Genomic DNA, 42,215 nt, shown 5'->3' with positions numbered 1-42,215 from the left:
CATCGACGCCCGCGTTGCCCAGATCAAGGCGCAGATCGAGGAAACCACCTCGGACTACGACCGTGAGAAGCTGCAGGAGCGTCTCGCCAAGCTCGCAGGCGGCGTCGCGGTGATCCGCGTCGGCGGCGCGACCGAGGTCGAGGTGAAGGAGCGCAAGGATCGCGTGGATGACGCGATGCATGCGACCCGTGCGGCCGTCGAGGAAGGCATCGTTCCGGGCGGCGGCGTCGCCTTGCTCCGTGCCTCCGTGCATCTCAAGGGCATCCGGACCAAGAACGACGACCAGAAGACCGGCGTCGAGATCGTGCGCAAGGCGCTGTCGGCTCCGGCCCGCCAGATCGCGATCAATGCCGGCGAGGATGGCTCGGTCATCGTCGGCAAGATCCTCGAGAAGGATCAGTATTCGTTCGGCTTCGACAGCCAGACCGGCGAGTACGGCAACCTCGTCACCAAGGGCATCATCGACCCGACCAAGGTGGTTCGCGTCGCGATCCAGAACGCAGCCTCAGTCGCAGCGCTCCTAATTACCACCGAAGCCATGGTAGCCGAAGTGCCGAAGAAGAACGCCGGCGCCGGTGCCGGCGGTATGCCCCCGGGCGGCGGGATGGGTGGCATGGAATTCTAAGTCCAACCGTTCAGCGCTCAAGAGAAAAAAAGGCCCAGCAGCGATGCCGGGCCTTTCCGCGTTGCCATTGACGGTATCGGACGGAAAGCGGTGAGGGGTAGCAGTGGCCGCTGCGGCTGGCACACGCGTTCACTTCATCGATTGATTCTGGTAGTTGGCGAAGAAGCCAATTCTCGGGGCCAGGCAAATTTTACTGTGAATTCAGGACCGAAAAGTTAGCGCGGATATGCCGTCGGGATTTGTCAGTCGGCTTTGAGAGATTGTGCTGGCAAGTCAACGCGGTAGTGTGTTCTTGAATGATTGAGTGGGAGTAGTGGAGCCGGCCGCTATCGCGTGGTTTGGCGTGGGTTCTGATGGGGTAGTTCTCCACTTACGTTTGTAGCCGGGCACTCTCAAAAGTTGTGACCACCACTTAGCCTGATCGCCGTCAGTGGCGAATGTCAGTGCCGCCACAGGGGCGGGTTTCGAGCGCGTTTCCTATGACAGGATCGATGATCTGGTAATTCTTGCGCAAATAGTGCGTCGTCCACCGCGAAGGATAAGTGGAGATCAGGCGCGGCTTGCCGTTTTTCGTTCGCGGGAGGGCGAGATAGGCGAAACAGGATAGCTCAAAAGCGGCCGCGGTGTCCGCCATGGCCCTGGAAAAATCCTGAAGGGGTTCTGCCGCTGCGAGGCGATCGATAAAGTTTGAAGACGCGATGCATTGCGCGACCTGCGGTCTTGCTAAGTAGTCTGCTGCTGCCACGGCATAGCGTTCATGTTGAAAGCTATAAAGTTGTGGCCGAGCTTAATCCGGCCGAAGTCGGCATTCCACTTCCTTTCCACTGACAGAGTATTCAGGCGCAGTATTGCGTGCAGAATGGCTGGACGTCGTGAGGCAAGGGAGCGGCAACGAACTGGTCTACTGGAGCGAGAAGCATCGGGACCAATGGCCGTAATCGCTTCACGGGGCTCCCTCCACACCCGGAAAGCTAAGTGATTGTGTCGAGTCAGTTTTGGGGCTGGCGTCGGAATGATTGCATGCCTAGCCACGGCGGCAATCTACGGTTAGCACCTCTCCGGATGGCAGCTGGTAGCGCAAAACGGACTCTCGGCCTCGAGCACCAACCGGCAGCCGAGTTTCCGACTACTTTACAACCAGCCCGCACCTGCTGCGGTCGAGCGGACGGAAGGCCTGGTCGGGCGGGATCGTGGCGACCAGCTTGACGAAATCCCCGGGGCCCTTTGATTCCTCGGGCATCTTGACCTGCACCAGATAGAGATCGTGCACTATGCGCTGATCCTCGCGGATATGGCCCGTCGGGGGCGTGGTGGCGTTCCATGGCCGCGCGTTACTGGAGTGACTTGGAACGACCTATGCAGCCGTCCAGCCTCCATCCATCGAGAGGTTTGCGCCGGTGATCTGTGCCGCGTTGTCGCTGCACAGGAACAGCGCGAGCGAAGCGACCTGCTCGACGGTGACGAACTCCTTGGTCGGCTGTGCGGCAAGAAAGACATCGTTGATGACCTCATCCCTCCGCATGCGACGGGCCGACATCGTGTTCGGAATTTGCTTTTCGACCAGCGGCGTCCAGACGTAGCCCGGGCTGATGCAGTTGCAGGTGATCTTCGATCTGGCGAGTTCTAACGCCACCGTCTTGGTGAGGCCCGCGATGCCGTGCTTGGCCGCGACATAGGCCGACTTGAAGGGCGAGGCGACCAGCGAATGCGCCGAGGCCGTGCTGATGATGCGGCCCCAACCGCGGTTCTTCATGCCGGGCACGGCCGCGCGAATGGCGTGGAAGGCGGCGGATAGGTTGATCGCGATGACCGCGTCCCACTTCTCGATCGGAAACTCCTCGATCGCAGAGACGTGCTGGATCCCGGCATTGTTGACGAGGACATCCACGCTGCCGAAAGTCTTCTCAGCAAGCGCTATGAGCTCGGCAATCTCGCTCGGATTCGCCATGTCCGCGGGCGAATAGATCGCCTTGACGGCGAAATCGCGCTCGATCGCAGCGCGCTCCTTGTCGACATCGGCCGGCGCACCGATGCCGTTGAGTAAGATGTTGGCGCCGGCGCCCGCGAATGCACGGGCGCACGCTAGGCCTATGCCGCTGGTTGAGCCGGTCACCACAGCCGTTTTGCCCTTCAGAAGTCCCATCTCGTTCACCTTCGTCTGTACGCAAGAAGAATTGACAGTTTGCACCGGGAGATCCTCGGGCTGGGGCAGCACCGGGCTCAGAAAACCAGCGCTCTCTCGTTTGCCCGGAGCGAGCGTCGAGCCGGCTGTTGCAGATAGTCGTGGACTACTTTTCCAAGGCCGAGCGTGAGGTCTGCACGGATATGCACGGCGGAAACGATCTCCAGAACCGGCAATTCGGCAACGGGTGCCAGAGCGTGGGGCGTTAAGGCAAGAGCCGCCGGCCCGGTCCAGGCGCCTTTCAGCACGATGTCCTCAAGGTGGTATTCGACCAGCTCGCAGATCCGAGGACTGCCGTCGACGTGAGGAATGATCTTGAGCAGGAAATTCGGCTCGTTGAGAGCGGCGTTGACATGCACCAGCTCGACCTCGCGATGCTTGTAGCCCATCGTTCCCGTTGCGACCCGGAGCGGGCCGTAGTCCAGCGTGCCGATCAGGGTATCGATCTCAGTTCGTAAGGTCGGTTGCGCGAGCTTCTTCGGAAAACCCCAGAGCTCGCGTCCACCCGCAATCGGCCCCTCGTCATTGAGAAACATGCAATGCGTGTAGCCGCCCTTGCACCCGCGGAAAGAGACGGGGATGACCTGACCGCTTTCCGTGTAGTCGCCAAACCCGTTGGAGTCCGGCATCCGAATGAATTCATATTTGACGAGGGCTTCGCGCTCGTCGAATTCCAACGGTTCGGGCACGATTGCGCGCAGCTTTGCCGGATCGGTGCGATAGGTGATGATCAGGTACTCGCGGTCGACAAAGCGATAGGGTCCTGGCGAATAGGCTGGGCTGGTCAGGGGCATGGCAAAAGCCCGCTTGAGGACGTCATTCTCGCGCATTTTGGGTTCTCCGTAACACAGGGGCGATCGGTCTACTCGCGGCCGTCGTGCTCGAGATCGAACGTGAAGACGCCGTCCGGACTGGTGGGACGAGCGAGCACCTCGGGATGGCGCAGCGTGCGCAGCGCATCGTGATAGCCGGCGCGCCAATGGTCCTGCATCGACAGACGGGAAAACTCGTAATCTTTGGAGTGCCCCTCGTGATTGCGTGCGCGATAGATCAGGTGGACGATGTTGTAGACATGATCGGACGAGGCCGTGCTGAGGAGTTTCACGTCCTCGTGCTCGCGAAGATCTTCGGGCAGGCGTCGCAACAGAGCGGCGAGGGCTCGCTGCAGACGATGAACGCGCTTGAACTGGTCCGTACTTGCGCGCGTACGGCTCGAATATTGGACCTCCTTCTGCCGCGTCGCGACTTCGCCCATGTTGCGCGGAACCTGGCCCCCCGCGCTCCAGAGGTCGACTTGGAAGGCAAGCATGTCCTGCGGGGCACCCCACTCGATCACCCACTGCAACGGCGTGTTTGAAACGAGGCCGCCGTCCCAGTAATGCTCGCCTTCGATCTCGACGGCCGGAAAGCCAGGCGGCAGCGCGCCGCTCGCCATGATGTGCTCTGGCCGGATCGTGTGCGTTGTGTTGTCGAAATAGACGAAATTGCCCGTCCGGACATTGACCGCCCCTGCGCTGAAGCGCGTCATTCCGGTGTTGAGGCGATCGAAATCGACCAGACGCTCGAGCGTGCTCTTGAGCGCGCCGGTGTCGTAGAAGCTGGTGGCATCGCTGCTCCCGGCAGCCTGCAGCCAAGGCGGCATCGGGCGCGCGGAGAAAAAGCCACTCGCGCCGTAGGTCGCGGCGAGACCCGCGCTCATCTGGTTGGCCAGATTGCGCGTGGCATCGCTCCGGGCCCAATCAAAAAGGGAATTGCCGGACCAGTCCCAGGGACCGGTCGAGGTCACCTGAGTCCAGAAATCCCGCAGCCGGTCAACACGGGTTTCGGGCGGGTTGCCGGCGATGATGGCGGCGTTGATGGCGCCGATCGAGATGCCGGCGACCCAGTCCGGATGGATACCTGCTTCGGCCAGCGCCTCGTAGACGCCTGCCTGATAGGCGCCGAGGGCGCCGCCGCCTTGCAGGAGCAGGGCGATGCAGTCGAAGGGCAGCCGCCGTTGCGCGGTTGTGAATTGTGCTCGAGGTTGAAAGTTCATGATTTGACGTGCTCTCGTTTGATGGAGTGGCCAACGTTCCTGGTTTTGTCGAACGCGATTGCCTATTGCGGCTAATGGCGGGACGACCCTTGCTTTCCGACCTTGGGCGGCTCGAGCGTGACCTCTTTCAGATGGTCGCCACTGGCAACGACGATCACGAAGTTGAGCTTGCCGTCCTGCCTGATCAGCCCTCCAGCCAGCGCGCTGCCGGCTGCGGCTCTTTCGGCGACCTGGACCGCATCCGCCATTTCCTGCTTGATCCATTTCAAGGCAACGACGTTGGCGAGGTCTTCCCGATCGAGTTCCTTGAGAGAAGATGCGATCTCCTTGCCCGTGATGCTGCCGGTGTTTGCATCAATGACGTTTTCAAATACATGCTCGTCCTTGATCGTGCGCACGCGGTAGACGGGCGTACCGGATGTTTCGAAGCTGATATCCGCGGTTCTGGAGCCGTCGTGCAAAAGCTCGGCGATCGCCATGGCCTGGCTGAGCGGGACGTGCGTGGTGCGGAATTGCTCGAGTGCGCGGCGGATCGCCGCCTCCTCGGGGCCGCTTTGTGCCGCCGCGCCGACGGGATCGGCATCGGCCGGCCTTTGGGCGACATCGGCGAGCGCGCCGGTTGCGGCGAGTGTGGCAGACCACACGATCAGGGCGAACAAGTGCTTCTTCGACATTCAGGTGAATCCCAAGGTTCAAAATGGCGGGTCGTTTAGTCCGCGTGCGAGGACATGAGCGCGGAGCGGCAGGCGCCGCCGCTGAACGCATTGCACCGGCCGAGCGTGCCGCTGGGCTCCCGATGCCCTGCAGCTCGCCGGCGCTCGCCGCTCCGCGCGTGAGCGGATGTGCGCCGCGGCTCGGTCATGACGGCATGTTCGGTGGTCGGATCAACGTCCATGACGTCGAAGACCTCGACGAAATTCAGCATGTCAGGACCTCGGTCATGATAATCAGGCTGCGTGCGGCGCGATCTGGTCGGCTGCTTCGAGCGGAATTCCTCTGCGTGCCAGCTCCGATTTGATCAGGTCGAACACGCATTCGATGGGCGCGATCCAGATACTCACCAAACAGATGATGCAGTCACGCGACAACAGCAGCATCGGTGTCATGCAAGCCTCCTCCGCGCGACGCGGTTTCGCACCGGCGCCGACTTGCGATCGACGAGCGCATGCACCCAGGCGACGATCGAAATCGTGATACCCAGCAGCAGGCTCACGCCCACGAGCGACACGGCCACGATCAGATTGAGTGATGCGACGGCGATCGTCGGCCAGGGATTTTCCCGTACGGGCGCCAAGAACAGGCTTGACATCTTTCATCTCCTAAATAAACTACACCGTATATTTCATATACAGCGCGGATAGCGGGATGTGTCAAGAGGAGAGAATCACAAGCCCGTGTTCGTCCTGGTTGGATGGAGAGGACCTGGGTCGCGAGACCTGGTTCGATCGGAAACCAGATGCCTCAATTCGAGAAAGGATCCGATATGTTCGCGAACCGGCTGGTACTCGCAGTCTTGGTTTTCATTTCGTTGGGCGCGGCGGCCGCTCTCGGACAGGAGGACCGCGGCACACCTGAGCAGAGGGCGGCATGCGCTCCTGATGCGTTTCGTCTGTGTGCCGGCTACATCCCTGACGCCGCGAATGTGGAAGCCTGTCTCAGGCAAAAGAAATCGGACCTGAGCGATGCCTGCAGAGCCGTCTTCGAGCACGCAGCGCCTACTACTTCGGTCAAGACCATAGGATCGCAGCGGTATCGCGGCGCAAACGATGAGGAATGATCGTATGAACACGATATATGTTCCCGCTTTCGCCGCGTTCGGCGGCTCGGCCTTCGCAGCGATCTCCACGATCGTGACCGGATGGGTGACCCGTCGCCGCCGGGTCCGCGAACGCCATCATGCCCACGCGGTTGCCAAGCGTGAAAAGCTGTATCGAAGCTTCGTTGAGGAGGCGTCCCGGCTTTATGCGGACGCGCTGACCTGCGACAAGTCCGAGATCCCGGCGCTGGTGAATTTGTATGCGCTTATCGGGCGTATGCGGATTCTGTCCGACGACGAAGTGGTCCATGCCGCGGAGCGGGCAGGCCGGCTGATCATCGAGACCTACCTTGCACCGAACACGTCGTTCGTCGACCTGCCAGGCTTCATGGAGGAGATGGATCCGTTGCGTGAATTCGGCGAGGCATGCCGGCGTGAAATGCACGCGATTCCGTCGCGCTGAGGCCGGGCATGCCAATGGCGCAGACTACCCGTCAGGTTGGATCGTCATGCACTCGCGAACGAATTGTGCAGGCTGCGATCCGCTTGTACCGGGAGATCGGGTACCGGAAGACCACCGTTGCCGACGTCGCTCGCGACGCATCAATGTCCCCCGCAAATCTCTATCGGTTTTATCCCTGCCGCCGAGCGCTCGAAGAGGCCGTTGTGACGGAACTGCTTGAGGAAGTATCCGCGGCAGCTGCAAGTGCAGCGCGAAGCGGTCGCTCGGGCCTGGAACGGTTAAATGCTGCCTTTAGGGCGGTCTCCCGGATGCATGAAGATCGGTTGGCAAACAATGTCCGATTGCAAGAACTGGTGGTCGCCGCCGCACAGGAAAACTGGCCGGCCAGCCTGTCCCATGCGGATCGCCTTCGCCGTGTCGTGCAGTCGGTGATCGCGGCCGGACAAGCCGGTGGCGAATTTCGAGCAGGGAGCCCGATGGCGCTGGCCTGCTGCCTGCTGGACGCGATGGACGCATACCTCAATCCGTCCCTTATCAAGGCGGCCGCTCTTCGGCCGGCCTTCGACGAGATGATGAACTTTTGCGCGGGGGCGCTTAGCAACGCAGCGTCTGTCAACGAAGCGCCCTCGCAAATGACCAGCAGTCGGGCTGATTTACCTTACAAGTTTCCCTGTCGCACCTAGCGTTTGGCGATCGCCGGCTCACGGCGTCCAGTCTGCCTCGCAGGCCGCAAGGAAAAAGCCAACGCGTTCGCGCACGAAAGACGGCAGCTCGCGTCGCAGGTCCTTGGATGTTTCGCCGACTAACGAACGAAACAGCATCGGCAACAGGATCAGATCCAGGAAGATCTGAGCGGTGGCAAGGCTTCGCTTGCCGCTGAAGGGGCCTTTTGAAGACCGCGCCAGCTTCTGCGTCGCTTCATTCAGGAGTTGGGAAATGGCGTTGACGGAGCGATCGCGTGCGGCATCGTGGACGTTGCGGCTCAACTCGGGGAAACGCTGCGCTTCGGCAATCGTGGCGCGGACCATGCCCAACGATTCTTCGATGACCTTCTCCACGACGGCGGTGCCGAGGCTCGAGAGCTTGTCCTGAAGGGTGCGGCCCTCGGGCTCGAAGCCTTCGAAATCCGTCAGCCCGGTAATCGTGCGGGCCACCACCGCCGCGAACAGTGCCTCCTTGCCGGAAAAATGGGCGTAGATGGTTGGTTTGCTCGCCGGCGCCAGCTCGGAGATGTCATCGATACTGGCGCTACGGTAGCCCTTCTCGAGAAAGAGTTGCTGGGCTGCATCAAGGATCCGGGCCTGAACGTCACCGGCGAGGTCCTTGGGCGGTCTGCCCCGTTTCGGGGTGGTCTTTTTCGTCATCCGTCGGTCTCCCAATCACGAGTCTGTGCGCACGCAGATCGCGCTTGACACGCTTGGCAGGAAAAGGCAAGAAAAAGAAAATATACGGTATAGTTTATTTACGACGTCGCGCGCCTTGCCAAGGCCTGCGGCGGCGTTCCGGGCGGTCTGTGTGCGCTGGCTCCCGATCATCCGGTCCACCTCAGGAGATTAAAGTGACTGTGTTGAGCCCGGACCCGCACCGCCCACAAGACTGCGTCTTGCTGCGCGAATTGCGTCACAGGGTCGATCAAGGGATCGCCTCGGCGATCGACCTGGTCTCGGCCGCCGTCGTTCGGGCCGAAGGGGTGGAAGCAAAGGCCGCCCTGAGCGATGTGGTCGAGCTGCTGCACGCACATGCCGCGCTGCATCGGGCGCTCGCAATGCCCCAGGGCGGAGCCCTTCATGACGCCGCGACTTACATTCGCAAACTTGGCCGCGCCATGCGCCAGTCCCTGTTGGATCGAATGGGGATACGGCTGACGTTCGCCACTGAACCTCTTCCCCTCCAATCAGAGCGGTGCTGGCGGCTTGGCCTGATCGTCCACGACCTCATCGTAAGTGCTGCGAAGCATGCGTATTTCGATGCGCGCGCCGGCGAGATCAAAGTCAAGCTGACGCGCATCGGCGCGGTGGTGAACTGCGTGGTGCTGGATAACGGCTCACGATTGGCACGGGCCGACATGGGTCGTGAGCGCCCGATCAGTTGTGACCTTGCCAGGGGGCTGGGCGGCCGAATCGAGCACGGCTTCGCCGCCGAGTTCACGTCCGTCGTTCTCTCGTTTTACCTGAGCGAGCGGGAGCGGCAGGCGAACTGGTCGATGGCGACGCGCCGCATGAGGTCGCAGCGCCCGAGCGCGATTGGAGCGGATCCAAAGGTGCTGCGAGCGCATTGGGCGATCTGCTGTCCCCCTCTCACCGCATGGACGCGCTATGAAACCGGGCTGTTCAAACCACACCAAAATCGGTCGAGCCGAGCGCTTGCTTAAGCCTCTCGCGGGCTTGGCGCTCGCGCTTGCCGCAGCCGGGCTCGGCGGCTGCAATGATCGCGGCGATACTCCGCCCGCGCGCGCCGCGTTCGTGCGCACGGAGGTCGTCCAGCCGAAGGCCCGGCAAGCCTCGATCACCCTGACCGGCGAGGTGCAGCCCCGCTTCCGCGCCGATTTGTCGTTCCGTGTCAGCGGACGTGTGATCGCGCGCTATGTCGACGTCGGGACCCACGTCAAGGCGGGCGAGGTGCTGGCCCTTCTCGATCCCGCCGAGCAAGAGGCCGATGTCGATGCCGCGACCGCTGCTGTTCTCGCCGCAGAATCTCAACTGCGTGTGGCGAAGGCGACCTTTGAGCGGCAGGAGACGCTGATCGCAAGCGGCTTCACCACGCGCACGACCTACGACCAGGCGCAGGAAGGATTCCGAACCGCGGAAGGCGCGCTCGAAGCGGCAAGAGCGCAGCTCGGAACGTCAAAGGAGGCCCTGGGCTACACCGCGCTGCGAGCCGAAGCGGATGGTGTCGTTACTGCACGCAACCTGGAAACCGGTCAGGTCGTGCAGGCTGCACAACCGGCATTTTCGCTGGCGCAGGATGGAGAGCGGGACGCCGTATTTGAGGTCTACGAGTCCATTTTCCTCGGCAATGCCGACGACCGCAGCGTTTCGTTGACGCTCGTCTCCGATGCGGGCGTGACTGCGAGCGGCCTCGTTCGGGAGGTTTCCCCGGCCGTTGACGCCAAGAGCTCGACCATTCGGGTGAAGGTGGCGATCAAGGACCCGCCTGCCGCAATGACGCTTGGAAGCCCCGTCGCAGGAACTGTGAAAGTGCATCCTCAGCAGCAGATCGCGTTGCCTTGGAGTGCATTGATGGCCGCGGGCACCAGGCCCGCGGTCTGGACTGTCGATCCGGCAACGCGGACAGCCTCGCTGAAGCCGGTAACGGTCGATGGCTATGAGGCCGGAGAAGTATTGATCAAGGCCGGCCTCGAGCCGGGCGAGCGCGTCGTAATCGACGGCGGCAAGCTTTTGAGCGTGGGCCAGCCCGTGACTTATGAAGGAGATCCCTCATGACGAGCCGCGCGATGATTGTGGCGGGCCCGCTTGCATGCGCGCTTGCGCTCGCCGGATGTCAGCAGGAAGCAAGGGCGCCGGAACCCGTGCGGCCCGTCCAATCGGAGCTTCTCGAAGCGGACCATGCCGACGATAGGGCTGCGGTGGGCGTTATCGAGCCGCGCTACCAAACCAATCTCGGTTTCCGTGTTCTGGGACGGCTGACAACGCGTCCGGTCTATGTCGGTGAGCTCGTGCATGAAGGCCAGACGGTCGGCACCATCGACTCGACGGCCCTCGAGCTCGCGGTCCGCGCGGCCAAAGGGGAACTTGCCAAGGCCGAGGCGCAGTTTGCGACCGTCAGGGCGACGGAGGAACGGCAGCGAACGCTCATCACCACCGACGCGACCACAAAGCAGACCCTGGATAACGCCGAGCAGGCGCGCGCCGGCGCGGAAGCAACGGTGGCGCAGGCACAGGCAAACCTGACCAAGGCGATCGAGCAACTCGGCTATTCGCAGATCAGGGCCGACTTCGCCGGTGTGGTCACCGCGGTCGGGGCGGAAGTCGGCCAGGTGGTATCTCCCGGCCAAAGCGTGGTGACGGTCGCGAGGCCCGATGTTCGCGAAGCCGTCGTCGATATCGGACCGGACTTTCCGCTGCCGCTGGAGATCGGCCTGCCATTCACGGTCAGCCTACAGCTCTTGCCAGCGGTTCAGGTGCAAGGTGGCATTCGCGAGATCGCGCCGCAAGCCGATCCGGTGACGCGATTGAGGCGGGTCCGTATTGCGCTCAACAATCCGCCTGAAAGCTTTCGCCTCGGCACGACCGTCACCGCGAAACTTGACAAGGGTCAAGCCCGGATATTGCGCCTGCCTGCCTCGGCGCTGCTCGCCAAGGACGGCGCAAACTTCGTCTGGATCGTCGATCAGCCCGCCAGCACGGTGTCGCTGCAAAAGGTCGATGTCGTTGCTGACCCAATCGGCGCGCGTGTCACCGGTGGGCTGGATCCCGGCGCGCGCGTCGTCACCGCCGGAATCCACAGCCTCAAGCAAGGACAGCAAGTCCGCATCGAACAGGATGAAAAGCCATGAAGTCGTTCAATCTTTCCGACTGGGCGCTCGGCCATCGTTCGCTCGTCTGGTATTTCATGATTGCCTTCATGGCGGCGGGCCTTTTTGCCTATCTCCAGCTGGGGCGGCAGGAAGACCCCGACTTCACCATCAAGACCATGGTGGTTCAGGCGCAGTGGCCGGGCGCCTCGCCTGAAGAGATGACGCGCCAAGTCACCGACCGGATCGAGAAGAAGCTCGAGGAGCTGGAATCGATCGATTACACCAAGAGCGTCACTGTAGCCGGCGAGACCACCGTCTTCGTCTATCTGCGCGACACCACGAAGGCTGCCGACGTGAAACCGACCTGGATTCGCGTCCGCAATATGATTGCGGACATCAAGGCCGAGTTTCCTCACGGCGTGATCGGACCCGGCTTCAACGATCGCTTCGGCGACGTGTTCGGCAACATCTACGCCTTCACCAGTGACGGCTTGAGCCAGCGTCAGCTCCGCGACCGGGTCGAGGACATCCGCGCCAAGGTCTTGACCGTGCCGGATGTGGGCAAGGTCGATATTCTGGGCGCGCAGGACGAGGTCATCTATCTCGAATTCTCCACCCGCAAGATCGCGGCCCTTGGTCTCGACGTCCACTCCATCATGGCTTCTCTGCAGGGGCAGAACGCAGTCGCGCCGTCCGGCGTGTTCCAGGAAGGGCCCGAGCGGATCAGCGTACGAGTGAACGGCCAGTTCACCTCCGAGGCAAGCCTGAAGGCGGTCAACCTCCGCATCAATGACCGTTTCTTTCCGTTGACCGACGTTGCAAACATCACGCGCGGTTATGTCGATCCGGCCAAAACCCTGTTCAGATACAACGGACAGCCCGCGATCGCGCTCGCGATCGGCATGAAGTCCGGTGCCAACCTCCTGCATTTCGGCGAGGCGCTGAAGGAGGAAATGACAAAGATCATTGCCGACCAGCCGATCGGCGTCGGCGTGCACCTGGTCGCCGATCAGCCGGTGGTCGTTGAGCACGCGGTGTCGGGCTTTACCGAAGCGCTGTTCGAGGCCGTGGCCATCGTGCTGGGCATCAGCTTTCTGAGTCTGGGTTTACGCGCGGGGTTGGTGGTCGCCATCGCGATCCCGCTGGTGCTTGCCATCACCTTCGTTGTAATGGCGTATGCAGGTATCTCGCTGCAGCGCATTTCCCTTGGCGCCTTGATCATCGCGCTTGGCCTCCTGGTCGACGACGCCATGATCGCGGTCGAAATGATGGTGGCGCGGCTTGAGATAGGGGATCCCCTGGAGAAAGCGGCGACCCACGTCTATACCTCGACCGCATTTCCGATGCTGACGGGCACGCTGGTCACGGTTGCCGGCTTCATTCCGATCGGACTCAACAGCAGCAATGCCGGCGAGTTTACATTCACCCTGTTCGTTGTGATCGCCGTCTCCCTGATCGTCTCCTGGATCGTCGCGGTGCTGTTTACGCCGCTGCTCGGCGTCAGCATCCTGCCCGCGGCGATGAAGGGCCATCATGGGGAGAAGGGTCGCCTGGCGCGGCTGTTCGCGCGTCTGCTTCTGTTCTGCATGCATCATCGCTGGATGACGATTTCGGTGACGGTTGCGGCCTTCCTGGTCGCCTTGTTCGGCCTTCAGTTTGTCCAGCAACAGTTCTTCCCGTCCTCGGACCGTGCTGAGCTCGTGATCGACTGGAATTTGCCGCAGAACGCCTCCATTGCCGATACCAATTCGCAGATGGCGCGCTTCGAGCGCGAACAGCTTCAGGACAACAATTCGGTCGATCACTGGTCGACCCATGTCGGCACCGGCTCGCCGCGCTTCGTCCTGTCCTTTGACGTGCAGACCGCCAACACCTGGTTCGGTCAAATGGTGGTCGTGACCAAGGGAGGCATCAAGGTGCGCGACAAGGCCAAGGCACAATTCGAGGGCTACCTCAAGAAGACGTTCCCCGGCACCGACACCTACGTCAAGCTGCTGGAGGTCGGCCCGCCGGTCGGACGCCCTGTGCAGTATCGCTTGAGTGGACCTGATATCGCGAAGGTGCGAGATCTCTCGCAGAAGCTCGCCGGGATCGTCCGGAGCAGCCCCGACTTGGGCAACGTCGTGTTCGACTGGATGGAGCCGGCCCGCGTCGTCAAGGTGGACGTTCTCCAGGACAAGGCGCGCCAGCTCGGCGTGACCTCGGAGGACATCGCCACGACCTTGAACTCAGTGCTCGAGGGCTCGCCGATCACGCAGGTGCGCGACAGCATCTATCTCGTCAACGTCACGGGACGGGCGACCGCGCTGGAACGTGCTTCCATCGACACCCTGCGCGATCTGCAATTGACGGGGCTCGGCGGTCAATCCGTGCCGCTCGGGGCCGTGGCCAATCTGCGTTACGAGCTCGAGCAGCCGACGATCTGGCGGCGCGCGCGGATCCCCACCATCACGTTGAAGGCCGGCATCGTTGGCAACGTGCAGCCGAAGACAATCGTGGATCAGCTCGCGCCGAAAGTGGCGGAGTTCACCAAGGAGCTACCGGCGGGCTACTCGGTCAATATCGGCGGCTCCGTCGAGGAGAGCGCCAAGAGCCAGGCGCCGATTGTGGCCGTCGTTCCGCTGATGCTGTTCGTCATGGCGACGGTGCTCATGATCCAGCTCCAGAGCTTCCATCGCTTGTTCTTGGTGTTCGCGGTCGCGCCGCTCGCCGTGATCGGCGTCGTCGTGGCCCTGCTGCCGAGCGGAGCGCCGCTCGGTTTCGTTGCCATTCTCGGTGTGCTCGCCCTGATCGGAATTCTGGTCCGAAACTCGGTGATCCTGATCGTGCAAATTGAGGATCTGAAGAAGGAGGGGCGCCCAGCCTGGGAGGCCGTCGTGGAGGCGACCGAGCATCGAATGCGGCCGATCCTATTGACCGCGGCGGCCGCAAGTCTCGCGCTGATTCCGATCGCGCGCGAGATCTTCTGGGGCCCGATGGCCTACGCGATGATGGGCGGCATCATCGTCGGCACACTGCTGACGCTATTGTTCCTGCCGGCACTCTATGTGGCCTGGTTCCGAATCCAGCCTGAACAAGGCGATGGATCGCCCCATGAACCCGAAGCGTTTGCGCATGAAAAGCCGGCCGAACAGGTAGCCGCTCACGATGCGCCAGAGCCGGTGCTCGAGACGCAAATCTAGAACGGAGACAACGATGCCCTCGAAGAGACAATTGACCTTTGCCGTCGGTGTGGCGCTTGCAGTGACTTCGCTCGTGCCCACTGCGGCCATGGCGCAATTTCCTCCGCCCCCTCTGATGCCGCCCGCCGGGGCTCTCCCGATGCCCGCCGCAGGTCCGCCGGCCTTCGCAGGCCCTCCTCAGCTTGGCCCTCGTGCCCGGCCTCGGTGGTCCAGCGGCTCGCCTCGGTCCCGCGGCTGGTCCGCGCGCTGATCTCACCGCGAACCGAGGCATCGGCGGTGCGCCGGCGGTCGTAAACTCGGCGCGGGCCGCGTCGGTCAACATCAGCCGTTCCGGAAGCTACGGCTATCTAAGTCATGTTGCTTGGACTCCTCGACCGTTGGATCCATGGTCGCCGCGAGCACCGTGTTCAGCATCGTGACGATGGCGATCACTATTGCCGTGCTGTTCCCGAGTTAGGCATCCGCGCATGACGCTTGCGATCCTTTGCTCCGGACAGGGATGGCAAAACCCGGACATGTTCGCCTTGACGGGCGAGGCGCCGGAAGCCTCTGAGCTGTTCGCATGCGCGACGAAGTTCCTCGGCGGTATCGATCTCCGCCACTATGTCCGTACTAAAACCAATGAGGCCATCCATCGCAACCGTGCCGGTCAAATCCTTTGTACGACTCAGGCGCTGGCGGTCGCTGCGGTGCTGAAGGAAGTAATGCCGGAGCGCATCATTGTTGCCGGCTACAGCGTGGGTGAGGTTGCGGCCTGGGGAGTCGCAGGCCTGTTCGGAATGACCGATGCGCTCGAACTCGTGGCACGCCGCTCGGAAGCCATGGACGCCGCCTCACGGCCCGGCGACGGCTTGCTGTTCATTCGTGGACTTTCCAGATCCGACATCGACCGATTGTGTGAGCGATACGATGCGGCGGTCGCCATCGTCAATCCAGGCGACGCTTACGTTCTCGGCGGAGGCTGTGCGGCGCTGCAAGCGACCGCCAGGGAAGCGGCCCTCATGAACGCAACCAAAGTGATCGACTTGCCGGTCGAAGTCGCTTCTCACACGAAGCGGCTCGTCAGAGCTGCCATGGAGTTTCGGAGCAGCCTTCGGCAGGTTCCAGCGAGATCCTCACCCTATGCCAACGTGCGGGTCCTGAGTGGTATTGATGGCTCTCCGGTCACCCGCATCGATGTTGGGCTCGATAAGCTGGCGGCCCAGATATCCCAGACCGTGCAGTGGGAAAGTTGTCTTCATGGCTGCATGGAGGCAGGTGCGACGGCTTTTCTTAAACTGGGTCCGGGCCGTGCTCTGAGCAAGATGGTGCAGGCGGCCTATCCCGACGTGCCGACGCGATCTCTGGACGATTTCAAGAACTTCAAGGGGCACGCTCGTGGCTGACGCGTCACGCCGATCGTTAGCCGGCTGTTGTCCATGTGGCCGCCGGGACATGTGACGGCTCTCGCGCAAAGCGGCCAGCATGTCTGGGACGGAGTCTAGGGAGCGGTGCGAGGATCATTTACCAACAGGCTCTGCGAGCCGATTGCTTCCCTGCTCGTAACAATGTCGAGAAGTGCGGCACCAAGAAAAAGGCCGGCGGGCGCTACGCCGCCGACCTTGTCTTGCAACTGCCGGCTCGCGGGTCCGGTTCCGCTGCAATGCATCTTCCTACATCGATTTTGATCCGTAGCATCCTTCGTGTGCTGGAGCCATTGCACGACGGTCGAGCCAAACCCCTACGGAGATAGGCGCGCACTGCATCATCGGGTGGGGCGCGCTATCCTTGGGTTTAGGGCAAACCCATAAGATGTCCGCGACGGTCCCGATATCAACACAACTGCGTAGGCGCCGGGACGTGTCGCCGGACTTCGTCGCCACGGGCCAACAGCGAACCATGCGGCCCGCTGCATATTGGTCGGTCCGAGCCGGGAAAAGCGCCAGTTTGGAAGCCGGCCAAGGCACGGGTAGGCAGACCTAAACTTAGGTTTGCTCTTCTTAGCCAATATACTGTACGCGATCGACCTCTGTGCAATGGTTTGGCTCTCCTCTCGTGACTACGCTGGGATGTCAATCGCCCGATCTATCGAGCGGCAATCGAGGAGTTCCAGCGATGAGAATCATGGATGCAACCGCATTGTCAGCTTTTGCTCGCAGGACGGCTGAGTCAGCCTCCGACTTCGCCAGCGTCGTTCGCAACCTGATTTTGGACGTGCGCGACAGTTACCGGCCCGAGTTGCACTACATGCGCGGCCCTGGTCCGAAATGGCGCGCCAAGCATCAACCCAGTTTGAAATTCGACGTTCAAACAGTATCACCGGTCGAGCAGCACCACGTGTCGCCACTGTATGTGCGTCGTCGCGATGCGGCCAGCTCCACTCGATAGTCAGGCCGAGGCTACGAAATCATGCTCGTCTCGAGGGCCGAATCCTCGGAGTGCGCCCGCATCGCTCGCGCTCGGCGGGCGGTAATCCGAGTTTGGACGCTGCTCATTGGCTCCATCCTTTGCATCGCATTGGTGGCCATGCTGAGCGGTACGGCGCGCGCCGGCGTTGCCTTCGAAGGACGCAAATTGCCGATGAAGTTCAGCTGGGTCGCTTGCCAGCCGAATTGCCGGGGCTGGGTCAGCGCGGTCGGTATCGTAACTGCGGATAGTCCAAGGGATTTCGATGAATTCGCGCGCGGCCGGCAGCTCGGCGGCGTGACCATCGTGCTGGATTCCAGCGGCGGTTCGGTCAACGATTCGATCGCGCTTGGACGGCGCTGGCGCAATCTCGGGGCGCTGACCACCGTCGGCGTCAGCGATCAGACCAATACGCTGCAAGGCGATCCCGTCAACATGGCGCCCGCAGCCTTCTGCGAATCGATGTGCGTGTTCCTGCTGTTGTCGGGCAAGGCGCGTTACGTCCCCGAGACTGCCCATGTTCGTGTGCATCAGATATGGATGGGCGACCGCGCCAATGACGCCAGGGCCGCGACCTACAGCGCAGATGATCTTACGATCGTGGAACGCGATATCGGGCGTCTCGCCAAATACACCTTCGACATGGGTGGGACGGGTGATTTGTTGTCGCTGTCGCTAAACGTGCCGCCCTGGGAAGATCTGCATGAGCTGTCACGGGATGAATTGCGACTGACCAATCTGGTCACCACCGATATGGTTGATCACACGGGAAATCCCAATGCTGCGGTGGCCGAGCTGACGCCCAAGCCGGTGCGGGGGCGCTTCGCAGGCCGTGCCGTTGCAACCGAGACATATCCGGAGCCGTCAAAATCGATCAAGTCGGCTGAAGCCGTGGTGCAATTGGACGGGCGGGCGGCGCCTGGGCAAGAGTAGCGGCTATCCGGCGCACAGCGATACTTTGCTGCGATCGTTTACGAAGCCATGGCCGGTTTCCGCGAAAGATTGGACGGCGGTACCGCGGCAATTGCCTTTGCGCCACGCGCTGGCCTGAATGGGCGGTGGCTTTTTCTCACGCCGCCGGCGCCGGATACAGGAAGCAGACCGCTTAACGCTGAACTAGTGTGCCGCTGAGCGCCGTCGGCTCGGGTGAAAGAGCGGCCTAGCCCGAGCATCGCTTTTCGCGCAAAACGACCACGTCGCATTGGCCGGGGACTGATGACCGTTGACGGTATCGAACAAAAAGGGGGAGGGGCAGTGGTGGCCGTTGCGCCCTAGCACGCGCGCCCACTTTATCGATTGGCTCCGATAGTTGGCGAAGGAGCCATCTCTCAAGTCCACGCAAATTCTACTGTGAATTCAAGACCGAAACATCGCGACGGGTATACAGTCGGGATTTGTCCGTCAGACCTGAAGATTTGTGCTTAAAGATCAACGACGAAGCGTCGTCTGAAACGATTGAGTGGGAGTAGGGCGGCCGGCTGCCATCGCGTAGTTTAGCGTAGTTTGGTCGAGTCGTTCTCGCTTTCGCCGCACTTGAGAATTTGAAGTGGCGAGCTTGGTTTATCCCAGCAGAGGTCCGACATCCATTGCGACTTCACTGATGGAGTATTACAGCGCGCTCGATCGTACAGAAGGGTCGGTCGCCTGAAGCCTGGCTAAGAGCACCGACAAGTTTTGGCGCAAAACCGTCACGGCCAACTAAAGCGGGCTTGTGGCGCATGTGGCTGGTCTGATTCCGAGGGCAGGAGGCCGGGAAGCATTTGCGAGCAGTATTAGTTGTTCGAAATGGCACAATCGATTCGTGGGTTTGACTCTCACTCCCTCCGCCATTTGCACGATCTCGTGTGCCCTTCTGCGATTTAGAACGATTTCGCTCGCGATACGCGATTTGGCGCCTGCTGAGCGCGATCATGCAGGAGTTGATAGCCACCTGACTGTTGTCGAGGTCAGATTGACCCCGCGTCGGACCGTTCTGGTCCGAAGCGCCATCGTTTTTCGATCGAAAACTGGTTTGAGTTCGCCAGCATTCACTGCTGTCTCAGCGCGATGCGCATCGCCCAGGGCGACGTGCGCTCGGCGCGTCTTGCACCTCCGGTGTGCGGCTTCCGTCGTGTGCTCGAGTAGCGGCAATTGCCGCGCATCCGGATGACGTTGGAGTGGTCGGTCATACTGCATTGCAAAGAAATTTGCGCGATGGGCCGATTGGTGTCGACAAGGCCTTTTGCCGACCGCGACGTCAGGGCGAAGTCGGAAAATGCGATCCGCTTCACCGATTAACCCGCCAACCGATTTATCGAATATTCAGTTTCGCGAGATGACCGAGACCGAAGCTCGATACAATCTGGGACTGGAGGGGTTCAATGGCTGAATTGGCGGTATCTGCGCCGAAAGCTAAACCAACAACGACTCGGTGGGGTCGTCGGCCGGCAGGTGTATCGATCAATTTGTCGATGGCTTCCGCAACATCGTGCGGATTGGGCGCGTTGGCTCCGGTGAAAATATGTTCGAGAACCTTGGAGACGATGCCCGGAAAAGCCGCCACCTCGCCATAGTCGCCGGCGCGACCGCCATCGGCAGGTGGCCGCAAGTCCGCGTAAAGTTTCGTTGGAAACGGACCTGGCTGTATCAACAGGACGTCGATGCCGAACTGCGACAGCTCGTAGCGATAGGAATCGGTCAAAGCCTCTACCGCAAACTTGGATGCGCCGAACAGACCAACGAACGGAATCGTCAGTCGTCCAAGAACCGAGCCGATGTTGATGACAAGCCCGGATTTCGCCTTTCGCATCTGCGGCAACGCAGCCCGCATCGTACGTTGGATGCCGAATACATTGACATCGAACATTTCGCGTAGCTGTTCGGGCGTGAAACTCTCCGTAAGACCTCCCGCCGCGACACCGGCGTTATTGACAAGAACGTCCAGCCCAACTCCGGCGATATCGGCCAGCAACTTAAAGGCGGCGTCGACACTCGCGTCATCAGTGACGTCAAGCTCGATGGTCTCAATTCCCTTCGACTGGAAATCCTTGGCAACTTCACGATGCCGCTTATGTGGATCGCGCATCGTCGCGAACACGCGATGACCCGCCGCCGCCAGTGTTTTGGCGACGTCGTTTCCGAAGCCGCTAGATGTGCCGGTGATAAGAACCGTTTTAGGCATCGCCATCCTTCGCGGTCGAACCGTGTCACGCTTCATTGCTACCGAAATGAGTTAGGCAACCGCGCTCATCTTCCTGCTGTGCCTAGATGGTTTCTATCGAGGCCTCGCAATTTCACGACCCATCCTCCGCGCTCTCTTGCAAAGGCGATTGAAGGATGATGTCATTTTTGACTAATGCGTGCGTATCAAAGAGCGAAGAGCGCGGCGAGGGCAATCCCGCTACAGGATTGTGACGACCCGGCTTCCCCCGCCAAGTACGCAGAGCGGACATCCTTGCGATGCCTCGGCTCCTAGTGGTCGGAGGCAACTGCAGCAAGCACGGACGTTGCAGCTCTTAAGTCAGCGGTGTGCCAGCCTTGTGAAAATTCTGCCAGAACAGGCCGCAACGAAGACCGCGCCTCCGACCTACGATTTGTTCCAGCTTGCAACGCGGCTATGTCAGTCGCTATGCGAAGTTCCCAAGCTCGTGCACCTTGGTGCCGACTCAACGTGATCGCCTGGAGAAAATGGCTTTCTGCTTCGTCCGGACGATCCTTCGCCAATAGAAGCTTGCCTTTCAGACGCAGCAGTTCTGGCGTGTATAGGTGATGGCCTTTCTCTTCGACGAGAATGATGGCCTGATCTAGTTCTTTTTCTGCTTCCGAGTATCGGCCAAGCGCCAAGAGACCCTGGACAAGTGAAATATTGAATTCTGTCACGAGGGCCATCGACCGTATCGACTGGACCTTTTCAAGACAAGAACGGAGGCGTTCGACTCCGCTCTTATAGTCGCCGCGTTGGATCGCGAGCTCCGCCTGCCGCGCTTGGCCGATGGTGATCAACGAAATCAAAGCATGAGATTTTGCCGTATAGATCCCCGCGTCGATATACTTCGCGGCGCTCTCCTGGTCGCCCGTCCAAAGGAAAACTGAAACTGCGAAGGTCAGAGTGACAGCGATCACCGTGGGCTGATCGATCTTGAAGGCGCGCGCAATAGTTTCATGCGTTCTTGCAAGCGCGGCCTCCGGATGACCCTGCAGCCAGATCGCGCGACCGATACTGGATTCGCTGACGCTTTGGTATTCCCGGCAAAGATAGAGCGGAACGTTTCCGGCTCGCGACCAGTGTTCCACACCGGCTTCCAATTCGACTCGCGCTCTGTTTTGATCGCCGGCAAGGTGCAGCGCGGTGCCCATCATGGAATGAGCCAGTCCGACTGCGGCCGGATTATCTACCGTCGCCGCGGCGAGTCGAGCGCGCCTCGCGATCTCCAGCATCGACTTGAAATCGGCTCGACGGAAATAGAAGAAATTTAGAAGACCCAAACAAGCAATCAAGTCCGCCGGATCGCCAGACGCGTCCGCGATGCCGACGCCTCGCCGCAATGCCGTTTCAACAGCCTCGACTTCGCCAAGCAGGTCCACCGCCCCAATTCCATAGCCGACCCGCAACAGCATTTCCTCCCGGCTGCCCCGCTGCTGGTCGCCGAGCGCGCTGAGAGCGCGCTCCGACCAGAAACACGCTTCGGAAGTCAACGACATTGCCAAGAATGCGGCCGACGCGGCGGCGGCGAGCTCTACACCGGTTCCAACATCACCACGCTCACCGAAGCACCAATCCAGTGCCGAGCGAACATTGTTGATGATCGCGAAAAGCGGCCCACGCTCCGGGTTTGCGAGAACATGGTTCCATTCGGCGTCGGCCTGAGCGATCAAGCGCCGGTAGCAATTAGCGTGACGTATGGAGAGTTGCTCGTGTTCGTCAGGCTCGAGCAAAGTTTTCAATGCATAGGCGCGCGTCGTGTCCAGCAGACGATACTGCACCATTCCCCCGACGGACTGTACCGCGAGAATGGACTTGGACACCAGGCTGTCGATAGCGTTGAACACCGCGGCGCGTCCGAGGGAAGCATCCGACACGACTTCCAGCGCCGCGTCTAACGTGAAATGCCCGACGAAGACTGCGAGTCGGCGCAGCACCAACCGTTCCTGCTTCGTGAGAAGCGCGTGACTCCATTCCAGCGTGGCGTGCAACGTCCTCTGCCGCGGCGGCGCGGTCCGCGAGCCGGTCCATTCCAGACTCAAGTGGTGATCCAGAAGCTGCGCGGTCTGCGATAGGCCACAGGAGTCCACCCGACGGGCCGCCAATTCGATGGCAAGGGCCACGCCATCCAGCCTGCGACAAATGCCGGCAACGATGGGAGCGTCCGCATCGCTAACTTCCAGCCGCGCGCCGCTTGCCATGGCGCGATCCAAAAACAAACGTGTGGCGGGAAAGTTCTCGAGTGATGCTGCCGTGATCCCAACACCGTCCGACGGAAATGGCAGCCCCTCCAGGCGGTGGATATATTCGCCCGCGACCCGTAGCGGCTCGCGGCTTGTGGCAAGGATACGAACGTTGGGCGCCGCCGCAATGATGTCCTCTGCTAGGGACGCCGCAGTGTCGATGAGGTGTTCGCAGGTATCCAATATCAACATCACTCGCTTGTCGCAGAGATAAGCGAGCAGACTCGGTCGGGCGATCTCTGCTGCGGCGGGCAGACCCAACATGGACGCCAGACCAGTCGTTACCACGTCGGGGTCGTGCATCATGCCAAGGTCGACGAATAATACGGCCCCCTGAAACGCCTCGCTGAGACGGTGCGCCGTCGCCAGCGCGACAGTCGTTTTGCCGATTCCGCCAGAGCCGCTGATGGTGACCAATTGCGACCGGGCCAATTGAGTAAGGATCTTCTCTACGTCTATCTCTCGACCGACCATCCGACTCGGCCGGCTCGGAAGATTGGAGCGCCGAAATTTGGTTGTTGGTGCCACGTCGAGGCTTTTGGCCCGCGAGACCGAAGCGACAAAACAATAACCTCGACCGGGAAGCGTCGTGATGTAGCGCGCCCCTTGCTCGCCGTCGCCGAGCGCCTTGCGCAGATTCATCATGTGAACACGCAAATTCGCTTCTTCCACGAAGACATCGGGCCAGACTTGCGCCAGCAACTGCTTTTTGCTTACAACCTCGTTTGGCGACGATGTAAGGGCGATCAAAAGATCGAGGCTCCGCGAGCTCAACTCGACGGGCGAGCCTTCCTTGGTCAGCAATCTTTCGCTGACCTGAAGATCAAATGGACCAAACGAAAGCCAGTCCTTGCCGGATTCGATCTCTACCACCATCACCGATGTCCCTTGACTGTCTTTCGACCGTCGAGCGGGCCCTCATCGGGCACCTTGCAGGCTTCTGCTGCTTTCCGCTGGATTTCTCAATCAACGATCCGGCAAGACCCCTTGCGCATTTACCGAGACGCCTCCTCCGCCTCCCGGTAAGCGCACGAGATCTGAAAATGTAACGGGTAATATAATACCGTAAAACGTTGCATCGAATAATTGCGCATTCGGCGCGAGTCGAGCCAGGACCGCCTCATCGTTGAAGTCGTCGAGGCTCACCACATTCTCGCAAGACCTCCTGCAGAAATCCTGCGCTCGTGCTATTCACTGGTGCTGCGCGTCTTTTGCGAGCCATGTGTTTGGTTTCGCTAAATTTTTGCCGGCCTCGGGCTCTCCGATCTCCGGCCACGTGGAGTGGCGATGTTCAATTGGTCCGATATCCGATTTTTTTTGGAGCTGGCCCGCGCGCAGCAATTGTCCAAAACGGCCACGCGCATGCGGGTCGACGTGTCCACCGTATCCCGGCGCATAAGCGAGCTTGAGCGGGCGTTAAAATGCAGGCTGTTCGAGCGGTCCGTCGACGGATTTTCGCTTGCCGAAGGAGGCTACAAGCTGCTTTCGTTGGCGGAGAGGATGGAAGCTGCGGCGACCGATATCTCTGCCGAAGTGGGCGGCCTTCATGATCCCCACACGGGTGTCGTCCGCATAGCGACTTGGGAAGCTCTCGCGGCTCTAGTCATCGCGCCCGAATGGGTGAATTTCAGAACCGACAAGGTCGATATCGCCCTAGAGCTGCTGGTCGTCACTCAAGCCACGAATTTGGGGCGCCGCGAAGCCGACATTTCGCTTTCCATGTTCGAACTCGATGCGCCCAAACTGCTTTGCAATAAGGTCGGCCGTTTCGCCGTCAACCTTTACGCCTCACCGCAGTATCTGAGGAATAGCGGACATCCGAAGTCAGCGTCAGATCTGGCGAGTCACGTCTTCATCGACTATCTGGATGCGTTCGTCCCGCTCGTTCAACTACGGTGGCTCCGCGAGCTTGCTCCGGAGGCCAAGATTGTCCTTCAAAGCACGAGCCTCATCGCCCAACAGCAGGCGGCAATCGCTGGCGTCGGGATCGTGGCGTTGCCTGCATACGCGACCGGTCCGAAGGGCGCACTCGTCCGGCTACTTCCCGAAACCACTGTTTGGCGAGACCTGTGGATGACCGTTCACGCGGACAACGCGTACCTTTCCCACATCAGAGCGGCAATGCAATTTCTGAAGGATCGCCTGCACATCATATTAGAAGAGACGAATGCAGGCTGAGCGTATCGATCTTGCGCGATTGGCGGCGGCCATTTAGCGCGCGACAACATTTCAAAACGAATTTTCGGCCAAGGGCCGCGTCATCGTCCTGCTACGCAAGGGAGCGATTGTATGGCTTCCGCACGACTAGATGCCCATCACCAGAAAGTTGGTACCTTGCCGCAGACTTTTGCGGCCGGTCGGTGCCGGGATCTCCCGAAGAATGCGATGAGGTATCCTTGCGGAATCGCCATCGACGATCAAGCATAAGACAGAAGGAAAGCAAATGATCGAAAACTAGGTTAGGCGACTATTCGACGATCACGTTGCTCTCTCAGCGCCGAAGTACAACGATACGCAACCCAATGCTGTAACACCCGCTGAAACGAGCAGGACTGGGGGATAGCTCCCCAACTGCTCGTGGAGATATCCGATGAAGGCTGGGCCGCAAGCCGAGAAGAACTGGATGCAGGTAGCGGCAGTTCCGTATACTTCTGCGAAGGCCTTGGCGCCGAATTCGCGCCGGACAACGATCGGGCTGAGCGTCGTGACGTGCCCGATTGCGAAGCCGTAGATCAAGCTCCCGACGATCAGCGTCGGGATCGAAGGAAAGAGCCCAATCGCGAGGAGCGCGGCCAACTGTGCGACCATCGCTTGGCAAGCTAATCGCCGGACTGGCGCACCGTCGACGATCTTCGCCAGGTACAGGCGGCCGAACAGCGTGACAGCGCCCGTCGCGCTGACCAGCACGCCGGCACCGAACTTGCCGAGAAACTGCTCGGCCAACGCGACGTGGTGCGCGATGAAGCCTATCTGTGCCAGTAGTGTCAGTGCGAACGCCGCAGTTGCGCTCCAGAGTAGGCGGCGCCGGTTCTCGGGCGTCGCGATGTGCTCGGCGAGGTCCAGCGCGCCGCCGGCACCCACGAGCCCACCGTCCCTCGTCATGCCCAGATCTTCGGGACCGCGGTACCGAAGGACCGCCCCGATGAGGGGAAGAAGGACGAGGCCGGCGACGACGCTTGCCGCGAGCAGGCCCCCGCGAAGGCCGAGCCGATCGACGATATAGAGCAGGGTCGGCACGCCGAGGATCGCGCCGAAGCTCGCGCCCATGATCGCGAGAGTTATGGAGCGGCCTTGATGACGCTCGAACCAAGGTGCGACGCTGGCCGAAATGCCGGTCGTTGAGAGGGTCGCCCAGCCGATACCGAGCAGCGCGAAACACGGATAGAGTTGCCAGGGCCGGCCGACCAGGCCGATCGACGCTACGCCGATGCACATGCAGATGGTGCCGACGAGGAGTGCGGGCCTGGGCCCGTGCCGAGCGATGCTGCGCCCCAGTGCGCTCTGCCCGGCGGCGCTGATCAGAAGGAACGTCGTGATGGCGGAGGAGACTTCGGAGATCGACCAGCCGTGCTCCGCCGTCACCGCCTGGAGATAGACGCTCGAGCCGAAGAGCCCGAGCCCCCAGGAGAAGCAGGCGATGACGAAGCATGCCGCGACCACGCGCCAGCCGTAGAAGATTTTCGATTTCATGACGGACTCGATCGGCCTAGGCGTCGACGAAGTTCATGGGGCCCAGGAAATCCATCTTGCCGACATCGACGCCGTTGTGCCGGAGGATCGCGTAGGCCATCGCGAGGTGAAAGTAGATGTTCGGGATCGCCACCTGCAGCAGGTAGTCCGCCCCTCCGATGACCTTTCCCGGCGCCCACGGAAGCGCGATCTTCTGCGCGGCCGCACGGTCGTATCGCGCCGGCGACACGCTGGCGACGTAGGCAACCGTCTTTGAGATCCGCTCCCTTATCTCGCCGACCGTCGTCTCGGTATCGGCATGCTTGGGTGGCGCTTCGCCGGCGAGCCAGCCAGCCGCATGTTTGACGTAGTCACACGCGCTTTGAACTTGGTAGACGAACGGTTGCATGTCTGGAGAAAGGCGTCCGGACATGAGGACGCCAACATCGAACTTCCTGTCGCGCGCATATCGCTCGGCCTTCCGGAGACAGGCCTCCAAGTTCTCCAAGCTCCTGACGCATTGCGCGATCGCGCTATGGAAACCGAGTTCGGGGTCAGCCATGGGACGCCTCCGGATAATATTGGGGCGCCTCCCGGCGATCGAACATGCCGTAGTCACGCACGACGCGGACGTGCCGCAACCGACCGCCCGGCGGGAGATTGGCCGATCCCGCGAAAGCGGCTGCGTCTCCCTTCGACTTCCATACCATCATCAGAATGGCGTCGCCCGGCGTAAGAACGGCATCGAAGACTTCCCACGTCACCAGGCCGCCGGCGCGGGGATCCAGACCGAGATGGCGAGCGACCTCGGGGGCTTCGGATGGTTCGATGGATCCGTTTGGCCATTTGGCGTCGACGAACGTGACCGTCGTTCCTTCGCCGATCTCGGTTTCGTCGAGACGCTGCTCGGCGATCGTTTGACCGGCCGGCACCTGCGAGTCGTGCGTGATCTGTCCGACGCGCAGATGATAGTCGAGCATGATCTCGGAACGGCCCCGCTCTTGAGCTACATGGTGGCGCTGCGTGGTCCGCCACCGCACGACGGATTTCTCGTCCCGCCATCCGGAGAGCGACAGGAGCCAGCCGGGCCGCGTGACGCTCTTGTAGCGGACGTTTTCGACGAAACCGTCGACCTGCTCCAATTCCGGCCGCAGCATTTTGGCGATGCCGAGGTAGCCGTCCCAATTGTCCGATTTTGGATGAACTTCGAATATCACCGAGAACATCGTCGTCTCCTTTGGCTGCAGGACATCTCGTCAGATAGGCTCGCCGGAATCGTGCGAGGTAGCTTCGGGTTTTACCTCCGGCTTTCCTCCGGAGCCGAAGTTGCGGATGAAGGAATAGAACGCCGGAGTGAACATCAGGCCGAAGATGGTGACGCCGATCATCCCGGCGAACACGGCAGTTCCGATGGACTGCCGCATCTCGGATCCGGCTCCAGTGGCGATCGCGAGCGGAAAGACGCCGAGAATGAACGCGGCAGACGTCATCAGGATCGGACGAAGACGGATGCGCGCGGCTTCAGTCGCGGCCTGTTCCGCCGTATCGCCGTCATGATCCTGCCGCTGCCTGGCGAACTCCACGATCAGGATGGCGTTCTTCGCCGCGAGCCCAACCAGAACGACGAAACCGATCTGGGCGAGAATATCGATCGGCATGCCGCGGAAGGCGAGGCCGGTCGCGGAAGCCAACAGACACATCGGCACGATCAGCACGATCGCCAACGGCATCTTCCAGCTCTCATATTGAGCCGCCAGCACCAGGAAGACGAAGAGGGCCGATGCGCCGAAGATCGCGATGGTGGGAATGCCCTGCTTTTCCTGCTGGTGCGATAACTCCGTCCATTCCATGGCGAAGCCGGCCGGCAGCACCTCCTTGGCAAGCGCCTCCATCCGGGCCGCAGCGGTGCCTGACGCGACGCCGGCTGCGGCGGTGCCGAGGACATCGGCGGCCGGATAAAGGTTGTAGCGCGGCTGACGGTAGGGCGCGGTTTGGTCCTGGAAGTTAGCGACCGAACCGATCGGCACCATCTCGTTGCTCGCGTTGCGGACTTTGAGGCGGCCGATATCCTCCGGCGTCTTGCGGAAAGCCTCATCCGCCTGGGCGAGAACTTGGTAGGTGCGGTTGAGATAGTTGAAGTCGTTCACATACTGGGAGCCGAGGTAAAGCTGAAGCGTGGAAAACACGTCGGTCGGCGTGAGGGCGACCTTCTCGGCCTTCTCGCGGTCGATGTCGGCGAACAGCGAGGGCGCACCGGCGTTGTAGAGGGTGAACACGCCGGCGAAGGCCGGATCCTTGTTGGCGGCCGCGACCAGCGTGTTGGTCGCCGCGGCGAGTTCCTGCGGACTGTGATCGCCGCGGTCCTCAACCATCAGCTTGAAGCCGCCGGCGGAGCCGAGACCCTGGACGGGCGGCGGGTTTACGACGATGACGACCGCGTCCTTGATGCCGGCCAGAGCCGCGCGGACTTTCGGCAGCATCGTTGCGGCGTTGACGCCTGGGATGTGGTGCCCATAGAGCGACGGCAGGCCGTAGAAGATGGTGCCGACGTTCGGCGCTATCGTGCCGGTCGTGACGTCCAGGCCGGCGACGGGCGAGGTATGGGTCGGGCCCGGCACTTCCTTCAGAACGATGTCGTTGACTTCGCGAACGACGGCATCGGTCCGCTGCAGGCTCGATCCCGGGGGCAGGAAGACGATGACGGCCTGGTAGCCGATGTCCTGGCTCGGAATGAAGCCGGTGGGCATCCGCGACATCTGGAAACCGGTCAATCCGATCAGGCCGAGATAGACGACGCCGACGACGGCGCTCGCCCGGATGATGCGCCCCGTGACGCGGCCGTAACTCGATGACGCCCATTCGAAGCCCGCGTTGAAGCGTCCGAACGCGGCCTGCACGATCCGGCTGATGCCGCGCGGCTTGGCATGCGCGGCATGCGGCTTCAGCAGCACCGCGCACAATGCCGGGCTCAACGTCAGCGAAACGATGACCGAAATGATGGTCGAGGCCGCGATGGTCGCCGCGAACTGGGTGAAGAACAGGCCGGAGATGCCGCTGATGAAGGCCGACGGAATGAACACAGCGCACAGCGTCAACGCGATGGCGATCAGCGCGGTCGACACCTCGTCCATCGTCTTGTGGGCCGCCTCGCGCGGCGACATGCCCGATGCCATGTTGCGCTCGACGTTCTCGACGACGACGATGGCGTCGTCCACGACGATGCCGACCGCCAGGATCAGGCCGAACATGGAGAGATTGTTGATCGAGATGCCGAAGATGGCGAGGACTGTGAAGCAGCCGATCAGGGAGACGGGAATGGCGATCACGGGGATGATGGTCGCTCGCCATGTCTGCAGGAACAGGAAGACGACGCCGACAACGAGAGCGATCGCGATGAAGATGGTCTTGACGACTTCGGCGATCGACTGGCTCACGAACGTCGTCGGGTCGTAGATCCTGATGTAATCGAGACCTGGCGGGAAGCTCTTCTTGAGCTCCGCCATCTTCGACCAGATCGCATTCTCGACCTGCACGACGTTCGCGCCAGGTGTGGCCTTGGGAAACCAGGGCGTTGAGGGATACCTGTCCGCGTAGGCGACGGAGCCGTAGTCCGCCGAGCCGAGCTCGACGCGGCCGATATCGTGGATGCGGGTGACGCGTCCCTGACTGTCCGATTTGACGATGATGTTGCCGAACTGCTCCGGCGTCGTCAGCCGGCCGAGCGCCTGGACGTTGATCTGGTACGCCGCATCGGTCGTCGTGATAGGCGGCGCGTTGAGAACGCCGGCTGATACCTGAGCGTTCTGCGCGCGCAGCGCGGCCAGGATCTCGTTTGCGCTGATGTTGTCGGCGGCGGCCTTGTCCGGATCGATCCAGATCCGCATCGCGTAGTCGCGTTGACCGAAGATCTGGAAATCGGACACGCCTGGCAGGCGCGCGATCTCGTCCCGGATCTTGAGCATGTAGTTCGACATGTATTCGGGGCTGCGCGAGCCATCCGGCGAATAGACGTGCACGCCGAGCAGGAGCGCGTCGATCGTTTTCTTCACCTGCACGCCCTGAGCCTGAACTTCCTGCGGCAAGCGCGACAACGTATCCTGCACGCGGTTTTGTGTGAGGACGAGGTCGATGTTCGGATCGGAACCGATCTTGAAGACCACGGAGATCGCGAGCGCACCGTTACCGGTGGACTGGCTCGTGATGTAGTCCATGTTCTCGACGCCGTTGATCGCCTGTTCGAGCGGCGTGGCTACGGTGCGAGCGACCACGTCGGCCGATGCGCCGGGATAGACCGTCGTGATCTGGATGGTCGGCGGGACGATGTCGGGGTATTGCGCGACCGGCAGCAGGAATGCGGCGGCGGCACCGAATATCGTGAGAAAGATGCTGATGACTGCGGCGAACCGCGGATGCTCGATGAAAAAGTGAGAGAGTTTCATGGCGATTCAGCCTTGTCAGCTAATTGAGGTTACGTAGACCGACGGACGCGCGGCACGAACGACGGGGCGTTCCGCGCAGACCAGCGATCCCGACCTATGTCGGGATCGCTACCACTGCCCGGGAGCGATGAGAGCGCTCGCCGGACCACCCGTCGGGGGGCCAGGCCGGACCACTTCGTCCTTGGATCCGATCGTTTTGGACGATCGTCCCCCTTCGAGAAGAGGCCACTCTCCGCAACACGGTCCTGAGGGTGACGGCATCGACTCGATCCGCCTGCATCAGGCTTTGCGTCAGATTGTCGCCAAGCAGTTCATCCATCGTCGGTTCGTCGAAGCAGATGTTCATCGCTGACCCCGCTCAGTCCGAAGCAAGCTGCTTTGACGTGTTTTCGGCGATCACCTTCGCGCCAGGCTTGGCTTTCGGGATCCCTGCGACGACGACGCGGTCGGACGACGTCAAGCCGGAGGTGATGACGCGCAGACCATCGCGCAGATCGCCGAGCTCGACCTTCTTCGGCGTGACGACGCCGTCTGCGCCGACGGTCAGGACCACGTGTTCGGACTGGTCCGGCAACACCGACGCGTCCGGAACGAGCAGAGTGGGCGCGGGCTTCGAGATCGCGATACGAACCCTGGCGAATGCACCCGGGGTCAGTAGGCCATCGGTATTCTTGATGGTCGCGCGGCCATGGATCGTGCCGCTCGAGCGGTCGAGCGTGTTGTCGATGAAGTCAAGCGTGCCATTGCGATCGAAGCCGCCGCCGTTGATGGAAACCTGGACCTTGTCGGCCAAAGGTCCGTGCTGCTGCAGATGCGCCTGCTGGAAGGTCGCGTAGTCCGACTCGCTCAGATCGAAGTTCAGGTAGATGTTGTCGACCGAGACCAGCGTGGCGAGCAGGGTGGTCGGGCTGGTCGCGGCACGGCTGCCGGCGACGAGGTTGCCGATTGAAACAAGGTGCGTACCGATGCGGCCGGTGAACGGCGCCGTCACGCGGGTATGATCGAGATCGAACTGGGCGTCGCGAACCGCGGCTTGCGCATCGTCGAGGGCGGCCTGCGCTGCCCGCTTCTGTGCCAAGCGCTGGTCGGCGTTCTCGACCGTTCCGTAGCCGCTTTGCTTCAAGGTGTCGGCGCGGCCCAGTTGCTGGATGGCGAGCTCGAGTTGCGCGCGAGCCGTCTCGACCTGTGCCTTCGCTTCGTCCAGCTTGATCTGATAGGGGGTAGGGTCGATCTCGAACAGCACGTCGCCCTCATGGACGATGTCGCCGTCCTTGAAACTGATCTTCGTCAGCGTGCCGCCAACCTGAGGGCGAAGCTCGACCTGCTGCACCGCCGAGAACTGGCCCAGCAGTTGCAGCCGCTTCTCGACGTTACGCTCGGCGGGCGTGCTGACGGTCACTGTCGGAGCGGCTGGCGCCGTCGCCTTGGCCGAAGGAGCGATATAACCGGGTCCGAAGACGACGCCGACGCCGAACAGGCCCAGTGCTGCAGCGGTGGTGAGCCAAACCTTGATGCTGGCCTTGCGGGACGAACGGCTCTCGACGACTTGCGTCTCAACTGCGACCTGGGACATGACGACCTCCTAGTTGTCTATCTATCAGTAGATGCACAAAACATATCCGTGAGACCTACCCGTTGTCAACGTCTATCTATCGATAGACAGGAGAAATCTCAATCGCTCTCAAGCCTATGATTCGATTTGGCTTCTCCACCGAGAGGTCCTCTCATCGGCTTCGGCGCGTTCCGAATGCTCGGCGTTGCATGCCCGATCACCCGATCCTGATCGCTGGATCGCCACCGGCCCGATGTGCGTGTCTGCCGGCCTCCGCCATGCTCCGGCATCGCCACGCCCGCGGCGGCACACCGACGAATCGGTTGAATATCCGTGTGAGGTGCGACTGGTCGGCCAATCCGCATTCCAGGGCGATTTGGGCGATGGGCCGGTCTGTCGTGGTCAGAAGATGCTTCGCCAGTCCGATTCTCGACACCAGGACGAACTCGGAGAAGGGCATTCCTTCACTCGTCTTGAAGGCTCGCGAGAAATAACTCGGGCTCAGGTTGACTATTCGGGCCACGGTCCCGATCCGCAGGCGCGTGTGCAGGTTCTCGCGGATGTATTTGCTGGCGCGCAGCAGTTGCCAGTCGGCCAGGCGACCGTTCTTGCCGCAGGTTTGCTTTTGGTGGCCGACGAGCTCCCGTGCGTCCTCGATCCGGCGCCGAGCTCCTGGCAAGTCCCGGTCCAGAAGTCTCAAGGCCTCTTCGAGCAGAACGGCTGCAGCGGCTTGCCTCGTCCGTTCGCTGGGTTGGATAGCGGGAAGCGGTTCAGACATGCTCCAACCTCTCGAATAGCTGTTGCAGCCCCAAAATGCAGCTTCGTCGGCGCAGGGCGAGTTTTGGTGCGTAAACGCTCGTAAATTCTTGTTATCGCGCTGCCGTGAAGGGGCTTTTGCTGCCGATCCCGCGGGAGGTCTTCGCCACCGCGTGCCGAGAAATGCCGCGCACGCGCCCCAGCCGGGCTCCAGGGCTGACGCTGGTGATCATATTTCTAGACAGAAGATTTCGCCCACTCGGCTATTCAATAGTTCGCGGATCTCTTCGGGATAATTATTGCAGTATCAACCGCTCCGCGATGGAATTAACTCGACCATTCGCCTGATCATGCGAGCCGCGTCGGCGGGCCACGCCTCGATGCTGATGAATTCATCGGCATCCGCCCGCAACGCGACGTGCTTGGTAAAGATTTTCGAGTCCTCGAGGCACTTGAACGCTCGACCTCTCTCGTTGAGCCCGATGCAGTACGGACCTGGGGGATCGTCTGCATCTGAATGGCGAAAGACTTCAACTCACGGAGAAGCCGCAGCGCGGCCACGAGCGCGTTGTGTCGAAGTTCAGACCGCGCGCTGGGACCGCCATAATTTAACGGTTGCGCGATCGTACGTAGCGATGTCGTCCAAGGCCGCCGATACGACCATCCCGCCGGTGATGTTCGCCAGCAGTTCAGCTGCCTCGTCGGGCAAGAGACCGCCACCGACGAGCTTGTCCAGGCACATCTTGAAGAAGCGCTTTACCTCTGCGGCGACTTCCTCCGGCAGACCCAATGACCCGGCTCCCAGGACGGTCACCGGGCACATTCGATTGGCCGAGCGGACCGTCCCCCTGAAAGCGTTCGTCAATACGTCATAGGGATCGAGCCCGCCTGCGAGTTCTCTATCGACTCGCTCGGCGAGGCGGTCGGCATATCTATGCACGACCGCGGCGGCGAGCTTCTCTTTTGTCGCGAAATGATAGTGCACGCTCGAACTCTTTATGCCCACGTCGTCGGCGATTTCCCGGAAGCTGAAACCGTTGAAGCCGCCGCCGCGCATCCGGAGCTCGGCCGCATCCATGATCGAGTCAGCGATAGTGCTCATGGCACTTCTCCAATCTATCTCTCGGTAGGTAGATAGCTTATCCGGAACATGGGCGCAAGCGGTTTGTCTATCGGCAGGTAGGGACTCGGAGAAGTGCCGCCGTCTCCGCCGCCCAAGGCAATGGCTTGCACGCGATCGTGGGACGGCGCGACCGTTCAAATCGGGCGTCGCGAGACAAGACCCCCAGTAGCATCCCGGGTTTCAATCGGCTCCGAAGCTCGAGTGAGAGAAGACCATGACGAAGCGAACGATCGGAATAGCCGCGATATTGCTCTTCGGCGATGACGGCCGACACCGATCCCGGTTCGGCGCGGTTGCCGGAAGACAATCAGTCGAGAGAGGGGATGCTCGGCCCTGGTGACGACCAGCATTGATTTCCGGCTGGAGCGTCGACGCCCGGTCCTTCTTTCGGCCTCCTCAAACTTATTCTCTCTATCGGTAGATAGTCATTGACCGCGCAAGTTCGTTGTCTATCTTGCGGTAGATAGTCAAACGCCACCCCGTGGAGTATCGAGATGTTCACGTTCACCCATCGCAATCCGGAAATGAAGTTAGGCGAGAAGAAGCGCGTCGCTCTTGTCCTTGCAGACATGCAGAACGAATTCCTCGAAGAGAAGACAGGGACCTACTACGCGCTGATCGAGGATGCGCTGAAGAAGCGTGATGTCATCGGCAACCTGGAAAAGCTTCTCAAGACCGCGCAGGAGCTCGGTTACTTCATTATCCATTCGCCGCATTGGTACTACCCCACGGATCGGCAGTGGACGGTGCCGCCCGGAGCGATCGGTCACTATCTCGGAGGCATCGGCTTTTGCGGTCGCAAGGACCCCGTCGATCTCGAAGGCTTCCAGGGCTCGCGGGCCGACTACTACGAGCCGTTCAAGAAGTACCTGATGGACGGGCACACCTGCAACACGTCGCCCCACAAAGTCTTTGGGTGCGAGTCGAACGACGTGATCAAGCAACTCCGCATGCGCCGGGTCGAACAGGTCATCATGGCGGGACCTGTCGCGAACATCTGCCTCGAATCCCACATGCGCGACGTCATCGAGGGCGGCTTCGAGGTCGCGATGGTTCGCGACGCGGTGGCCGCGGGCGTGAACGAGGAAGGCGACGGCTATGCGGCGGCGATGGTGAACTACCGGTTTATGGCGAATGCGGTCTGGACGACCGAGGAAACCGTGCAGCGGATGAAGGCCGCTGCCTAACGCCGAATCCTGCCAAATCAAGAAGTCACAAAGGAAGAAAGATCATGCCTGATATCATCCTCATTACCGGAACGTCGAACGGTTTCGGCAAAGACGTAGCCCAGACGCTCGCTGCCCGCGGTCATCGCGTATTCGCGACGATGCGCGATATGGACGGGCGAAATCGCGATGCCGCGAAGGAACTGCAGGCGAGGGGCATCGAAACGCTTGAGCTTGACGTCACAAACAACGCGAGCGTCGAGGCGGCGGTTAAGACGCTGTTCGACAAGACTGGCGGCAAGCTGGACGTGCTCGTCAACAATGCCGGCATCGCTTCGGGAGGCCTCGCGGAGACCTTCTCTCCGGAGCAGGTGCGCGAGATGTTCGAAGTGAACGTGTTCGGCGTCCAGCGCATGATCCGGGCCGTCGTGCCGCAGATGCAGGCGAACAAGTCCGGCCTGATCATCAACGTCGGCTCGATCCTGGGCAGGCTGACGCTGCCGTTCTACGGTCTCTACGGCGCCTCCAAGCACGCGGTGGAAGCTCTCACCGAGGGGTATCGATATGAACTTTCGCAACTCGGCATCGACGTCGTGCTGGTGCAGCCCGGTCCGTTCCCGACAAACTTGTGGGCGGCGGTCCAGAAGCCCTCAGATCCCGGTCGGGCGGCCAAGTACGGCGATGTCGCCGCTCTTCCCGGCAAGTTCGTCGAATTCCTCGGCGGCGTGTTCGCCGGCCCCGACGCTCCGAACCCCCACGACACGGCAGAGACGATCGCCCAACTGGTCGGGACGCCCCGCGGCAAGCGTCCCGAACGCGTGGTCGTCGGCTTGGCGTTTGGCGCCGATGCGGCCAACTCCGCGATCCATCCGATCCAGGAGCAGGTGATTGCCGGCGTCGGTCTAGATCATCTCAAGAAGCTGAAGGTCGCTTGACGGCTTTCGAGGCGGATCCGAGCGAGCCTTGCTCAAGGCGGGGCTCGCTCCAACAAGGCGAGTGACATATGTCAATGGAACGCAAAGTCGTCGTGGTGACCGGCGCATCGCAGGGACTCGGCGAGGCCTTCGTCAAGGCCTATCGGGAACGAGGTTGGCGCGCGGTCGGAAATTCGAGGTCGATTGCGCCTTCGAGCGACCCCGACTACGTCACGGTCGCAGGCGACGTCGGCGAACCGGAGATCGCCAGGAAAGTGGTGTGGACCGCGCTCGAACGCTTCGGCCGCGTCGACACGCTGATCAACAACGCCGGCATCTGGCGTCCTGGTCCGATCGAGGCCATCTCCGAGGACCTCTATCGCCGCGTGATGTCGACCAATCTTGACAGCATGTTCTTCGCGACGCAGGCCGCGGTGCCCGCGATGAAGAAGCAAGGCGGAGGTCACATCGTCCAGATCTCGACGAGTCTCGTCGAGCACGCGCTCCAGACCGTGCCGGCCGTCCTCGCCTCGCTGACGAAAGGTGCCGGCGTCGCCGCCACCCGAGGCCTCGCGATCGAGCTCGCGTCCAGCAACATCCGCGTCAACACCATCTCGCTCGGTATCGTCATAACGCCGCTCCATGATGGATCGAACCCTGAGGGTCTGAAGTCTTTCTCACCGCTCAACCGCAATGGCAAAATCGAGGACGTCGTGCGGGCGATCAATTATCTCGAGGATGCGGACTACGTTACTGGCGAGGTCCACTACGTCGATGGCGGTCGAACTGCGGGCCATTGATGCTCAGCCGACCCAGCGCGGCTGGCGAGAGAGGCCGGAAGCTGGCCAGAGACAGTTCGATCATCGAATTGCACAGTGGGAAGTTCGCAGTCTCGCCACCCAACAAGGAGATATCGTCATGACCACCACATTCGTTCGCAAGGCGCTGCTCGGCGAGTTCGGTCTCGACCAGTACGTCGAGGCGCTCACGCTTGCTTCGAAGTTCGAGGCAATCTTTCGTCCGAATCTCCGAGCATATCACAGTTATCCGCGACCTGAGCGAGCCGCTCGCGGTTGCAAACTAAAGACCTGCTCCCGCTTTGCTTGACCGGTTTCGCATGCACTTTCGACACCAGAATCGCACGGTTGAAAACAGATCGTCGGAGCAATCGCGATCAGGCCGCGCTCTTCTCGTCGAGCTGGAATGCCGTGGTGGCCCGATCATACTCGGTGCTGTCGCGCAGCGCGTTCGCGACGACGAGCGCGCCGATGATGGTGGACAAGAATTCGGCGGCGTCGTCAGCGGACATGCCCTGAGCAACCATCTTGTCCTGGCACATCTTGAAGAACCGCTTCACCTCGGCAGCGACCGGCTTCGGCAGATCTTGCGAAGAGGCGCCGAGGACCGTGCACGGACACATATGGGCTTTCGAGAATGCCGTTCCGCGCAGCGCCTTGGCCCAGACGCGCTTCGGATTCGGGTCCTTCGCGAATTCCCTGTCGATATTCCCCGATGTTCGGTCGCTCCAGCGGCGGACGACCTCAGCCGTGAGGTCTTCCTTCGCGGGAAAGTGGTAATGGACGCTCGAGCTCTTGATGCCGACGTCCTCGGCGATCTCCCGGAAGCTGAAGCCACCGAAGCCGCCCGCCTGAATCCGCTTTTCGGCCGCGTCCAAGATCGCAGTCTTCATGTCGCTCATGTGGCTCCCTCCGGATCTACCTTTCGATAGATAGTTCAGCTGTTGCCGTTTTGCAAGGTTTGGCCGAACGGAACCCACAGTGCGCGGCAGCAAGATAAGGGGACGTAAACTAGCTCTCTATCGATAGATAGAGATTGACAGGCGGCAGTGCGCGATCTACAAACCGTCTATCTATCATCAGATAGATAACGATGAGATTCTCGAGCTGGATCCCGCCGCAACCCGCAGGAGCTTCGCCATGGACCGCCGCCTTCTAATTCTAGCGTTGGGCATGTTCGCCCTAGGGACCGATAGTTTCGTCGTTGCGGGCGTGCTGCCCGAGATCTCGCAGTCCTTCCACGTGAGCGTCGGCGCGGCCGGACAGCTCACTACCGTGTACGCCATCGCTTACGCGCTGTTGTCGCCGACCGCAGCAGCCGTCTTCGCGCATGTCGAGCGTAAGAAGCTAATGCTCTCGGGCCTTGGAATCTTCATCCTGGCCAATCTCGCGACGGCTTGGGCGCCCAACTTCGCTTTCGCCCTGGTCGCGCGCGCCCTTGCGGGGCTCGGCGCGGCCATCTACGCGCCGACCGCCACCGGTTCCGGCGCCAGCCTGATGCCGCCGGAAAAGCGCGGCTTTGCGCTCTCCATCGTGATCGCCGGCCTCACCTTCTCGACCGCACTCGGTTCGCCGATCGGCACGCTCATCGGCGGACTGGCCGACTGGCGCTGGACCATGGTGTTCGTCTCGGCCATCAGCGTCGTCGCGGCGCTTGGGATCGCTGTTTCGCTAAAGGATATTCCGACGCCTCCCTCGATCTCGCTGAAGCAGCGCCTGGCGCCGTTCGCGGATCACCGCATCGGGCTGACGCTTCTGACCACCTTCCTGGTGCAGGCCGGAAACTTCGCGCTTTACACGTACTTCGCGGTGATCTTCGGGCGCGCGACGCACGGCGATACCCTGATCCTCGGCCTGCTGCTGGTGCTGTGGGGCACTTCGGGCACCGTCATGAACCTCGTCGGCGGCCGATTGGTCGATACGATCGGCACGCGCAAGGTCCTCGCCGTCGTGCTACTCGCCCTGATCGGCGTCACGGCGACGCTGTCCTGGACAAGCGCTGCGCTCGCCACTGCGATCGTCGCGATCGTCATCCATGGCGCGACGAGCTGGGGCCAGCTAGCGGCGCAGCAGCACCGGCTCGTCACGATCATGCCGAAGGCCGGTCCGATCGTGCTCGGACTCAATACTTCGGCGACCTACGTCGGCGTCGCCTCCGCGGGCGTCATCGGTGGCGTCAGCCTGACCGTGTTGGGTGCGCAAAGCATCGGATGGATCAGCATGGTTCTCTACGTCGGCGCGCTGATCGTCGCCGAGGTCGCCCATCGGGTGATCGCGGCAGAATCTTTTTCGAACGGAAAGGCCGATCGCGCGGATGCGGCGGCCCTTGCGACGACCCGGTAACCGTTTGTCAGAAAGGAGCCCTAAAATGAGTCAGATCGAAAAAGCGAAAGTCTTCGCCGAGCTTCACGTTAAGGGACGGCCGATCATTCTGTACAACGCCTGGGATGCGGGCAGCGCCAAGGCCATCGTGGACGCAGGCGCTAAGGCGATAGCGACCAGCAGTTGGGCGGTCGCGGCCGCCCAGGGCTTCAAGGACGGAGAGGACCTTCCCATCGCCGTGGCGGAGCAGATCGTCGCGCGGATTGCGGCGACCGTCGACAAGCCGGTCACGATGGACTTCGAAGGCGGGTACAGCGACGACAATGGAACGCTGGCCTCGAACGTTGCGAGAATCCTCGATCTCGGCATCGTCGGGATCAATTTCGAAGATCGCGTGGTGAAGGGAAAGGGGCTCTATAGTGTAGATCGGCAGGCGAGCCGCATCGGCGCCATTCGCGACGCGGCCGATCGCAAGGGCATTCCTCTCTTCATCAATGCTCGAACCGACGTCTTTCTTGGAAACGGCGACGACGTGGACGAGACTATTCAAAGAGGGAAGGCATACGCCTCGGCCGGCGCGTCCGGCTTCTTCATCCCCGGTTTGGCCGCTCCGGACCAGATCCGACGGATCGCCGCGGACGTGCCGGTTCCGATCAACGTCATGGTCATGGAAGGAGTGCCCTCCAACGACGAACTCGCGCGATTGGGAGTCGCCCGCATAAGCTACGGAGCGATTCCGTATCTGGAATCCATAGGCGCGCTTCGGGAAAGGGCAGGCAAGATATATTCGTGAACCGTCACACGCGTAGGAAGCCGGCAGTACCGCTCGTCATCAAAGCGGTACTGCCGAGCCAAACTGATGTTCAGCGTAGCGTATACCGTGGGTTTCGGTCTAAAAGGCCGAAAGTGCGTTACCTTTCAATGGGGATTGACTGACACTCTCTCCGCCGCACTGCTTCTCCGCTGCATCCAGCCGTTCGAAACGACAAAGGCAAGCGTCCCTCTCACCTTCTCTTAGCGTCTTGACCGGCGGCTGCAGGTTGGCAGTGCTCGAAAGGTGCAGCCGTCCGAGCAAGCCCGGCCTTCGGCTCGACACATGCTCCGAAGAGTGCAGAGCTGAGTTGTTAGGAGCGACCGCTGTTGGCGCAAACCTGATATGAAGGGACTGTCCGACTGACCGATGACGGTATCTGCTGCAAGTCGGGGAAACCCAAGAGGCGGCCGTTCGGAGTTTGAGTTCGTCTAGTGCCTCGATTGATTCCGATACTTGCCGAAGGTACCAACTCTCAGAGCCACCCAAATTTTCCTGTGAATTCAAGACCGAAAACAGTGGGCGGGTATACCGTCGGGATTAGACCGTCAGCTCTAGGGATTTGTGCTTGGAAATCAACGCGGAAACATCTTCCTAAATGATTGAGTGGGAGTAGGCGAACGGCTGCAATCGCGTAGCGTGGCGTGGATTCTTGTGAAACTTTTCTCGCCAGGTTTCATTCCGTGGGTGGCCCGCGAGCTGTGTACGTCCGTCTAACTCGATCGAGCTCCGCGATTCCATCGCGCATTCACGAGCAGAGTATTGTAGCGCGTTGCAGCGTACAGAAGGGCCGGAGAGCTTTATTGCCAGAGGCAACGATTGAACTGGCACAGAGCTCGACGAGGTGGCCCTTTCCACGTTGACAATCGGGTGGGCGAGGTTTAAACGGTACCTCGTGCGAGGAGCGCACGAAAAATCCAACGACGTAGCTGGGCATCTGGTCTTGGCGCGTCGTTTTTGCGTTTTTAGGAACAATCAATAATCCCAAGCTGGTGCTCGGCTCAAAATTCGGAGCGGACACCATGAGACGCGCTTATTTTGGTATCTACCTTTCTGCAGCAGTCGCGCTGCTGGCCGGCACGCAGGCCCAGGCCCAGACGAAGATCGGCGCTATTTTTGACCTGACCGGCGGTCTGAACATCTATGGCATTCAGCAGAACAATGCCCTGAAGCTGGCGGTCGAGACCATCAACGCCAAGGGAGGCGTGCTCGGCAAGCCGATCGAGGTCGTCGGCTACGACGCGCAATCCGAGCTGAGCAAATATACCCAGTATGCGAACACGGTGGTCCTGCGGGATCGTGTGAGCGCACTGTTCGCCGGGCTCACCAGCTCGTCGCGCGAGGCGATCCGGCCGATCATCCGCAAGGCCAACATCCCTTACTTCTATGGATCGCTCTACGAAGGCGGTGCCTGCGACAAGCAGACCTTCGTCACGGGACCGTCCGCCTCGCAGCAATTGTCGGTGCTCATCGACTGGGCTGTGAAGAAGTACGGCAAGCGGATCTACATCATGGCGCCCGATTACAACTTCGGGACGATCTCGGCGCACTGGGTCAGGGAATATGCAAGGAAGGCCGGTGCGGAGGTCGTGGGCGAGGACTTCCTGGCGCTCACGGTCACGGACTACGCGCCGACCATCCAGAAGATCCAGTCGGTCAAGCCTGACTTCGTCGTTGCGCTGCCGGTCGGTGCCAACCAGACCGGCTTCCTCGAGCAGTTTGCGGCCGCCGGCCTCAAGGACAGGATCGGCGTCGTCTCGACCAATTACGGCTCGGGCAACCAGCAGGTCGTGGTGTCGCCTGCTGCCGGCAAGGGCCTCATCGCGGACCAGGGCTACTTCCAGGTCGTCGACAATCCGGCGAATGCCGAATTTCTGAAGCTGTGGACCGCGAAATACGGCAGCGACACGCCGGTCATCTCGGAAGCTGTCGATATCTGGAACGCCGTGCATCTTTGGGCGGCAGCGGTCAACAAGGCCGGCGCGGCCCATACGGCTCCGGTCATCGCGGCGCTCGAGAGTGGCCTGAGCTTCGAGGCGCCGAACGGCACCGTGAAGCTCGAGCCGAAGTCGCACCATCTGCGCCAGAACATCTACATCGTCGAGGGCGATGACAGGCATGGCTTCAAGGTCGTCGA

38 protein-coding genes and 1 pseudogene are annotated in these 42,215 nt (G+C 61.3%); 18 read left to right on the top strand and 21 right to left on the bottom strand.

Features of this window, described 5'->3' with window-relative positions; all coding sequences use genetic code 11:
* On the top strand, positions 1-625 hold a 625-nt coding region (locus tag AC628_RS20510; protein ID WP_283806597.1), incomplete at its 5' end, for a TCP-1/cpn60 chaperonin family protein.
* A gap of 427 nt (positions 626-1,052) precedes the next feature.
* Here the strand turns inward: AC628_RS20510 and AC628_RS20505 are convergent.
* The 9 genes and pseudogenes from AC628_RS20505 to AC628_RS20475 all read right to left on the bottom strand — a co-directional run bounded on the left by AC628_RS20505 (position 1,053) and on the right by AC628_RS20475 (position 6,151).
* On the bottom strand, positions 1,053-1,370 hold the full coding sequence (locus tag AC628_RS20505; RefSeq protein WP_245321245.1) for an autoinducer binding domain-containing protein: 318 nt from the start codon (positions 1,368-1,370) through the stop codon (positions 1,053-1,055).
* A gap of 381 nt (positions 1,371-1,751) precedes the next feature.
* Positions 1,752-1,922 (bottom strand): annotated as a pseudogene (locus AC628_RS43010) (ABC transporter substrate-binding protein); the annotation flags it as partial.
* Between the two features lie 57 nt (positions 1,923-1,979).
* Entirely contained in the window at positions 1,980-2,768 is a 789-nt protein-coding gene (locus AC628_RS20500; RefSeq protein ID WP_074128588.1) for a 3-hydroxybutyrate dehydrogenase, read from the bottom strand.
* A 77-nt stretch (positions 2,769-2,845) separates the two neighbouring features.
* Positions 2,846-3,637, bottom strand: coding sequence for an acetoacetate decarboxylase (locus tag AC628_RS20495; RefSeq protein WP_074128587.1), 792 nt, complete (start codon positions 3,635-3,637; stop codon positions 2,846-2,848).
* 32 nt (positions 3,638-3,669) lie between these two features.
* Positions 3,670-4,842: a patatin-like phospholipase family protein gene (locus AC628_RS20490; protein WP_074128586.1), complete on the bottom strand. Its 1,173-nt coding sequence runs from the start codon at positions 4,840-4,842 to the stop codon at positions 3,670-3,672.
* A 71-nt stretch (positions 4,843-4,913) separates the two neighbouring features.
* The gene (locus AC628_RS20485; RefSeq protein ID WP_245321244.1) at positions 4,914-5,501 is read right to left on the bottom strand and encodes a PepSY domain-containing protein; all 588 of its coding nucleotides are present in this window, start codon (positions 5,499-5,501) and stop codon (positions 4,914-4,916) included.
* A 50-nt stretch (positions 5,502-5,551) separates the two neighbouring features.
* Positions 5,552-5,767: a hypothetical protein gene (locus AC628_RS20480; RefSeq protein ID WP_074128584.1), complete on the bottom strand. Its 216-nt coding sequence runs from the start codon at positions 5,765-5,767 to the stop codon at positions 5,552-5,554.
* 22 nt (positions 5,768-5,789) lie between these two features.
* Positions 5,790-5,948, bottom strand: coding sequence for a hypothetical protein (locus AC628_RS44115; protein WP_168193412.1), 159 nt, complete (start codon positions 5,946-5,948; stop codon positions 5,790-5,792).
* Positions 5,945-6,151: a hypothetical protein gene (locus tag AC628_RS20475; protein WP_074128583.1), complete on the bottom strand. Its 207-nt coding sequence runs from the start codon at positions 6,149-6,151 to the stop codon at positions 5,945-5,947. The genes AC628_RS44115 and AC628_RS20475 overlap by 4 nt, the downstream gene beginning before the upstream one ends.
* 541 nt (positions 6,152-6,692) lie before the next feature.
* On the opposite strand from AC628_RS20475, the gene AC628_RS20465 reads away from it, so the two are divergent.
* Together AC628_RS20465 and AC628_RS20460 are read left to right on the top strand one after the other, a co-directional pair.
* The gene (locus AC628_RS20465) at positions 6,693-7,061 is read left to right on the top strand and encodes a hypothetical protein (RefSeq protein ID WP_245321243.1); all 369 of its coding nucleotides are present in this window, start codon (positions 6,693-6,695) and stop codon (positions 7,059-7,061) included.
* A 14-nt stretch (positions 7,062-7,075) separates the two neighbouring features.
* On the top strand, positions 7,076-7,744 hold the full coding sequence (locus AC628_RS20460) for a TetR/AcrR family transcriptional regulator (protein WP_245321242.1): 669 nt from the start codon (positions 7,076-7,078) through the stop codon (positions 7,742-7,744).
* Between the two features lie 18 nt (positions 7,745-7,762).
* Here the strand turns inward: AC628_RS20460 and AC628_RS20455 are convergent, their stop codons facing one another.
* Positions 7,763-8,425, bottom strand: coding sequence for a TetR/AcrR family transcriptional regulator (locus AC628_RS20455; RefSeq protein ID WP_050419280.1), 663 nt, complete (start codon positions 8,423-8,425; stop codon positions 7,763-7,765).
* 194 nt (positions 8,426-8,619) lie between these two features.
* On the opposite strand from AC628_RS20455, the gene AC628_RS20450 reads away from it, so the two are divergent.
* The 7 genes from AC628_RS20450 to AC628_RS20420 all read left to right on the top strand — a co-directional run bounded on the left by AC628_RS20450 (position 8,620) and on the right by AC628_RS20420 (position 18,038).
* Complete coding sequence (locus tag AC628_RS20450; protein ID WP_245321241.1) at positions 8,620-9,432, top strand: sensor histidine kinase family protein; 813 nt, start codon at positions 8,620-8,622, stop codon at positions 9,430-9,432.
* Positions 9,377-10,504 carry an efflux RND transporter periplasmic adaptor subunit gene (locus AC628_RS20445; protein ID WP_074128580.1) on the top strand — a complete coding sequence of 376 codons (1,128 nt, stop codon included), beginning with the start codon at positions 9,377-9,379 and terminating at the stop codon, positions 10,502-10,504. Before AC628_RS20450 ends, AC628_RS20445 begins: the two co-directional genes overlap by 56 nt.
* Positions 10,501-11,577: an efflux RND transporter periplasmic adaptor subunit gene (locus AC628_RS20440; protein ID WP_074128579.1), complete on the top strand. Its 1,077-nt coding sequence runs from the start codon at positions 10,501-10,503 to the stop codon at positions 11,575-11,577. Before AC628_RS20445 ends, AC628_RS20440 begins: the two co-directional genes overlap by 4 nt.
* Positions 11,574-14,720 carry an efflux RND transporter permease subunit gene (locus AC628_RS20435; RefSeq protein ID WP_074128578.1) on the top strand — a complete coding sequence of 1,049 codons (3,147 nt, stop codon included), beginning with the start codon at positions 11,574-11,576 and terminating at the stop codon, positions 14,718-14,720. Before AC628_RS20440 ends, AC628_RS20435 begins: the two co-directional genes overlap by 4 nt.
* Positions 14,721-15,187: 467 nt before the next feature.
* The gene (locus AC628_RS20430; RefSeq protein ID WP_074128577.1) at positions 15,188-16,105 is read left to right on the top strand and encodes an ACP S-malonyltransferase; all 918 of its coding nucleotides are present in this window, start codon (positions 15,188-15,190) and stop codon (positions 16,103-16,105) included.
* A 709-nt stretch (positions 16,106-16,814) separates the two neighbouring features.
* Positions 16,815-17,087: a hypothetical protein gene (locus AC628_RS20425; protein WP_074128576.1), complete on the top strand. Its 273-nt coding sequence runs from the start codon at positions 16,815-16,817 to the stop codon at positions 17,085-17,087.
* Positions 17,088-17,225: 138 nt separating this feature from the next.
* Positions 17,226-18,038, top strand: coding sequence for a COG3904 family protein (locus tag AC628_RS20420; RefSeq protein ID WP_143201705.1), 813 nt, complete (start codon positions 17,226-17,228; stop codon positions 18,036-18,038).
* Positions 18,039-19,132: 1,094 nt separating this feature from the next.
* Here the strand turns inward: AC628_RS20420 and AC628_RS43005 are convergent.
* The 3 genes from AC628_RS43005 to AC628_RS20410 form a co-directional block, all read right to left on the bottom strand.
* Positions 19,133-19,375: a hypothetical protein gene (locus tag AC628_RS43005; RefSeq protein WP_143201702.1), complete on the bottom strand. Its 243-nt coding sequence runs from the start codon at positions 19,373-19,375 to the stop codon at positions 19,133-19,135.
* A 20-nt stretch (positions 19,376-19,395) separates the two neighbouring features.
* Positions 19,396-20,265, bottom strand: coding sequence for an SDR family oxidoreductase (locus tag AC628_RS20415; protein WP_074128591.1), 870 nt, complete (start codon positions 20,263-20,265; stop codon positions 19,396-19,398).
* 290 nt (positions 20,266-20,555) lie between these two features.
* Complete coding sequence (locus tag AC628_RS20410) at positions 20,556-23,405, bottom strand: ATP-binding protein (RefSeq protein WP_074128575.1); 2,850 nt, start codon at positions 23,403-23,405, stop codon at positions 20,556-20,558.
* Between the two features lie 411 nt (positions 23,406-23,816).
* Here AC628_RS20410 and AC628_RS20405 point away from each other — a divergent pair, with 411 nt between their 5' ends.
* A complete protein-coding gene (locus AC628_RS20405; RefSeq protein WP_074128574.1) occupies positions 23,817-24,707 on the top strand; it encodes a LysR family transcriptional regulator in 891 nt (296 codons plus the stop codon).
* A 300-nt stretch (positions 24,708-25,007) separates the two neighbouring features.
* On the opposite strand, the gene AC628_RS20400 is transcribed toward AC628_RS20405, so the two are convergent.
* The 7 genes from AC628_RS20400 to AC628_RS20370 all read right to left on the bottom strand — a co-directional run bounded on the left by AC628_RS20400 (position 25,008) and on the right by AC628_RS20370 (position 34,047).
* On the bottom strand, positions 25,008-26,219 hold the full coding sequence (locus tag AC628_RS20400; protein WP_074128573.1) for an MFS transporter: 1,212 nt from the start codon (positions 26,217-26,219) through the stop codon (positions 25,008-25,010).
* Between the two features lie 16 nt (positions 26,220-26,235).
* Entirely contained in the window at positions 26,236-26,760 is a 525-nt protein-coding gene (locus AC628_RS20395) for a DUF1993 domain-containing protein (RefSeq protein WP_074128572.1), read from the bottom strand.
* A complete protein-coding gene (locus AC628_RS20390; RefSeq protein ID WP_074128571.1) occupies positions 26,753-27,424 on the bottom strand; it encodes an antibiotic biosynthesis monooxygenase family protein in 672 nt (223 codons plus the stop codon). The genes AC628_RS20395 and AC628_RS20390 overlap by 8 nt, the downstream gene beginning before the upstream one ends.
* 30 nt (positions 27,425-27,454) lie before the next feature.
* A complete protein-coding gene (locus AC628_RS20385; RefSeq protein WP_074128570.1) occupies positions 27,455-30,637 on the bottom strand; it encodes an efflux RND transporter permease subunit in 3,183 nt (1,060 codons plus the stop codon).
* 358 nt (positions 30,638-30,995) lie between these two features.
* Positions 30,996-32,210 carry an efflux RND transporter periplasmic adaptor subunit gene (locus tag AC628_RS20380; RefSeq protein ID WP_074128569.1) on the bottom strand — a complete coding sequence of 405 codons (1,215 nt, stop codon included), beginning with the start codon at positions 32,208-32,210 and terminating at the stop codon, positions 30,996-30,998.
* A gap of 196 nt (positions 32,211-32,406) precedes the next feature.
* Entirely contained in the window at positions 32,407-32,967 is a 561-nt protein-coding gene (locus tag AC628_RS20375; RefSeq protein ID WP_074128568.1) for a helix-turn-helix domain-containing protein, read from the bottom strand.
* A gap of 558 nt (positions 32,968-33,525) precedes the next feature.
* On the bottom strand, positions 33,526-34,047 hold the full coding sequence (locus AC628_RS20370) for a TetR/AcrR family transcriptional regulator (RefSeq protein ID WP_074128567.1): 522 nt from the start codon (positions 34,045-34,047) through the stop codon (positions 33,526-33,528).
* Positions 34,048-34,562: 515 nt separating this feature from the next.
* Here AC628_RS20370 and AC628_RS20365 point away from each other — a divergent pair.
* The 4 genes from AC628_RS20365 to AC628_RS20350 all read left to right on the top strand — a co-directional run bounded on the left by AC628_RS20365 (position 34,563) and on the right by AC628_RS20350 (position 37,255).
* Positions 34,563-35,255, top strand: a complete 693-nt coding sequence (locus tag AC628_RS20365) for a cysteine hydrolase family protein (RefSeq protein WP_074128566.1) — start codon at positions 34,563-34,565, stop codon at positions 35,253-35,255.
* A gap of 44 nt (positions 35,256-35,299) precedes the next feature.
* A complete protein-coding gene (locus AC628_RS20360; RefSeq protein ID WP_074128565.1) occupies positions 35,300-36,169 on the top strand; it encodes an SDR family oxidoreductase in 870 nt (289 codons plus the stop codon).
* A gap of 74 nt (positions 36,170-36,243) precedes the next feature.
* On the top strand, positions 36,244-36,948 hold the full coding sequence (locus tag AC628_RS20355; protein ID WP_245321239.1) for an SDR family NAD(P)-dependent oxidoreductase: 705 nt from the start codon (positions 36,244-36,246) through the stop codon (positions 36,946-36,948).
* Positions 36,923-37,255 carry a hypothetical protein gene (locus AC628_RS20350; protein WP_074128563.1) on the top strand — a complete coding sequence of 111 codons (333 nt, stop codon included), beginning with the start codon at positions 36,923-36,925 and terminating at the stop codon, positions 37,253-37,255. Before AC628_RS20355 ends, AC628_RS20350 begins: the two co-directional genes overlap by 26 nt.
* A gap of 67 nt (positions 37,256-37,322) precedes the next feature.
* On the opposite strand, the gene AC628_RS20345 is transcribed toward AC628_RS20350, so the two are convergent.
* Positions 37,323-37,847, bottom strand: a complete 525-nt coding sequence (locus tag AC628_RS20345) for a TetR/AcrR family transcriptional regulator (protein WP_074128562.1) — start codon at positions 37,845-37,847, stop codon at positions 37,323-37,325.
* A gap of 238 nt (positions 37,848-38,085) precedes the next feature.
* Between AC628_RS20345 and AC628_RS20340 the strand changes: the two genes are divergently transcribed.
* The 3 genes from AC628_RS20340 to AC628_RS20330 all read left to right on the top strand — a co-directional run.
* On the top strand, positions 38,086-39,288 hold the full coding sequence (locus AC628_RS20340; RefSeq protein WP_074128561.1) for an MFS transporter: 1,203 nt from the start codon (positions 38,086-38,088) through the stop codon (positions 39,286-39,288).
* 25 nt (positions 39,289-39,313) lie between these two features.
* Positions 39,314-40,060 (top strand): isocitrate lyase/PEP mutase family protein, encoded by a 747-nt coding sequence (locus tag AC628_RS20335; protein ID WP_074128560.1) that lies wholly within the window; start codon positions 39,314-39,316, stop codon positions 40,058-40,060.
* Positions 40,061-41,100: 1,040 nt separating this feature from the next.
* A partial coding sequence (locus AC628_RS20330; RefSeq protein ID WP_074128590.1) for an urea ABC transporter substrate-binding protein occupies positions 41,101-42,215 on the top strand: 1,115 nt, incomplete at its 3' end.

This window comes from Bradyrhizobium sp. NAS96.2 (assembly GCF_001908235.1).
Classification (GTDB): Bacteria; Pseudomonadota; Alphaproteobacteria; order Rhizobiales; family Xanthobacteraceae; genus Bradyrhizobium.
The sequence above is the reverse complement of the archived record's forward strand: the minus strand, read 5'-3'. Positions and strand labels throughout refer to the sequence as shown.

Bases quoted from the DNA above. Each gene is read 5' to 3' on its own strand.
- AC628_RS20500 (WP_074128588.1), bottom strand. From the start codon at position 2,768: ATGGGACTTCTGAAGGGCAAAACGGCTGTGGTGACCGGCTCAACCAGC.
- AC628_RS20495 (WP_074128587.1), bottom strand. From the start codon at position 3,637: ATGCGCGAGAATGACGTCCTCAAGCGGGCTTTTGCCATGCCCCTGACC.
- AC628_RS20490 (WP_074128586.1), bottom strand. From the start codon at position 4,842: ATGAACTTTCAACCTCGAGCACAATTCACAACCGCGCAACGGCGGCTG.
- AC628_RS20480 (WP_074128584.1), bottom strand. From the start codon at position 5,767: ATGCTGAATTTCGTCGAGGTCTTCGACGTCATGGACGTTGATCCGACC.
- AC628_RS44115 (WP_168193412.1), bottom strand. From the start codon at position 5,948: ATGACACCGATGCTGCTGTTGTCGCGTGACTGCATCATCTGTTTGGTG.
- AC628_RS20475 (WP_074128583.1), bottom strand. From the start codon at position 6,151: ATGTCAAGCCTGTTCTTGGCGCCCGTACGGGAAAATCCCTGGCCGACG.
- AC628_RS20460 (WP_245321242.1), top strand. From the start codon at position 7,076: ATGGCGCAGACTACCCGTCAGGTTGGATCGTCATGCACTCGCGAACGA.
- AC628_RS20455 (WP_050419280.1), bottom strand. From the start codon at position 8,425: ATGACGAAAAAGACCACCCCGAAACGGGGCAGACCGCCCAAGGACCTC.
- AC628_RS20445 (WP_074128580.1), top strand. From the start codon at position 9,377: ATGAAACCGGGCTGTTCAAACCACACCAAAATCGGTCGAGCCGAGCGC.
- AC628_RS20440 (WP_074128579.1), top strand. From the start codon at position 10,501: ATGACGAGCCGCGCGATGATTGTGGCGGGCCCGCTTGCATGCGCGCTT.
- AC628_RS20435 (WP_074128578.1), top strand. From the start codon at position 11,574: ATGAAGTCGTTCAATCTTTCCGACTGGGCGCTCGGCCATCGTTCGCTC.
- AC628_RS20430 (WP_074128577.1), top strand. From the start codon at position 15,188: ATGACGCTTGCGATCCTTTGCTCCGGACAGGGATGGCAAAACCCGGAC.
- AC628_RS20425 (WP_074128576.1), top strand. From the start codon at position 16,815: ATGAGAATCATGGATGCAACCGCATTGTCAGCTTTTGCTCGCAGGACG.
- AC628_RS20420 (WP_143201705.1), top strand. From the start codon at position 17,226: ATGCTGAGCGGTACGGCGCGCGCCGGCGTTGCCTTCGAAGGACGCAAA.
- AC628_RS20415 (WP_074128591.1), bottom strand. From the start codon at position 20,265: ATGCCTAAAACGGTTCTTATCACCGGCACATCTAGCGGCTTCGGAAAC.
- AC628_RS20410 (WP_074128575.1), bottom strand. From the start codon at position 23,405: ATGGTGGTAGAGATCGAATCCGGCAAGGACTGGCTTTCGTTTGGTCCA.
- AC628_RS20405 (WP_074128574.1), top strand. From the start codon at position 23,817: ATGTTCAATTGGTCCGATATCCGATTTTTTTTGGAGCTGGCCCGCGCG.
- AC628_RS20400 (WP_074128573.1), bottom strand. From the start codon at position 26,219: ATGAAATCGAAAATCTTCTACGGCTGGCGCGTGGTCGCGGCATGCTTC.
- AC628_RS20395 (WP_074128572.1), bottom strand. From the start codon at position 26,760: ATGGCTGACCCCGAACTCGGTTTCCATAGCGCGATCGCGCAATGCGTC.
- AC628_RS20390 (WP_074128571.1), bottom strand. From the start codon at position 27,424: ATGTTCTCGGTGATATTCGAAGTTCATCCAAAATCGGACAATTGGGAC.
- AC628_RS20385 (WP_074128570.1), bottom strand. From the start codon at position 30,637: ATGAAACTCTCTCACTTTTTCATCGAGCATCCGCGGTTCGCCGCAGTC.
- AC628_RS20380 (WP_074128569.1), bottom strand. From the start codon at position 32,210: ATGTCCCAGGTCGCAGTTGAGACGCAAGTCGTCGAGAGCCGTTCGTCC.
- AC628_RS20375 (WP_074128568.1), bottom strand. From the start codon at position 32,967: ATGTCTGAACCGCTTCCCGCTATCCAACCCAGCGAACGGACGAGGCAA.
- AC628_RS20370 (WP_074128567.1), bottom strand. From the start codon at position 34,047: ATGAGCACTATCGCTGACTCGATCATGGATGCGGCCGAGCTCCGGATG.
- AC628_RS20365 (WP_074128566.1), top strand. From the start codon at position 34,563: ATGTTCACGTTCACCCATCGCAATCCGGAAATGAAGTTAGGCGAGAAG.
- AC628_RS20360 (WP_074128565.1), top strand. From the start codon at position 35,300: ATGCCTGATATCATCCTCATTACCGGAACGTCGAACGGTTTCGGCAAA.
- AC628_RS20355 (WP_245321239.1), top strand. From the start codon at position 36,244: ATGGAACGCAAAGTCGTCGTGGTGACCGGCGCATCGCAGGGACTCGGC.
- AC628_RS20350 (WP_074128563.1), top strand. From the start codon at position 36,923: ATGGCGGTCGAACTGCGGGCCATTGATGCTCAGCCGACCCAGCGCGGC.
- AC628_RS20345 (WP_074128562.1), bottom strand. From the start codon at position 37,847: ATGAGCGACATGAAGACTGCGATCTTGGACGCGGCCGAAAAGCGGATT.
- AC628_RS20340 (WP_074128561.1), top strand. From the start codon at position 38,086: ATGGACCGCCGCCTTCTAATTCTAGCGTTGGGCATGTTCGCCCTAGGG.
- AC628_RS20335 (WP_074128560.1), top strand. From the start codon at position 39,314: ATGAGTCAGATCGAAAAAGCGAAAGTCTTCGCCGAGCTTCACGTTAAG.